Source organism: Hymenobacter sp. FMD4 (assembly GCF_058932745.1).
Genome location: NZ_JBZYWH010000025.1, coordinates 1 through 57,671, shown reverse-complemented (window position 1 = coordinate 57,671; position 57,671 = coordinate 1). Strand labels below are relative to the sequence as shown.

Here is a 57,671-nt window from a genome sequence, read left to right as displayed (position 1 = left end):
GTTTCAGCTGCCTTTGTCTTCACCTCTCCGCACACCGCTTGCGCCGCCTAATTAATGCAGAAGGATTGCCGTACCGTCTGGGCCAATTGCCTGCGCGTCATCCGGAGCAGCGTCGGGGAGCAGAGCTTCCGCACGTGGTTTGAGCCCATCGCGCCGGTGGCCCTGCAGGGCAACCTGTTGATTATCCAAGTGCCCAGCCAGTTCTTCTACGAGTGGCTGGAAGAGCACTATGTGGATGTGCTCAAAAAGGCCATTGTGCAGGAGCTAGGCCCCGAAGGCCAACTCGAGTACTCGGTGGTGGTAGACCAGGGCAACGAGCAGGCCCGGCCGCGCACCGTCAACTTGCCTGCCACCCGCGGCGGAGCCGTGAACCGGCCGCCCGTGCAAACGCCTATGGCTGCCCAGGTGCGCCCCATGGCGCCGCAGCAGCCGGCTCCGGCCCCCACACCCAAACCGAGCTTTGCCATCAATGGCAACAGCAACAGCAATGCTTCGGCCGCTTATCCGCCTAAGCGCCAAGCCTCAGCCAATGCCGCAGGTGCCGTAGCGGCCGCGGCTGCTGTGCCGCCACCGCCCACGCCGCTGCGCAACCCCTTCGAGGTGCGCTCCGTGGCCGACCGCAGCTACCTGGATTCGCAGCTGAACCAGAACTACTCGTTCACGAATTACATCGAAGGCTCGTGCAACCGCCTGGCCCGTTCGGCCGGCTGGGCCGTGGCCAACAAGCCCGGCACCACGTCCTTCAACCCGCTGATGATTTATGGCGGGGTAGGGCTGGGCAAGACGCACCTAGTACAAGCCATCGGCAACCACATCAAGGAACACTCCGGCAACAAGTTCGTGCTGTACGTGTCGGCGGAGAAATTCACCAACCAGTTTATCGAAAGCCTGAAAACCAATTCGGTGCAGGATTTCGGCAACTTCTATCTGCTGGTGGATATCCTGATTCTGGACGACGTGCAGTTCCTGGCTGGTAAAGACCGGACGCAGGAAATGTTCTTCCACATCTTCAACCACCTGCACCAAGCCGGCAAACAGGTCATAATGACCTCCGATGTGCCGCCGAGGGAGTTGAAAGGCTTCGAAGAACGCCTTTTGTCGCGCTTTAAGTGGGGGCTGACGGCCGATCTGCAAAGCCCCGACTTCGAAACGCGCGTGGCCATCATCATGAACAAGATGCAGGCCGACGGTATCGACATTCCGCCGCAGGTGGTGGAGTACCTTGCGTACTCCGTCGAGACGAACGTGCGCGAACTGGAGGGCGTGCTGATTTCGCTGATTGCGCAGTCCTCGCTCACGCGCCGCGAAATCGACCTGGAAATGGCCAAGCAAGCCCTGCGTCACATCATCGAGGACGTGGAGGCCGAAGTCAACCTCGATTTCATCCAGAAAACTGTGGCCGAGCACTTCAGCATTCCCGTGGACCTGCTGAAGGCCAAGACGCGCAAAAAGGAAGTGGTAACTGCCCGGCAAGTGGCTATGTACTTCGCCAAGGAGCACACCAATCACTCGCTCAAGAGCATCGGATACCACTTCGGCGGCCGCGACCACAGCACCGTTATTCACTCCGTGCAGACGGTGTCGGACCTAATTGATTCCGACAAAACCTTCCGCACGACCATCCAGGAGCTGCGTAAGAAGTTTACGGGCAAGTAGCTCTGCGGTGCTTAAGCCCACATCTGCCCGAACAACGACTACCGCGGATAATACCGGATATGTGTGCAGGTCCGTTCGGATGGTGGCTAAGCCCACGTTACACTTGCCGATTGGCCCACAGGAGTTAAGCACAAAAAAAGCCCGCGGCAACGCGGGCTTTTTTTGTGGCTACGGGCTCGGTGTCCTACAAATCCGATGCTGACTTCTCGCGCAACTCTAAGCTGTTGCGCTGCGCAAAGCCGCTGAGCATGTTCTTCAGGTTCTGTCGGCGCTGACGACCACGTACCTGGCGCAGGTTAAGAGCGTAGCTGGTGCCGTCGTGCAGGCGCAGCAGCAGTTGATTGGGCTCCAGGTCAAGCACCCGCATATCCTTCGCGGCGAAAGGTTGCTTCGGAACGAAAAGGCCGGGCTTGTGCACCAGGTAATCGGGTGTGACTTCGAGGTAGGTCTGGGTTCCGAACAGCGGCAGGTTCTGCACCGAGATGTAGAGCAAGAACACTACGGCGAGGCCCAGGAACATCCAGTCGAGGTAGCGCAGCACGCCGGGCGTGCGGTTTGGGTCGCCGAGGATGGACAGCAGGGGATAGGCCACGGCCACCAGACCGAACACAAACTGGCCGAAAAACGGCACGCGGGAGGTGTTGGCTGGCTGAAGACCAATGCGGGTATACGATGACGGCATAGGCAGAAAGGAGATTCAGCCGGCAAAACTAATACAAAACCAATGGGCGAGCGGTTTGCCGCACCCCGCACCTTGTGGTCCGATGGCGCTGTCCATCGGACCGGCGACTAGCGGCTACGATTGTAGCGTGGCTTCCAGGGTCATTTCCGGCACGGCCGAGAGTAGCTGCGAGATGGGGCAGTTTTGCTTAGCATCTTCAGCGTATTTCTGAAAATCTTCGGCGCTCATGTTAGGCACCTGCCCCGTGGTCGTAACGGCAATCTTGACCACCTTAGGCGACATGTTGCCCGGGTCCAGCGTCACCTTGGATTCGGTGCGTACCTGCGTGGGCGTGAAGCCGTCTTTGGTGAGCTTACTGACCAGATACATGGTATAGCAACCCGCGTGGGCCGCCCCGATCAACTCCTCGGGGTTGGTGCCTTTCTGGCCTTCGAAGCGGGCGCCTACGGAGTAAGGCGCTTTGACCGTGCCGCTCTGCGTCGAGATTTCGCCGCTGCCTTTGATGTCGCCGTTCCAGACGGCCGTTCCGCGTTGGTTGATCATGGTGTTTGGAATATGGGTGAAAGGATGAGCAGAGTTGGCAACAATACAGCAATAAGCTGGTGGTTGTTTCTAAAGTTGAGTTTAAGGCATTGCGGTTACATTTACCGTCCCGCCTGTTTATAGATTTTCTCCATGGGTCTGAAATCTATCCTGAGCCGCCCGCTCGCCGCTTACACCGTCAGCCAGTACCAGAAGTGGACCGCGCAACCCGAGGCCGCGCAGCAACGCATTCTGCAGAACCTGCTGCAGCAAGGCACGGCTACCGCTTTCGGCCACGATCATAGTCTGGCTGATGTGCGCACAGTGCAGGATTTTCAGCAGCGCGTGCCGGTGCGTGACTACGAGGCACTCAGCGCTTACTTTCTCCGCGTGAAGGAGGGTGAGCGGGACGTGCTCTGGCCCGGCAAGCCGCTGTACCTGGCCAAGACGTCGGGTACGACCTCGGGCACCAAGTACATTCCGATTAGCAAGGACAGCATCTCGAACCACATCAACGGGGCCAAGGACGCGCTGCTGCATTACGTACACCGCACCGGCAAGCCGCAGTTCCTGGATGGCAAGCTCATCTTTCTGTCCGGCTCGCCGGAACTGGAGCAGGTGGGCGGCATTCCGACGGGGCGCCTGTCGGGCATCAGCAACCACCACGTACCGGCCTACCTGCGCCGCAACCAGCTGCCGAGCTATGCTACTAACTGCATAGAGGACTGGGAGCAGAAGCTCGACCGCATCGTGGACGAAACCCTAGGCCAGCGGATGACGCTTATTTCCGGCATTCCGCCGTGGGTGCAGATGTATTTTGACCGCCTCACCAGCCGCACCGGCAAACTGGTGGGCGAGGTGTTTCCCGAGTTTCAACTGTTCGTGTACGGCGGTGTCAATTTCGAGCCGTACCGCCGCAAGCTGCTGGAAAGCATTGGCCGGTCGGTGGGTACGCTGGAGCTGTTTCCGGCTTCGGAAGGCTTCTTTGCCTTTCAGGACGAGCCCGGCAACCCCGGCATGTTGCTGCTGGCCAACGCGGGCATCTATTACGAATTCATTCCGGCCGAACGCTTTTTCGAGCCTAACCCGCCGCGCCTGACGCTGGCCGAGGTGGGGCTGGACAAAAACTACGCCTTGGTGGTCAGCTCCAATGCCGGCCTGTGGGGCTACTCCGTGGGCGATACCGTGCGCTTCACCAGCTTGCGCCCGCACCGCGTAGTGGTATCGGGCCGCATCAAGCACTTTTTATCAGCGTTTGGGGAGCACGTCATCGGGGAAGAAGTGGAACATACGCTGCGCGAGGCACTGCAGCAGTTTCCGGAAGTGGAAGTCACCGAATTCTCTGTCGCCCCGCGCGTGAGCGAAAACCGGGCAGAACCCTCGCGGCACGAGTGGCTGGTGGAGTTTGCCCGCCCCCCGCACGACCTAGCGGCTTTTGCGGCTGCATTGGATACCGGCCTGCGCCGCCGCAACGTGTACTATGACGACCTGCTCAGCGGCAATATCTTGGCCCCGTTGCTGCTCACGCCCCTCCCCCCAGGGGCCTTCCAGCGCTACATGAAAAGCCAGGGCAAACTGGGCGGGCAAAACAAGGTGCCGCGGCTCAGCAACGACCGGAAGCTGGCGGATGGGTTGTTGCTCCAGTAAGCCACTAGATTAGCCACGGGGCGAGGCATTGCTTCTTTAGCATATGCTGATGCCGTCCGTTGTCAGGCGCATCGAGTCTGAACCCGTCGTTTTGCGTAAGAATTGCTTAGCTCAGCAGATCTATTGCCCTTGCGGAGTTCATTTCAGGGAACATAAGCTGATATTTGCCGCTCATCAGTTGCCATGCACTTACACGAAGTAACCAGCCCGGAGCAGGCCCGCGAGTTCATCGATTTCGCGGTACGGCTTTACCGGAACGACCCCAATTACATTCGTCCGCTCGACAAGGACATCAATCAGGTATTTGACCGGAAGAAAAACAAATACTTCCGGCACGGCGAGCTGACGCGCTGGCTGTTGCTGGATGACCAGGGCAAGACCATCGGTCGAGTGGCGGCGTTTATCAACCAGCGCACGGCCCGCACCTTCGAGCAGCCTACTGGCGGCATGGGCTTCTTCGAATGCATCGACGACCAGGCGGCGGCCAACGTGCTGCTGGACGCCTGCCGCGACTGGCTGCAGGCCCGGGGTATGGAGGCCATGGACGGTCCCATCAACTTCGGTGACCGGGACCAGTGGTGGGGCTTGCTGATCGACAACTTCGGACCGCCCACTTACGGCGTCAATTACAACCCGCCGTACTACCGCCGCCTGCTTGAGACGTACGGCTTTCAGCTGTTTTTCAATCAGTACACCTACTTCCGCAAGGTGGCCGATCCGCTTTCACCTGAGTACCAGGAAAAGGCACAGCGCATGTTCGACAAGCACTCGGACTACAGCTTTTCGCACCTGAAGCTGAAAGAGCTGGAAAAGTACGCTGAGGATTTCCGGGTGGTATACAACAAGGCCTGGGTGAAGCACCAAGGCGTGAAGGAAATGAGCACGGCGCAGGCGCAAAGCATCATGAATAAGATGCGTCCCATCATCGACGAGCGGGTGTGCTGGTTTGCGTACTACCGCGGCGAACCGGTAGGCTTCTTTATTGCGCTGCCTGAGTTGAACGAGCTGTTTCGCTACGTAAATGGCAACCTGAATTGGTTTGGCAAGCTAAAGTTTGCTTTCTACCGCTGGCGCGGCGTGGTCAAGACGTTTACTGGTATTGCCTTCGGTATTGCGCCGGAGCACCAGCGCAAGGGCGTGGAGGCGGCTATGGTCCTGGCAGTGTCCAAGGTGGTGCAAGACCCGCGGAAGGTGCAGTACGAGGACTTTGTGATGAACTGGATCGGCGACTTCAACCCCAAGATGATGGCCGTGGCTGAGCAAGTCGGAGGCCGCATCTGGCGTACTCACGCTACCTTCCGCTACCTGTTTGACCGCACGAAGGAATTTAAGCGCGAAGCCATAATCAGATAGGTTAAGCCAGCTGCTCGGCAGCATTCTTGGACGCAAAAGCAACAAAAACAACGAGGCCGATTCAGCAATGAATCGGCCTCGTTCAGTTGGTAAACGGTAGCTGGCTAGAAGCTGTAACCTACGCTGGCCGTGATGTTGCGGGGCAGGATGGGACGGGCCAGGTTGAAGGCACGTTCCGAGGGCGTCCGGCCGCTGGCGTCGCGGGTTTGGTCGTTGATGAATTCCGGCGTGATGGTTTCGCCGTTGCGGGCGGCTGCATCGCCGAAGCCCAGCGTGTTCAGAATATTGGAGCCCTGTACCGAGAGACGAATGCCTTTCAGCGTACCGGCGAAGTTATAGCCCAAGCCGCCGAACAGGATGCCGTAAGCGGGCAGCTCAATGGTGTTGCGGCGGTTAGCGAACCGCTCACCGAAGTAGCGGTAGTTGGCGAAGATGTCGAAGCCCTTGAATTGGTAATCGGCGCCGCCTTCCAGCAGCAGGTCGGGCGTGTCTTCCAGCTTGTTGCCGGCGATGGAGAAGGGTGCGGCGGTAGCTGTTGGCTGCAGATCAAACTGCACGATGCGCGCTTGCTGGTACGTGCCGATGCCGCGTAGCGTGAGGCCGCTCACGGGCTGGTACGTTACTTCCGCTTCTACGCCGGTGCTCTTCACGGTGCCGCGGTCCTGGCGCAGGGTAAACTGGTTGGGGTTGCTGGGGTCGGCTTGCTGCACCGTGAACGGAATGTCCTTGTTGCGGCTGTAGAATACCGTTACACCCAGACCAAGGCGGTCGTAGGCGGCTTTTACGCCGGTTTCGGCCTGCAGCACACGTTGCACGCTGCCGCGCACGGTGTTGCCTTCCCGGTCCACGTTGAAGGCGAACTGGTCGTTGGTAGGTACCACGCCAGCGCTGCTGTAGCGGGCGTACAGGGCCAGCCGGTCGCTGAACTTGTAGTTGGCGCCAGCGGAATAATTGAACGACTCAAAGCGGAAGTCCCAAGTGCGAAACTCGCCCGTAGTCCGGAAAAAAGTGTTGTCGTAAATCGTGAGTGGGTTCTGATCGAGGCCGCCGCTGCCGGCAATGGCCGCCGAGCGTTCGGCTGTGCCCTTGGTGTGCGTGGTTTCGTAGCGCACGCCCAGATCGAGGCGCAGCTTATCCAGCACCTGCCATTCGTCGCCGAGGAAGTAGCTCAGGATTTGGGTGCGGTTACGAGTATTGGCCAGCGGGCCGATGGACGAGCTGTAGCCGGCAAAGCCATTTTGGGTGGCAATAAGCGGTGCCCCGCGGAAGGCCCCGTTCGGATTGGTGGTCAAGCGTAGGTTGAGCAGGCGCGGCCGGTCGGCCACTTCCTGCAGCACGATGTTGTAGCTGATGCGCTCCTTAATGGTGTAGCGGCTGGCGTACACGCCGCCGGTCAGCTGGTGCCGGCCCAGCGTCTTGGTCAGCGCGAGGCGGTTAATGGCGTTGGTGGCCGGCTTGTCATCGGGAATGATGCCGGCGATGTTGATCAGCCCGTTGCCGTTGAGCGTGGTAATGTCGATGGGCGTGTTCGTCGGGTCATCGGCGTAGGAGTACTGAAAGCCCGTGACGGTATTGGGACCCAGCGCCGTGTTGTAGGGAATGATGTACTGGCCGAAGGCATAATTCACGCCGGGCAGCGGGGCCGTGAGGTCGTACACGCCATCGGTAGAGAGGTTGGCATCGAGCAGACGAGAAGTGTTGGTAAGGGTAAAGCCCTTGCCCAGGTCCACGAATACTTCTGAGCTGACGGACTTGTAACGGGTGTGCTGCCCATCGGCCAGGTCACGCTCTAGGCGGCCCTGCCCGTTGTTGAAGGGATTAGGAATACTGGTGCGCCGTACGTGCTCCGAGTAGATGGAGCCGCGACGCAAATCCTGCCCGCCTGGAATGCGCTCAGGATTGTTCAGGTTACGGAATGGCACGCTCGTGTAGTAGGCCACGCGGTCGTTCAGGTATTTGCCATAGAGGCGCACGTAGCCTTTGTCGAAGCCGTAGGTGACGTTACCTTTTACGCCGCCACCCACGTTGGCGGGGTAGCCGGCGTATTTCACACCCACATCGTAGCGATAGAAGCCGCCTACATTGAATCGCAGCGGCGTGCCGGCTATCGGGCCGCCCACGTTGGCATCTACCCGCTGCAAGCCGCCCAGCTGGGCCAGGCCTTCGCGGTCGGAGTAGAAGCCTTGGTCGCCGCCGGTGAGCTTGACGGTGCCGCCAATGCGGGGCCCCGTGCCGGTTTTGCTCAGGAAGTTCACGATGCCGCCCGGCGCGTTATTAGCCAGCACGGCCGCTGAGCCGCCGCGTACTACCTCCAGCCGGTCGATGGTTTCATCCACGCGGAAGTGAATGTCGCTTTTGGCGAAGGTCAAGGAGCCGGTTTCGAGCAGTGGTAGGCCATCTTCCATTAGCTGCAGGAAGCCAAAGCCCGATTCGGCATTGGCCGGCAGCCCGCGCGGCGACACGCTATTGGCCGCTTCGCCGCCGTCGGAATTCACGCGAAAGCCCGGCACGGCCATCAGCAGATCGGCGGTGCCGCGGCTCACGCGCGTTTGCACTTGGCGGTTGTTGAGCGTGGTGATGGCCGTGGAGCTTTCCAACTTGCTCTGCGGATTGAAGGTGCCTGTCACCACCACGCCGCTCATCAGCAGGGCATCTTCAGCTAAGGTAGCGTTGGCCACCACGGCCTGAGAGCCATCTACTGTGATAGTCTGACTGGCGGTGCGGTAACCCAGAAAAGTAGTGGTGAGGGTGTAGGTGCCAGGCGGCACGCCCGTAATGTCAAAACGGCCTTGGGCATCGGTAGTGGCATTTCTGGCTGAAGGCTGCAGCACCACGCTGGCGCCTACCAATGGTCGCCCACTGCCGTCGTTGATTTGTCCGCTCACCCGCCCGGCGTCTTGCGCTTGGGCGGCGGCGGTACTCACGGCTAATAAGGTGGGGGCAAGGCTTCGAATAACAGTAGAAGCTAGTTGCATATGCTAGGGGGTTGGAAATGGGGGACAGGGCTCGAAAGCTGAGTAAGTACGGGTACGCGCAGCCCGCGGATTTCCGGCCGCAAAATCAATTTGGGCGCGGCACAGGTCAATAAAATATTTATATGGTTTAATTGTTTTGTTGCTTCTGTGTTTCTTTTCGGCAGACTTTTGTTAAGGCGTTTCCACAAGCTCCAGTTATTGTTGCTGGTATTGCTGCTCACTCATCCAAGTGGTAGCCCCTGCGTAGTTTGGGCTTACACTCGCATTTCTCCATGAAGTACTCTCCACTGCGCACAAGCGCCTTACTGTGCCTTATTTGGCTTCCGCTGCTGAGTGGGTGCCACTACATCAAATACCTTATTCCGCTTAACCCCACTTCGGAGAACAGCCAAGTAGTAGACCACGCCCCTTGGGATGCCCTGCTAAAGCAGCACGTGGACGAACAAGGCATGGTGAACTACCGCGGCTTTCAGGCCGATAGTACAGCGTTGAACGCCTACCTGCAGAACATCAGCAACAACCCGCCCAGCAAACAATGGAGCAACGAGGAGCGGCTAGCCTATTGGCTGAATGCTTACAATGCCTTTACCATTCAGCGCGTTATTCGGGCCTATCCCATCAAGAGCATTCGGCAGCTCGGCGGTGACAAAACACTGGTCAACACCGTGTGGGACCAAGCGTTTATCCGACTCGGTGATGAGAAGTATTCGCTCAACGACTTGGAGCAGCGCATCATCCGCAAGCACTTCGACGACCCCCGGGTGCATTTCGCCCTGGTATGTGCGGCTATCTCGTGCCCGAAGCTGCGCCGCGAGGCCTACGTAGCCGCCCGGCTCGATCAGCAGCTTGAAGAGCAAGGGCAGAACTTTATTAACGACCCCACTAAGAACAAGCTTGATCCAGCCAAGCCGCAGGTATCCGAGATATTCAATTTCTATCCTGGCGACTTCAAGAAGGGTGACAACACGGTGCAGAAAACCATTAACCGCTACGCACAGCAGAAAATCAACCCCGACGCCGAACTCGGCTACATGACTTACAACTGGGCCCTGAACGAGCAGCCTGCTACGGCCAGCCCGCAATAATCCACCGGCTGGTGCACCACGTTCAGCCCCCAACAAAAAGCCCGACCGGTAGCATTACCGGTCGGGCTTTTTGTTGAGAAACGGATTCGAGCTGTCACCACTTCACGCCCACGGTCAGGAAGAAGCTGCGGCCATCGGAAGGCAGAATGCCGGGGCCGGGGTAGCCGGTGGCGCGGCGCGTGAAGTACATGGCGTTAGCCAGGTTGTTGACGCTGCCTTCCAGCTTGAGCCAGCGCCGCTCCCACGATACCGAGGCGTCCATGATGTGGTAAGCCGGAATCAGCCCAATCACGGCAGAGTTGGCATCGGGGCGGGCGTCGTTGGGGCTGTTGGGGGCATTGGTGGCTTCCGAGAACTGATCGGAGAGGTAGGTAAACTGGAACGAGGCCTTCACCGGACCGTAGCCGCCCTGCACGCCGGTTTTCAAGTTGACGTTCGGCACAAATTCCACCTGCTTGCCGATCACCTCGCGGCTTTCACTGGCGGTGTAGCGGCTGCGGATAAGCGACACGTTGGCGAAGGTGGCTAGGCGCCAGCGCCCGTCTTCTGAGTTAGGCTGCAGCAAGCGCAGCACGTCGGCCTCGGCGTACGATTCCACTCCCAGAATGAGGGCGCGGCCGATGTTGCCGCGGCGGCGGATGGGCCGGTCGTTACGGTCGTAGGACTGCACTTCGCCGATGCGGTTGTTGTAGGCCAGCGCAAACAGGCTCAGGTCATACGTCAGCCACTGGTTCTGGTCGCCGCGCAGGCCTAGGTCGGCGGAGTAGCCGCGCTCATCCTGCAGGTTCGGGTCGATGATGAGCGCGTTATTAGTAATCTGCATGTCGCCGAAGGTGATGGAGCGGTAGTTCTGCGACACGTTGGCGTAGAACTCGCGCTGCTCCGCCGGCTTGTAGCTGGCGCCCAACCCCCCGATAACAAAGCCGCGCGAGCTGGTGCGCGCCTCGTCGGTATTGGTAACGGAAGTGATGTTACCCGCAAGGTCGCGGCCCACCGTTTGGTAGGCGCCCTCGGCGCGGGTGCGGATGTACTCGTAGCGCAGGCCCGGCGTCACCGAAAACTTCTCGCCGAAGTAGAAGATGTTCTCGGCAAAAACCGCCGCGTTGTGGTTCGGGAAGCGGTAATCAGAAGAAGCAGTGGGCGCGTTCAGGCCCGAAGCAGCCTCCTCAAACCGGAATTCGGCCTTGCGACCGGCAGGTCCGAAGCCTTGAATAGTGTGGTTATAGCCGCGGTACAGGCGTGTGCCCACTAGCAGCACGCCGCTTTTGGTGCTGCCCAGGCCGTAGCGGTTCAGGTAGCGGGCTTCGGCACCCACGTTGCGGAAGTCGCCCGTAATCAACTCGCGCTGCTGCGTTTCGAAGTCGGCGCGCTCCACGAAGTTGGGCCGGTAGCCCAGCGCCTTGCGCGAGGCCACCAGGCCGAAAGTCGTTAGGTTGATGTTGGAGCGCGGATTCAGCTTCCAGTCGGCCGTCACGTTGAACAGGTTCCAGTCGACCTGAAACCAGTTTCGCTCGCGGTTGGACTGCCGCGGGTTCTGGGCAAACTGCCGGTCGGAGAGGCCACCGGGCTGCTGGGCCAGGTAGTCCATGTGCGTCACCTGCAGGCCCAGCTTGAAGTTCTCGGTGAACTGGTAGCGCAGGTCGGCGTAGGCCGTTTTGCTTTCGAAGCCGGAATTGGGCCGCCACCCGTCGCCGCGTTTGTACTGCGCGAAGGTGTAGTAGCTTAGCTTCTTCGCCGTCCCGCTCACGCTGTTGAAGGAGTTAAAAAAGCCAAACGAGCCAGCCGTCTGTCGCGAAGTCACCGACACCGTTTTGTCGGGCTCCGGGCTGCGCATCTCGAAGTTCAGCAGGCCGCCAAACTGCGTACCGTACTGCAAAGAAGCCGCGCCGCGCACCAACTGAATGCGCTTGATGGCCTCAATGGGCGGCGTGTAATAGCTCTCGGGGTAGCCCAGCGCATCGGCCGAAATATCGTAGCCGTTCTGGCGCACGTTGAAGTTGGAGGTACGGTTGGGGTCTAAGCCACGGCCGCCGATGCTGAGCTGCAGCCCGCCCTGGTCGGTTTCCCAGATGTTGAGGCCGGCCACGCGGGCGTACACTTGCCGCGCATTGTTGGTCGCCAGGTTGGCCACTAGGTTATCGGGCACGATGACCTCCGACTTCTTGGCCGCGAAAATGGCCGTGCCTTCCACCTCGCGCAGGCGCGTCTGCCCGAAGCGGGCCTGCGGCGCCGCTACCACCACTTCCTTGAGCGTCCGCTCGCGGCGGGTCAGGGCAAATTCGAGCACGCCCGCATCGGCCGTGGCGTCTACTTCTGTGCGCAAGGTCTCGTGACCGATGGACGACAGCTGCAACTGCTGCCGGCCGGGCGCGAGCTTGGGAATCGTGAACAAGCCGGTGCTGTCGGTGCGGGCTATCTGGCGCGAGCCGCGCACGTATACTTCGCAGCCCGCCACGGGCTGCCCCGTGCCGGCTTCGCGCACGCGGCCCTGCAGGGTAATTTGCTGCGCTACGGCGGCGTGGCTGGCTAGCACGGCCACTACCACCACGGCGGAACTACAAACCGATAATTTCATCGTCGAAAGGCAAAATCCAGGGCTTGGGCCGCAGGTCGTCGGTCTGCTGCGCCAGGTCCACAGTAGGGTCGATGAACGCCTTGCCCAAGCGCCCGTTCAGGCTCACGTAGGCATCGGCGTACACCCGGGGCGACTGCACGCCCTGCCGGGCGTAGTAATCGCGGAGGTAATGGGCAAACTGCACCATCATGTCGGGCTGCGTGCTCATCATTTTTTCCTGCAGCACGCTCAAGTGTTCGTAGTTATTGACGAGGCGGGCGCGGCCAGTGGCGCCGTCCACTACTTTAAACTGCACCTGGCCCATCTTTTCCATCAGCATTACCCGCCACGAAAAGCGGTAACCCTCTTCGGTCCAGAATAGCTCCCGCGGGTACAATAGATAGCGGAGCGGCAGCAGAATTTGCACCAGGAAAAACACGCTCAAGCCCATCAGCAGCAGCTGCCGCGCCCACGGCCGGTACACCAGCGGCCTGGTTGCCGGAGCAAAACTATCCAAGGGAACCCGGCGAAGCAGCTGTCGCAGCTTGCTGATTACTCGCTCGTGAAAACCGGCTGGAAAAAAAATCAGCGCCGCCACCATCATTACGTAGGGAAACATGCCGATGGGAAACAGCACCGCTGTCAGCACGTGAAATACTACCACAGTGGCATAGGCCCAGGGGCGGGTACGGCGGTTGAGCAGGAAGAAGGGCACCGTGAGGTCGTAGAACGCGCCGAACCAGCTGAAGGCGTAGGCCACCCAGGCATAGCTGAGCAGCGGACCAATCAACGGTAAATCGTTCTTGGCCGGTAGCCAGATGCGCAGCGGCATGGCCTGCACCAGCCAGTCGGAATTGAGCTTGGCCAGACCGGCGTAGAAGTACACGATGCCCATCATCAGGCGCAGCGCGTCTACCGTCCAGCGGGGAACTTCGGTGCGCTCGTAGGCCGGGTTTTGGGCCGCGTCAATGGAAAAGTAGCGCCCGGCGGGCAGTACCATCAGCAGTAGCGCTACCAAGCTCACGAAGTAATAGTGATTGAGATAGGTACTTTTATCCATCAGCTCGATGTAAGTGAAGCTGAGGAACAGGCCCACCGCCGCGGTGCGGTACCACCAGCCCAGGGCCACGAGCAGGCCGCACAAGCCGCAAACGGCGAACAGAGCGTAGGTGTACGGCCCCAGGGGCTTTACCCAGTCGAAGCCGTAGTAAGTAAAAAAGAACTTCGGCTGCAGGTACAGCTCCGCAATCCAGCCCTTGGCCCAAAAACGAACCACGCTGGCCAGGATCAGCAAGCCAAAAGCTATGCGGAACGTGGCCAGCGGGGCGGCTGGGGTGTAGCTGTAAAGGTAGCGCTGCAGTCGACTGCCGAGCATCGGGAGTTTAAAGTCAGTGGGGTAGCCCGTGCTGGTGGGTAACGGCAGCACGGGCTACAGGCAGCCGTTTAGTCGCCGTCGTTGTCGACGTAAGTTACCGTCACACCCAAAGCCGAGGTCATGTCTACTTTGATCATGCGCACGGCTTTCTGCATCTCGTTGTACGAGGCCACGGCATCGGCATTACGGGTGCGGATGGTGGTGTACAAGTCGGGACCGAGCGAGCTGAGTTGCTGGTACGATACGCCAAACTGCGAGTTGATAATGCTGCTCAGCGCCTGATTGGTGCGGCTGTCTTTGGCGCCGAGGGCATCCAGGTAAGACTTGAGCGAAGGCTGACCCTCGCGGCCGTTGAAGAAGCGCTGCACGGCCATATGGGCCGTGGTGGCCAGTTGCAGCGGCAAAGTGCCACGGTGGTAATAGGCCTCGATTTTGTCAGGCAGCGGATTGGAATCCATCACGCCCGCCGGAATACCGATTTTACCAGCCCGCAGAAAACGCTCGAAATACAGCGAGTAGGCATTCACCACGCGCGATAAAGAACTGCTGGCGTCGGTGCCGGTATTGTTGATGAACGTGTGGTGATACGCGCCGTTCCACTGCGCATTCACCGCCCCGAACTTCTGCTCCATCTTAGCCACTACATCGGTGAGGTAGCGACGGTGGTTGGCCGAGGTGGCGTACTGCTGCACAATGGCTGCGTCGCTGCTGGCAATGCCGTTCAGCAGATAATCCAGCGCCGGGAATCCCTGCTGCGGAATAGCCGTCGACAGATCAAAGTTGTACGTGCCGGTGCTGATGTTCTGGCGAATGCCGGCCGCATCGGCGGGGTATATGTTGAAGTGGTTGCGCAGGCTCACCTCTTCGGCGGGGCCAAACTCATACAGTTCCACTTTCTGCCATTCCAGGTAAGCTTGCTGCCAAGCCTGACGAGCTTCCACCAGGCCAGCGGCAGAGGGTGCTGCCGTGAAAGCCGTGGTTTTGGCTTTCAGCACCACAAACTTGTCGTTGAACCCTTTGTAGCCAGGCTTGATCAGGCTATCGGCCCAATATGTAAGCAGGGCTTTCCGATTAACCTCAGTGCTGGGCTCGGGCGTGCCGCCGCTGGGGTCCTTGGTGCAGCTGATCATCACCCAGGCTGCCAGAAACAGCGCAAAAGCAGAAACGATGGTTTTTTTCATCTGACCTTTTATTGTTGGGGAAGGCCAACGCTTAAAGTAGCGGGCTACTCCAGGCGTTGGCCTTCGTCCGCTCGAAGGCGGAGTAGATTACTGAATGTTGAACTTCGTGCGGATCATGTTGGCAGCCTGGTCAGCCTGAGCACCGGTCAGCGTCCAGTGACCCTGCGGGCTACCCACGATGATGTTCAGTACCTGATCGGCCCAAGCCTGATCCACACCGTACTTGGTGCAGAAGCGCAGCGAGTAGATGAAGCCGATGCCTTCGGCCAGGGCGTGCACCTTAGCCGCCTGATCGGGGTTCGATTTCCAGCTGTTCAGGTAAGAAATAGCCGACAGCGCGATGGTTTTCTCCAGTTCGGTGCGGATGATGTCGGCCTGCGCCTTCACTGCGTTCTTGTCGTTGTTGACGATAGCGGCGCGGCCCTTCAGGAACGCCATGTACACGCCGGGCGAAGCCGGGCCGTTTTTCTCGTTCAGGTAGCCAGCGAGGAAACGCTCGCGCGGCGTGATGGCAATGTCGGTCACCATGATGGCGTTCGACGTCATGTAGCCGTAAGCCAAGTCCCAGTTGTGCTCCAGCTCCGAGTAGTTCTTGCCGTTTACCGTCTTGCTATTGTCGGCGTTGAGTGCCTGGTCGGTCAGCAACACGTTGTCGATCTGGTCGAGCAGCACGGCGCCGATTAGGGCTTTCTGAATGACCTGGTTTACCTCAATGCCTTTCTCATCAACAAGGTAACGACCCACGCGACCAGCCTGGCCAGGCAAGGCCGGGGTGTTTACCGACTGGCTGATCTGCGCCAGTTTGGTGATGTTCTGATCGATGTAGGTACGGGCGGCTTCGGCGTTCTGCACCGAGAACGAGGCCGCCGTGGTGTTGCGCAGCTGCAAGCCCGAGCCGTTCAGCTCAGCTGCCGTAAAAGGCGCTGCCGAACCAGCAACTGCGGCTGCGAAGGGAGCGGCCGTGTTGGTGTAGTAGTTACGCAGGCGCGTCGCGTCCAGCGTGCTGGGGTTGGTCGGCGTAGCCACCAGACCCATGTAGTTGTTGAACTGCGTGAACATCTCCAGGCGCAGGTTCGAGGCACTCAGGTCCACCGTCGACTGGCCACTGGCATCCTTAAACGATTCCGTGTATTTGGAGGTAGCCGTCAGAGAGTTGGCATCCATTTTAGCCCGCAGAGCCGGGGCTGAGTCTTTGTCTTTGTCGCAGGAAGTGAAACCAAAAGCTAAAGCCAGCAGAGCTACGGAAGCGTACTTGAATGACATGTGGAAAAGAGGTTGGGAGGAATGACGGTGCAAATGTATAGAGGCTTATTTGGAACTGATACAAATAGGCTGAATATTTTTAGAATGGGTCTAAACAGGCTGTTTAAACTTCAATGAAATCTGAATAGAACGTACCAGCAGGGCACTAGTAGTCAAGCTGTAACCATTGCTTAACGCTCATCATTTAGCCGAGCTACCGATTTACCTCCGCTGAACTCCCCTGGCCACAAAGGAGTTCAGCGGGGGCGATACTAAAAAGCCCCGCTAAGTATTTAGCGGGGCTGTGGTAAGATTGAGTTGGTGGCACCAAGGCGTCAGTTGGCCAATAGAAGATCAGGAACCAGGTCAGACGATTTTCTTCTCCTTTTTGGAGCAAAATGCTCCTTCTCACAAATGATGCAGATAATTCCCGTCGGCTCCATATAAGCTTGCTTGACCTTTCCCAAGTGGCCTAGACCATTGGCCCGCACTTCTGTCATCAGCTCACTCACCGTAATCAACTCCCTGCGCATGTTTTCCCGGATCATCTTGCTGTTGCTGACGAGAAGGAGTTTGCGCGGGCGAAACAGCTTCTGAAACAGCGGAAAGCGGTAGCCCAGTCAGTTGAGCGGGTCGCAACGGTTTCGAGCAACGGCGTTTTCGAAGCAAGCACTGACTGCCAATCTGTTTGCTCAAACATGGGGCACGTGCTTCGGACTAACTAACATCCCATCTTTTCAAGGTTGGTCGATAGCACAGAGAGGTGGTTGCACTTAATTTAAAATCTCTTCAGGCCCTGCCGGTGGGGGAAGAGCAGCTTATAGCGGCTATGCGCTCGGCTGCGCGGTGTTGTAAAACAAGTGATTGAGCTTGAGCAGCTCCAGGCAGCGGCGCAGCACGGGGTTTACGTTGCGCAGCCACACGACGGCGCCCGAGCGGTGCAGGATTAAGAGTTGTGATACGACGTGGCTCACGCCTAAAGTGCGCTGGCACTTCAACTGCTCGCAGTCGACGATCAGCTGCGGGCGGGGCTCTGCCGGGCAGTAGGCTAGCGCACGGGTTACGTGGGAGGCGTCTACTGCATCCAGATCAACGGTTGCAATACGCACTGACTGTTTGCGGTCTGGTAGAAAGTCTCGGCGAGTGGTTTGCATGAGAAGTCGAGTAAGTCTGTGAGAAGTATACTATTGTCGGATAGGAGCATACATTCGATGGCAATGCTATCGATAGTCCGGTAATACAAATTTACACTTGTTAAATGCCAAGGAGTAGGCGTCTAAATCCTGATTTTAAATGTGCGTAATCAACTTGAGGGAGCCGGTATTTCTACCCCGGCAGCGGCTTCTGCTCACCTGAAAGCGCGCCCGTGCGATAAATCGGAAGTCGTCCAGGGAGAAATGCCGCGCCGCGCTCCGCTTAGCTATTCTGCTCTATGACCGCCGAGATTGGGTTAAGGCATTGGAGAGTGAGCTAGAGGAGTGTTTTACCAGCAGTAGCAGTAAGTGTAGTGCGTCGTAAGGGCTAGGTGCGAAGCTTAATAAATACCCAATTGGCCGCGCACTAAAACGGATGTTGCCATGGAGCCGGTGCCGCAGCGACTACCCGGAAATTTAGCCGCGCATGATCTTTCCCCGCAGATCCCAATGGCTTGAGGCGACAGCCAAGCTGCCGGGTTGCCGCTTGATGGTGCGCGTGTACCGCTCGCCGGCAATCAGCCCGTCGGGCCGACGACGCCCGAAAAACAACGTCATTGGCTCACCGTGCTCATTGGTGAGAAAGGTGATGTCGTAACCCTTGAACACGTCGTCGATGCGGGCGTTGGGCTCGAAGATTTTGCTTAGTTTCTGACCAAGCTGAGGATGGAGGGGCATACTACAAAGCCATTTATCAGATCGGGAAAAGACGGAGGCACCCCTACATAGCCAAAGGCTGGGGTAGGGCTCTATAAAAGCAAAACGCTCCTTCAGTCTTCTACCGAAGGAGCGTTTCTATCGTAGTTTGCTGCCCCGCGTGGGACCACACCTGAACCCACGCGATGTTGCCGCATTTGGCAGCTGCTACATTGTCTTTAACGGCTAGCTTACTACCGCGGGATGCGCCATAACTACGGAAAAGCCGCGCCGGAAAAACCGGGTTTTGCAATAGTGCTTTACCGCAGCCACCGCCCTTAGCAATCGGTTGGCTGGTCAAAGTGCTGACGCAGCCAGGTCATGCGCTGACGTATTTGCTCCCGCTCATAATCCGTTTCCAGCTTGCGTTCAGCGGTTTCTTCTACCAGCTGGCATTGTTGCCAGAGCACTTGGCGGCGGTCGGCCCGCTGGGTTTGTGCAGCGGCTATTTCCAGGGAATAGAGTAGGCGTAGGAGCACGGCTGCGTTGGCCGCGCCATTTATTCTGATCTGATCGAATGCAGTAGTGACGTAATCCCGATACAGGGGGCGGTGAGCCAGTACCAATACCCTCGCTTCCTTTTCATCGGAGCGGCGGGAGTCGCCGAGGTAGCGGCCGCCAAGGCAAGCCAGCAGCGCCCCAAGGTGGTCGATGCAGATGACGGCCGTACTCGTGTCGTTCACGCCCGGCGAGAGGGCCTTCAGGGCAATGTCCACGATCTGCCGCAGGCCAAAGCCCACATCCTGCTCGATGGTGCGTTGCGTGCCGATGACGTATGCTTTGAGCAGCCGTTTGTCAGCGTCCGGGTTGAATGTCGTCTGGCCTTGGTAGGCTGCTATCGAAGCCAGCGTTGCTCCTTCGGCCACGAAACTGCCGGGAGCCAGCTCCATACGTACCACACAGCCGTAGCGGTGAGCGAATGAAAGCAGCGCTTTATCATCGACGCTCTGGATGTAGCCTGCCGCCGTCGCCGCAATCGGTTGCCATTTCAAGGACTGTAGATTTTGATCTAATTCCGCGCTTTCTTCCTCCTCAGCGTCTTCCCCCATCTGGTGAGGAAACAGCTCCAGCATGGCTTCCTTCGTGTCTTGCATCACCCGATGCACGATATGCGAAGCTTCTATGGAGGTGGCCACGTGGTGAATGAAGTAGATCAGTACCCCAATGCTTAGCAACGACAGCAACAAGCCTACCGCAACGGATACCGACGGCATGAAAGGCTCATTGCCCTCCCGAATGGCCCGGAGTATCATCAGGCAGTAGGCGAAAATGCTCACGAACGACCCCAAGACTATCTGATTGCCCCGGTCGCGCATGAATGTCCACACCACTCGTGGCGAATACTGATTCGAGACCTGGGCCAACGTAGTCAGCGTGAGGGTAAAGCTTAACGCTGCCACCGTCATCATCGAGCCGGCAATGGCCGCCAGCATGGCACGAGCTCCTTCAGCCCCCGCCCCAAATAACCACGGGTAGCTTCGTTCCCAGCCATGGCTGATGTTGCGGTCTAGTTGCACCATCCCGTAAGCCAGCGCCAGAAAGGCGACCACCATAAGGGCGGGCAAAAACCACAGGCTTGAATTCAGATTCAACCACCAGCGAGTAAGTCGATTCATCAGTATATAAGGGTGCAGTTCTGATGATGCGGCGCTTTATGTACGTAGCCGTCGCGCAATAGCTGTGCGCAGGATAGAAATGTGAGGAGCCAGCCACCATGACCTGACGAGACGCCGAGGGTAGGACAAGGACAAGGCCTTTGGTGTGCGCCGACCATGGAAAGTCGCCGTCCAGCTATTGGGGCTTCGGCCTGATGAGCGTACTTGCGCCTGAGCTATTAATCTGGTTTTCGTAGAACCAGCTTTTGCATCCATTATGACTTCTCCCAAAGAGGCGCTCTACGCCGCTTGCCAGCAGTACGTACAGCAGCGGATCGAGACTTGTCAGGCCGCTATCCAAGCCGCGCAGGAATCGGCCAACAGCGAAACCAAAAGCAGCGCCGGTGATAAGTATGAAACCGGCCGCGCCATGGCCCAAAACGAGCGGGACCGAAACGCCGTGCAGCTGCACGAGGCCAAGAAGCTGCTGGCCGAATTGGAGCGCATCGATCCGGCCAAGGCCTGTGATGCGGTGCGGCCCGGTGCCTTGGTTAGCACCAGTATGGGGCACTTCTTTGTCAGCATCAGCGCCGGCCAGCTAAAGGTGGAAGGCCAGGACTACTTTGCCGTGTCGGCGGCGGCGCCCATTGCGGCGGCACTGAGTGGCAAGCGGGCAGGGGAGGAGGCGGTGTTCAACGGCAAGAAAATTCGCGTCGACGCGGTCGTTTAATCTCAAGTACCTTTGTTATTCAGTGCCGCCCGTTCCCCGCGCGCTGATGCCTGCATGTCTTCTCCCAACCTTCGTTCTTTGGCCCTGCTGGGCTCCACCGGCTCCATCGGTACCCAAACGCTGGACGTGGTGCGCGCCCACGCCGGCCGCTTTCGCGTAACGGCCCTCACGGCCCAGCGCAACGCCGATCTGCTCATTGCCCAGGCCCGGGAGTTCAAGCCCGCCGTCGTGGTCATCGGCGACGAAACCCAGTACCGCGCCGTGCGCGACGCCCTGGCGCAGCAGCCCGAAACCACGGTGCTCACCGGCGCCGATGCCCTGACGGAAGTAGCCGCCCGCCCCGATGTGGACGTGGTGCTCACCGCGCTAGTTGGCTACGCAGGCCTGCTGCCCACCGTGGCGGCCCTGAAAGCCGGCAAAAACATTGCCTTAGCTAACAAGGAAACCCTGGTGGTGGCCGGGCAGCTGGTTACGGATCTGGCCAAGAAACACGGGGCTGCCATTTATCCGGTTGATTCGGAGCATTCGGCCATCTTTCAATGCCTGGTAGGCGAAGCGCCCAGCGCGGTAGAAAAAATCATTCTGACGGCTTCCGGCGGTCCGTTTCGCGGCCGTTCGGCTCAGGAGCTGGCACAGGTAACCAAAGCGCAGGCCTTGAAGCATCCCAACTGGGACATGGGCGCCAAAATCACCATTGATTCGGCCTCCCTGATGAACAAAGGGCTGGAGGTGATTGAAGCGAAATGGCTTTTTGGCCTTACCGACGAGCAGATTGAAGTGGTGGTGCACCCGCAAAGCATTATTCATTCGCTGGTGCAGTTTAAGGATGGCTCGCTGAAGGCCCAGCTTGGCCTGCCCGATATGAAGCTGCCCATTCAGTATGCGCTCGGCTTCCCCGAGCGTTTGCCCAACGATTTTCCGCGCTTCTCCTTCCTCGATTATCCCACGCTCACCTTCGAGCAGCCCGACGGCAGCACCTTCCGTAACCTCCCGCTGGCTTTCGAGGCCATGCGCCGCGGCGGCAATGCTCCCTGCGTGCTCAACGCCGCCAACGAAATAGCCGTAGCAGCCTTCCTGCGCGACCAGATCAAGTTTCTGGAGCTTCCCGATGTGGTGGAAAACTGCCTCGCCCGCGTTTCGTACCTTGCCGATCCGTCCCTGGACGATTATGTGCAGACCGATGCCGAAACCAGACGTGTGGCCGCGGAGTTGGTAAAGTAATACCAAACAGACAACGATTTCTCTTGAAACGGTGTCACTCTTGAAACCCCTCTTTAAGCATATCAGGCAGAGCTATTGACGCCTGACAACTACCAACTGACAACTAAACAAGAATGGATGTATTGATCATGGTCGGCCAGCTGCTGCTGGGGCTCACCATCCTGGTGGGCGTACACGAAGCAGGACACATGCTGTCGGCCAAATGGTTTGGGATGCGCGTGGAGAAGTTCTCTATTGGCTTTCCTCCTAAGATTTTCGGTAAAACCATCGGCGAAACCGAGTACATGATTGGGGCCGTGCCCCTCGGCGGCTTCGTCAAGATTACCGGCATGGTCGATGAGTCGCTCGATACCGAGAACCTCGGCCAAGAACCCAAGCCCTACGAGTTCCGCGCCAAGCCAGCCTGGCAGCGCCTGATTGTGATGCTCGGCGGCATTATCGTAAACGTGCTGACCGGTATCCTAATCTTCACGGCGCTGACTTATAAGTACGGCGAAAGCTACCTGCCTGCTGCTGAGGCGCAGCGCTTCGGTGTGGTGCCCAATAAGCTGGGCCAGCAGCTCGGCTTCCAGACCGGCGACAAAATTGTGAAGATCAACGGCCGCCCGTTTGAGCAGTTCAATGATGTGTACGACGTGGACGTGGTGCTCGGCAGCAACAGCTACTACACCGTCGACCGCAAAGGGCAGCTCATTGACATCCCGGTGCCCAGGGACTTCATGGACAAGATGGCGGACCAGGACCAGGCCTACTTTGTGCAACCCCTGGACCCCTTTGTGGTAGATGAAGTGGTACCCGGCGGGCCGGCCTCCAAAGGTGGCTTGCTGTCGGAAGACCGCATTACCCGTGTCGCTGACCGCAACATTCAATTTTTCCCCGAGCTGCAGGAAGCTCTGAAGCTCAACGCCGGCAAGCCCACGCAAGTGGTGGTGCAGCGCGGCGCTGAGACGGTAAACCTGACCATCAACATTGACGAAGACGGTAAGGTCGGATTCCGGCCGAAGTCGCTGCTGAAGTACGACACCCGCGAGTACAGCCTCATCGAAGCCGTGCCAGCCGGCACCAAGCAGGCGTTTGGTATCCTGGGCGCGCAGGCCAAGGCATTCGGCAAGATCTTCCGCGGCGAAGCTTCGGCCCGCAAGTCGCTCGGCGGCCCCATTGCCATTGCGCAGCAGTACGGCGGCAAGTTTGACTGGCTGAAGTTCTGGACGCTCACCGGTATGCTCTCCATGGTACTGGCCATGATGAACCTACTGCCCATCCCTGCCCTCGATGGTGGCCACGTGATGTTCCTGACTTACGAAATGCTTTCTGGCCGCAAGCCTACCGACAAATTCCTGGAAAACGCCCAGAAAGTAGGTATGGTGCTGCTGCTGGGCCTGATGGTGTTCGTATTCTTCAACGACATCTTCAAGTCGATTTTCTAAGCCCGTCTCATGCGTGCTTTAGTAATGCCGTCTTCTTAGCAGAAGATGGCATTACTTTTTCTTAGCCGGTGTTCTGCCCGAAAATCTAGTCTGCCATGTCTCGAGTTGTTGCTTTGTTCGGCGCCTTACTTATAGCTCTGACGGCCGCTGCCCATGCCTATCACGCCAGCATCATGGAGGCACGGCTCAATCCGAAGACGCAGCAGCTGGAGGTTGCTGTGAAGGTCTTTACCGATGATCTAGAAACGACGTTGTCGCAGGGGCAGCCGCGCCCGGTCAGCATCATTGAAACCCCGGCAGCGCAGCTTTCGCCGCTTATTACGGCCTACCTGCGCCGCACGGTAACGGTGGGCTCCAAGGCTGGCGAAGCGTTGCCGCTGACCTACGTAGGTATGGAGCGCGACAAAGACGCACACTGGCTCTACTTTACCGTGAAATTTGCCCAACTGCCGCAACGCATCAACCTGCGCCACCGCCTGCTCATGGATCAGTTTCCCGATCAGATGAATATCGTGAACCTGGAAGCCGGCGGAAAAAAGCAAAGCGCCCTCTTTCGTCACGGCAATGATGAGCAACAGTTAAGCTGGTAGGGCAACTGCTAGTAGCGCCAAAAGCCTGCAGTGTCTTAGTAAAGAAACAGCGCCCGCAACGTTTGACTACGTTGCGGGCGCTGTTTCATTTTGTTGGAAAGGAGCAGTCGGTGCTACCAGCCGCCGCCCGCATCGGCCGGCTTTTGTTCTTGCTGTGCCCCGGGCTTGATCAGGCGAAACTCTACACGCCGATTAACACGCATGTCCTCTACTGTCACTTCTTCCTTTAGCGGCTTGGTGCTGCCGTAGCCGAAACTATCGATGCGGTTGGGCTTGAGCTTGCCTTTGGCTTCGATGTATTTGCGAATGGCGTCGGCGCGGTCCTGCGAGAGTTTTTCGTTTACGTCTGGGTCGCCTTTGGCATCGGTGTGGCCCGAGATGCTGAGGCGGTGCTCGGGGTGGTCGGCCATAAATACCACAATGCGGTCTAGCGTGGCATGCATCGCCGGCAGGATGTTGGCTTTGCCCTGGTCGAATTCGATGTTGCGGAAGATCAGCGGGATGTTGTAGTCAATGCTCGTAGTCATGAGCTTCATCACCGTATCAGCCTTCAGGTTAAACTGCTTTTCCACGGTGAAGTACTCCGGACTCTGAATCAGCATCACGTATTTGGAGCCGTCGATGAGGTCGAAATCAAAAGAGCCATCCGGCCGGATATACTTAGACGCTACCTCAATGCCATTGTCGACGTCGATAATGCTCACGATGCCATTCAACGGTTTCTGAGTTACAGAGTCGATCAGCGAACCTTCTACGTGCGTGGTAGCCAGCGGCTGGGCTTCCATCGGCAGCGGGAAAGAATACAGGTCGAGGTTCTTCATATTCTTCTGCTCCGAGCGGGCGTAGTACAGGTTCTTCGACTCGCCATCAATCGTGAAGTAGTACTCGGAACCCTTGCCGTTTACCAGCGGACCGATGTTGATCGGTTCCTGCCACCGGCCACGTACGCGGTAAGCTTTGTAAATATCGAAGTCGCCGAAGTTCAGCAGCTGCCCGCGCGAGCTGAAATACAGTACGTTGTAAAGCGGGTGATAAAATGGACTGACTTCGCTTTCACGGGTGTTGATGATGGGCCCCATATTCTGGGCCTTGGCCCACTGCCCGTTCTTGAGCTTGTGAGTAAACCAGATATCCGACAGCCCGAAGCCGCCAATGCGGTCGGAGGCAAAGTATAGAGTATCCTCGGTGCGCGAGAGGGTGGGCTGCGAGTCCCAGGCCGTGGAGTTTACTTCCATACCCAAGCTCTCGGGGACCGTCCATTGGCCATTCTTGAAATAGCTCACAAACAAGTCGCAGTTGCCGTGGCAGGTGGGGCACTCGCAGCGCGCGAAGTAGATGGTTTGCCCGTCCTTGGACAGGCAAGCGGAGCCCTCATTGTAAGGCGAATTGATGGGCTTGGGCAGCGGCTCAGCATCGGTCCACGATTCGCCTTCGCGGCGGGCCATGTACAAATCCTCGTCCACGATGTTGTGCAGGCCGCGGCGCTTGCGCTTCGAGGAGAAAATCAGCTGCGAAGTCTCGTCGCTGTAGCTCGGCCCGTAGTCCTCCACGTCGGAGTTGATGCCCGGGCCCATGTTGGTATACACGCCTTTGGGCGGGCGGAAGGTGGCGATGTTCTTTCGGTATTCTACGATGTCGTAGTACGTCTTGAGCGGTACGTATAGGTCGGCGTCTTTCTGCTCCAGCGAATCGTAATACAACTGAATCTTGCGCACGTCCTGGCGGTGGTGCTTCAGGGCGAGGCGGTAATAGGCTTTGGCTTTGGCTTCGTTTCCGGAACGCTCAAACAGCTGCCCCAGCCGCCAGAGCATCATGTTGTCCTTGTAGAAATTCTGGATGCCGAACTGGGCCACGTACTGTTCCAGCAGGTTGCGGGCTGAGGTCCAGCTTTTGCGTTTTTCGGCGCGGGCAATTTCACGCAGCGCCTTCTTATCGTGGAAGTAGGCAATGCGGTTGATGTTGATAAAGTCCGGCGTAGCGTCGGGACGCACGCGCAACTGGCGGGAGACCTTACCGGAAAGGGCGCGCTGCCGGTTGGGCGTGTTGTTCTGGGCCGCCAGCGGGCCAACCAGAAGCAACGCTGCCAGCAGTAGTAAAAGCGAGCGGATCAAACGAAACATATGAACAGACAGCACAAGAGCCCGGCAGCGAAGGCTACGGACTTTCAAAAATATAGCTTTTCACGGATGAGCCCGCAAGTTACTGCCGCTCTGTCGCACGGCAAGTGCCGGCTTGACCGACGATGGCTACGGATATTCGCGTGGCATGGCACTTGACAAACCGGTATCTTCGTTCAGTAGACTGCAATGAGGCTGCTTTGGCCTGCCAATGTGGCGCTGCCGTCGTCTTCCTATCTATGTCAAGAAATTCTGACCCGCGTTTTCCCGCTTCTCTGCTGCTGATGACCGAAGGCCCCGATGGCCTAGTATCGGTGGTGTCGGCCGACCCCGATCAGGGGCCGTTGGAACAGGAAGAAGTGCCGGAAAAGCTTCCCATTCTGCCCGTTCGCAATACCGTGCTGTTTCCCGGCGTGGTACTGCCCGTTACCGTCACGCGCAAAAAGAGCATTCGTCTGGTGCGCAAGGCTTACAAAGGTGACAAGCTTATTGGGGTGGTAGCGCAGAAAAACAGCGGTGCCGAAGACCCTACCCCCGCTGACCTGCACGAGGTGGGCACCATGGCGCGGCTGCTGAAACTGCTGGAACTGCCCGATGGCAACATCACCATCATCATCCAGGGCCAGCAGCGGTTTCGCCTGGCCGAAGTGGTGCAAACGGCACCGTACTTCACGGCCCGCGTGGATTACCTGCCCGAACTGCTTCCGACCCGCAATACCAAGGAGGTAAAGGCCCTGATGGCGTCGCTGAAAGATGCAGCCACCAAAATGCTGAAGCTCAATCCGGAGATTCCGCAGGAGGCGCAGGTTGCGCTGGACAACATAGAGTCGCCGGGCTTCCTGATTCACTTCCTTTCTTCCAACCTCAACGTGGAAGTAGGGCAGAAGCAGCGGCTGCTGGAAATTAATGAGGCAGTGGAGCGTGGCACCCAGTTGCTGGAATTATTGCTTCGCGAGATTCAGCTGCTGGAAATCAAGCACGAAATCCAGAGCAAGGTTCACACCGATATCGATCAGCAGCAGCGCGACTATTTCCTGCGTCAGCAGCTAAAAGTGCTGCAGGATGAACTCGGCCACGACGGCCCCGATCAGGAAATCGATAAGCTGCGGCTGCGCGCTAAGGACAAGAAGTGGTCTGAAACGGTAAGCAAGCATTTTCACAAGGAACTGGAAAAGCTGAGCCGTATGAACCCGGCTGCGGCCGAGTATCCGGTGAGCTTGAACTACGCCGAGTTTCTGCTTGACCTGCCCTGGAGCGAGTACACCAAGGACAACTTTAACCTGAAGCGCACTCGCAAAATTCTCGACCAGGACCATTACGGGTTGGAAAAGGTGAAGGAGCGCATTCTGGAATACCTGGCCGTGCTCAAGCTGAAGCGCGACCTGAAAGCGCCTATTCTGTGCCTGTACGGTCCTCCCGGTGTAGGCAAAACCTCGCTGGGCCGCTCCGTGGCCACGGCACTGGGCCGCAAGTACGTGCGCCTGTCCCTGGGCGGCGTGCGCGACGAGGCCGAAATCCGCGGCCACCGCAAAACGTACGTAGGCGCGATGCCCGGCCGCATTATTTCCCAGATCAAAAAAGCCGGCGCCTCCAACCCGGTGATGATCCTGGACGAAGTCGATAAGCTTTCGTCCGACTTCCGCGGCGACCCCCAGGCGGCCCTACTGGAAGTGCTGGACCCCGAGCAGAACTCCACTTTCACCGACAACTACCTGGAGGTGGAGTACGACCTGTCGCGCGTGCTGTTCATCGCCACTGCCAACTCGCTTGATACCATCCACCCGGCCCTGCGCGACCGGATGGAGATTATCGATTTGACAGGTTACACGCTGGAGGAGAAAACCCAGATTGCCAAAAAGCACCTCTGGCCCAAGCAAGTAACCGAGCATGGTCTCACAAGCAAGGATGTAAGCATCAGTACCACCGCCGTGCAGCGCGTGATTGATGATTACACCCGCGAATCGGGCGTGCGTAGCCTGGAGCGCAAGCTCGGGGCCTTGGCGCGCAACATTGCCAAGCATAAGGCCATGAACGAGACATTCCCCGGCAAACTGGAGTCGGAGGATGTGGCCAAGATCCTCGGTCCGGCCTTGTTCGACCGTGACTTGTACCAAGACAACGAAACCGCCGGAGTGGTCACAGGCTTGGCTTGGACTTCGGTCGGTGGTGATATCCTGTTTGTCGAAAGCTTGCTCAGCCGCGGCCGCGGCAAGCTCACCTTGTCGGGGCAGCTCGGTGACGTGATGAAGGAATCGGCTGTAACGGCACTAAGCTACCTGCGCAGCCGCGCCGAAGGGCTAGGCATCGATTACCGCGTGTTCGATCAGTACGACCTGCATATTCACTTCCCCGAAGGCGCCGTGCCCAAGGACGGTCCATCGGCAGGCATTGCCATCTTCACCAGCATTGCTTCGGTATTCACGCAGCGTAAGATTCGCTCGCACTTGGCCATGACCGGTGAAATCACCCTGCGCGGAAAGGTGCTGCCGGTTGGCGGCATCAAGGAAAAGCTGCTGGCTGCTCGGCGGGCGGGCATCACGGACATCATCCTGTGCCATAAAAACCGCAAAGACCTGCAGGACATCCCCGCTGAGTACCTCAAGGACATAACCATTCACTACGTCGACCGCGTGGACGACGTCGTCAGCGTAGCACTGCTCGATGAGTTGGTAAAAGATCCGCTGAAGCTGACGGTACGTGATGAGCGCGCCGTGCCAGCTCCCTCGCACGAAGTAGAGGTTCAATAATTAGCCTTTTGCCGACTGCTGATACAAGAAACGGCGCTGCGGGACGTTACCCGGGCGCCGTTTTCATTTCCTCGTTGCATCCTCCTTTTCGGTCGCCGCTGCGGTTCATTTTCTTCCTGTCTGACTACGGTTTATCTTAGCTACAATGATTAGACCTGTACGCTACCTCCTGGGAGCTTTATTGGTATTGCTGGGCTGGCTGAGTGGCAGTTCAGCCCTCGCTCAGATCGGTGGGCAGCGCGCTTTTGCTTCCTTGAGCCTGCCACCTACGGCTTATCTGGCCGGCGTAGGGGGGATGAGTGTGTCGGGCCGTAACAATGACCCAGGCATGCTGTATGGCAACCCAGCCCTGCTCAACGATGCCATGGATGGCCGGCTTGCGCTGAGCTACGTCGATTACCTATCTGATATTCGCCAAAGCACCGCTGCGTACGTCCGCAATTCTGAGAAGCTCGGCCGCTGGGGCTTCGGGCTGTCCTACCTCAGTTACGGCGACTTCGACATGTACGACCCCGCCGGAAACCCCATGGGCACGTTTTCGGTCAATGATTACCATTTTAGCGTGGCTAACGCCCACACCTTCGGCAACTTTACCATGGGAGCCACGGCGCGGTTTGCGGTAGCAGGCATTGCCGGCAATCATTCCCTGGCTGTATTGACCGACGTCGGTAGCGTATTTAAGCATCCCGAAAAAGACTTTACAGTCGGCTTGGCCGTCAAAAATCTAGGTTTCCAACTTAAGCCCTTCGATGGCGGTAGCCGGGAGCCTATGCCGCTGGATGTGCAACTCGGTACCTCCATCAAGCCCGAGCACATGCCCGTGCGGTTTACCATCACGGCGCACCATCTCTACCAGTTCGACATCGTTTACCTCGATACGCTCCAGCGCCGAAGCCAGAGCCTCGATGGGCAGCAGAAGACACCCAAGAAAAGCACTGGTGACAAGATTGCCCGTCATTTTTCGGTAGGGGGGGAGCTAATTCTTGGTCCCGGCCTCAACGTCCGGGTAGGCTACAACCATCTGCGTCGCCGTGAGCTACGCCTCGATAACGCCTCGGGCGGAGCTGGACTTTCCTTCGGGGTGTTGCTAAAGCTCGGTGCTTACAACTTTGAGTACACGCGGGCCCAGTTTCACGTTGCCGGCGGTAGTAATTACCTCACGCTCTCCCGCAACGTCAATGAGTTGTTTGGTAAAAAGCAGTAAACGAAATAGTACATACTCAAAAAGCCCGCGCCACCGCGCGGGCTTTTCTTTTGACTGCGGAGTAAGATGTTTTGATAGGAACAAGGCCGCTACCTGATGCCCTCTGCCATATCGGCACCCCTGGCACTTCGCCACAGTTTTTGCAGGCCGGACAACCCTACTTCCCCAGCACAGTATCTTACGGCTGGCAGCCCCCATCGCGGCTGCCCTTTGCTTATGCTCAATTCAGCCACCTTTCCCACGCCGGCCCAGATTGTGGCCGAGCTTGACAAATACATTATTGGCCAGCACGACGCCAAGCGCAACGTGGCCATTGCCCTGCGTAACCGCTGGCGCCGGTTGCACGCGCCCCAGGACATGCAACGCGAAATCGTGCCCAACAACATCCTAATGATCGGTTCGACCGGCGTCGGCAAAACCGAAATAGCCCGGCGCCTCGCTGCCATTGCCGATGCTCCTTTCACCAAAGTCGAGGCCTCCAAGTTTACCGAGGTCGGCTACGTGGGCCGCGATGTGGAAAGCATGGTGCGCGACTTGGTTGAGCAATCCGTGAACCTAATCAAGCAGCGCCGTAAGGAAGCCGTAAAAGCACAGGCTGCTCAGGCAGTAGAGGACACCATCTTGGATGCGCTCATTCCGCCCGTGCAAGGCGTTGGCAGCTCAGTAATAAAGCCAGCTGCCGGCTTCGGATTGCCCAGTAATGGCGACGAAATGCCGCAATCAGACCTGGAGCTTAATGAACGCACGCGCGAACGTTTTCGGGAAAAACTTCGCCGCGGCGAACTGGAAGACCGCACTATAGACATTAAGGTGCAGCAAAGCAGCAGCCCTGGTATCGGCATTATGGGCGGTCAGGCTGGTATCGATGAAGCGTCCCTACAAGGCTTGCAGGACATGCTAGGCTCGATGATGCCTAAGAAAACGCGCAAGCGGAAGGTGACCATCGCCGAAGCCCGCAAGATCCTGCTGGATGAAGAAGCTGCTAAGCTTATTGATATGGACGAGGTCAAGGACGAAGCTATTCGCTTGGCCGAAAATGCCGGCATCATCTTCATTGATGAAATCGACAAAGTGGCCAGCAGTTCCGGGCAAAAGGGCGGACCAGATGTGAGCCGCGAGGGCGTGCAGCGCGACCTGCTGCCGGTGGTGGAAGGCTCGGCCGTCAGCACCAAGTACGGCGTCATTCACACCGACCACATTCTATTCATCGCCGCCGGAGCTTTCCACGTGAGTAAGCCATCGGACCTGATTCCTGAGCTACAAGGTCGTTTCCCGATCCGCGTGGAACTGCAAAGCCTCACGAAGGAAGACTTCTACCGCATCCTTAAGGACCCTAAAAACGCCCTCACCAAGCAGTATCAAGCTTTACTGCAGGCCGAGGAAGTAGAGTTGACCTTCGACGATGCGGCGCTGGAGCGGTTAGCCGCCATTGCATTCGAGGTAAATAGCGAGGTTGAAAACATTGGTGCCCGCCGCCTACACACCGTCATGAGCCGTTTGCTCAATGATATTCTATTTGATGTTCCCGACCTGATCGGTGCCAACGCGCATGTTCAGATAACAGCCCAAATGGTTGATGAACGCCTGCAGGGGATGGTGAAAAATCGCGACCTGAGCCAGTATATTTTGTAGCGCACCCGCCACGAAACAAAAAGGGCACCCCACCTGGGATGCCCTTTTTGTTTTTTACGTAGGCTAGCATTGAACCCCACAAGCTGTTTGCTCATGCACTATTACATTATCACTGGCACTAGCCGAGGTCTGGGTAAGGCGCTGGCTGAAGAAGTTCTATCGCAGCCCGATACTATGGTGTTAGGCGTTTCGCGTCAGGCAACTATCGAACACCCCCGCTACCAGCATCAGCCCCTAGATTTTTCCGATGTAGTAGCGGTGCAAAACAACCTGCATAAGGTCTTTCCCGCTCACCCCCACGCAACGAGTATTACTCTCATCAACAATGCAGGCGTGATTGGTGAGATTGGCTATATCGGCGAGCAGCAGAACGAACATTATGCCTTCGTTTTTGACGTTAACGTTATCGTGCCTGCCATGCTAATGAATACTTTTCTTAGTGCTTATGGTCATCTAACCTGTCCTCGTATAGTGCTCAACATTAGCAGTGGCGCTGCCCAACGCCCTGTCGATGGCTGGGGCGCTTATTGTGCCTCCAAAGCTGCTCTAGACATGCTTAGTCAAGTCGCCCAACAAGAGCAGGACTTACGCGGCAGTGGCGTACGCATCCGCAGCCTAGCTCCCGGGGTACTTGAGACGGGTATGCAGGAGCAAATTCGTTCAACCGAGGCGGTGCGATTTAGTATGATTGACCAATTCATAGGCTTACAAACAGACGGCAAACTTGTTAAATCTGTCGAGGCTGCTGCTAAGATTATACGTTGGCTAAAGACGGTGGAAAATTCAAAAGTCGTAAGTCACATCAATGACTTATAGGACATAGTAGTCACAAAAAAACTCCCGGCTGCGAAGCCGGGAGTTTTTCATTTTGATCCTTTTACAGACACTAGGGTAGTACCCGTACGCGTACTGGTAGCGGAACGAGAGACGTGCCATCTGCCAGCGTCAAACGGAAGTAGAACTGGATGTCAGTAGGCGTAGCCGTAGTGCTGGGCACTGGCAGCGAAGCAGGAGTGGTCGTGGTGTTAGCAGGACCAAACGTAGCTTGTACTGCAGCAGAGCCTTGCGAATTACGGTAGGCCAGGTACGTGTTCAGGTTCGTAGTGAACGTGATGGAATTTGTGTTGTTACCAGGAATGGGAGTAACTACCCGGCTAGATCCCGTACCCGTGCCATTCAGTGCCGTTACTGGCGAGGCATTGTTGAGGTTAGCTAGGTTAATGGTCGAGAACGGACCAGTAGCCACTTTTGCTATTTCCTTGATCGTGCCTCGGTCAGCGGGTATCTCCATGGTGATGGTGATGTTACCACCGCTCGCCAAGGAGGTATGAACCACTGGGTAACGCTCAAAAGCATCAGCGTTAGTTACCGTTACAGGAATTGGCGAAATGCTGTCTTCTACTGGACCCAGGTTATCCCCATAGTCCTTTTCGCAAGACATAGCCCCCAAAGAGAGGAGTGCTATGGTGCAAACTTTTAAAATATTTCTGTTCATGAGAAGCAAAATTGAAAAGGTACTTGCAGTGCGTTACTAGTCAACGTCCCACCATACCCGCACGTTAGTGCCAGGTACAGGGTTTGGTGCATTAGTCACATTGCCAGAAGACTCCGAAGCCGGGTACACGAAGCGCACCGGAATCATGTTCGGATCATCACCTTGTGGGTTCTGAACCAGAGCCAGACGGGGGTAGCCCGTACGACGGTAGTCGTTGTAGGCTTCGTAGCCGTTGCCTACCCAGGCAATCCACTTCTGGGTCATGATCTTATTCAATTTTTGCTGATCGGTACCGGTCAGGTTTGCCACAGCGGGGTTGGCAGCAAAGTAAGCCGTTACAGCAGCGTCCGAAACACCAGCCTTCGTCATAGAAGCGCGAATGGCATCACGATACAGCGTTTGTGGGTCGCCGGGGGTGCCAAGGATCAAAGCCGACTCAGCACGAATGAACAGTACTTGGAAATTCGTGAGCAAACGGATTGGAGCTTCGCCTGCCGTACCTGTTTGGTAAACACCGGGGCGCGAACGGTTAGCACGAACCGGAGCTGCTAAAGGAGACCCGTTCTGGAAACCAGTGAAGGTTAGGAACGCTGGGCCGCCTGCAGGACCAGGAAGCGTCGTTACAGTACCTGTGGGGTTTACCGTCGGCGTCGACGTCAAGTTAGGAGTCGGCGTGGTAGTGAAGAAGAAAGGTAGGCGTGGATCATTCTTCGTACGCATGCTGTCCAACAGGCGCTGGCTGAGCATCATGTCGTCTTGACGGTTTACGAAGTTGAAGCTGTAGATGGGGTTTTGATTGCCCACCGAACCACCAAACGGCACCTGAAAGTCTTCCGCGTTGCTAACGATATAACTCGAGGGGTTAGCCAGCACTTGGTTGATAACCGTGCGGGCCAAAGCAGGTTCACGACGGCTAATCGTATTAGCAAGTTTCAGAAGCAGGGTATTGCCCATTTTCTTCCACTTAGCCAGGTCACCACCGTAAACCGGGTCAACGGCAGCGGTCGGCGTCAGCGTGCTGGGACGGTCCAAATCGGCAAGGCCTTCCCGTACCAAGTCAAACAGGCTTTGAATACCAAGCGCAGCGTTGCCTTTGTAAATGTCCTCTTGCTTGTCGAAACGCGGCTGAAGCAGTTGTAAGCCTTGCTGAGCCTGCGAGTACGGAATATCGCCCCACAGGTCAGTGACCATAGCATAGTTATAAGCCTTCAGCAGCTTGGCAATACCACCGTAAGCTGGGCTGTTGGTACGCTCAGCTACACGGATCAGGTCTTGGGTATTCTCCAGAACGCCCGCGTACTGCTCGAATTGCCACTGGTTATCCAGACCGCCCCGGATGTTGTACACATCTTGCGTAGCGGCTTGGCTAGCCAAACCAGCTACGTGCTGCACTAGCAGCGAGGTGATACGGTTGATTTCGTTACCGTTGGAAAAGCCCGTAGTCACGATAGAGCTGGTGAGCAATACCGTGGGGGGAGACGTTTCGGGGCTGTTCGGGCTGGTATTTACATCCAGAAACTCGCTCGGGCTGCAGCCCGGGCTACCCAATGCCACAGCTGCAGCAAGGGATAGTCCTAAAAACTTCGTGTATTTCATTTTAAAGTGCGAAGCAACTATTAGAGAGTGAAGCGGAGGTTAACACCGTAGTTGCGGGCGTTCGGCGAACCTTGCAACTCGAGGCCGCGGATGTTGCCAGCACCCTGAGTGTTTACTTCCGGATCGAAAGGTGCATTCGGAGCGTAGTAGAACAGGTTACGGCCCGAAACAGAGATGTTGGCTTGACCAAAAGGCGTACGCTCCAACCAACGCTTCGGCAGAGAGTAACCCAACGAGATTTCGCGCAGGCGGTAAGCCGTGGCGTCGTACACGTTCAAGTCGCTTTGCAGGCCAAACGATGCCCAGTAGCTCTGCGCATCAACTTGAATGTCATTCGGACGGTAAGTAGGAGTGCCATCAGCACCTACACCAGTCTGAATTACACCCGGGATGGTGCGCGGTGCTTCCCGATCTTTGCCCGTTACCTCCAACGCACCCAAGCTCTTATAAGTGCCCGTAGTGAACGAAATTACATCACCGCCAACCGTAGCATCCACCAGTACCGAAGCCGTCAGGCCTTTGTAGCTGAAGGTGTTGTTGATACCACCCTGCCAGTCACGGTTCGGGTCAGCAATTACCTGGTTGGTCAGTTCCGGTGCAAACAGACCGGTTGAGCCGTTGATAATGTATTGGCCGAAGTAAGGGCTGTTGGGGTCAGTTACCGTCGGCTTTTTGTTGCCGCGGATTACACCATAAGGCTGACCTACTACGAAGGACGGAATCGTGCCGGTAAAGGCGTTACCCGTAATCGAGGATTCAGTTACACCTTCCGAAATTTCCAAAACCTTGTTGCGCAGGCGAGTGAAGTTCACGTCGATATCCCAACGGAAGTCGTTCGTGCGAACTGGGTTGATGTTTACCAGCGCTTCAATGCCCTTGTTATCCATGCGACCTACGTTCGTCACCCGGCTCAGGTAACCCGTGGAAGGAGCAGTGGTTACAGCAATAATCTGGTTCTCACTGATCGTGTGATAGTAAGCCAGGTCAAAGCGTAGTCGGTTATTGAAGAAGCCAAATACAGCACCGCCTTCGTAAGACTTCGTAAACTCCGGCGTTAAGCTATTGCCACCACCGAGGGCGTTCCCAATATCGAAGCCGGCATAGCTGATACCGTTAATAACAAACGGAAAGTTGATGTTAGCTACGTTGTTGCCTTGGTTAGCTACGTTGTAAAGAGTAGCCAACTGATAAGGGTTTGCATCACGACCTACGCGCGAAGCATTAGCACGCAGTTTACCGTACGAGAAGATGTCGTTCGATATGTTGAACGCATCAGAGAAGACAAAGCTTACCGTTGCCGACGGGTAGAAGAACGTGTTGTTCGCCTTCGGAAGAGTCGACGACTGGTCAGCGCGGCCCGTTAGTTCGAGGTAAAGGTACTTGTTGTAATCCAGCGTCAACTGGCTGTAGTAACCCAGCAGGCGACGAGTTTGAGCGAATTCGTACGTACCGTTAGAGAAGGTCGTAGCATTCGAGATGTTGTAGAAGTTTGGCAGTACCAGGTTGTCGCCTTGTGCGCCTACTTCTTGAATCTTACGCTGGTTGATATTCTGACCTACCAAGAAGTTAGCGCCAATGCCTTCAGCCAGGAAGTTCTCCTTTTTCAAGGTGATGAGCAGGTCACCGTTCAATTCACCACGGAAGGTGGTTTGGTTAATAACCTGACCAGCACCAGCGCGCAGCGAGCCGATGTCGTAGATCTGCGTGCGACGGTCAGTGTACGTGTCATAACCAGCACGGTAAGCCACGTTCAACCACGGAGCGATGTCATAGCTGAGGTTCGCTATGTTGATGAAGCGCGTGGTGTTAGACTCTGAGCGGTTACGCTCCAGGCTCCAGATTGGGTTTTCACCCCCAGCAATAAATACGCTGCCGCCGGTCGCGTTGATGTAGGGTAAACCTTGCAGGTTATAGCTACGTGGCACTACGTTCAAACGACCGAATGCCGAACCCCCGTTACCCTGCTGTGGGCCCGTCAGGTTGGTCTGGATGAAGTTCACCGAGCCACTAGCGCGCAGCTTGTTCAGAAGCTTCGTAGCACCACCAAGTTGAACGCTCGTGCGGTTCAAATCGGAGTTGCGGGTGATACCGTCCTGGTTGGTGTTGTTAATGTTCAACGACAGGTTCTGATCAGCATTTCCGCCGGCGATGTTTACGCCATTTTGCAAAATGCGGCCAGTACGGTAGAAGTCAGTGATATTGTTCTCGTAAGCACGGTAATCCTGAATGCTGCCATCAGCATTAAGCAGACCGTTGAAACGAGAAGGAGTAGTGCCAAAGCGCGGACCCCACGAGCCGGTACCACCCGTGTTCGGGTCACCATTGGTTAGTACGTTAGCACCGCTAGTGCCTTGACCGTAATCGTTCTGTAACTTGGGAAGTCCGTATACCTGCTGGAAAGAAAGACCCGAAGTAACGGTTACTTCCAGCTTTTGATTAACACCTGCTCCAGACTTGGTAGTGATAATCACGGCGCCTGAAGATGCACGCGAGCCGTACAGAGCCGCAGCTGCCGGGCCCTTCAGGATGTTGATGCTAGCAATGTTTTCCGGATCGATGTCCAAGGCACGGTTAGGCGTCTGAGCACCGAAGAGCGTGTTGGCAGTGCGGTCCAAGTCGTTGCTGATCGGAACACCATCCACTACGAACAGCGGCTGGTTGCTGCCCGAAAGTGAAGTTATGCCGCGGATGTTGATGTTCGACGACGCGCCGGCCAGACCGCTGGCAGTCGTGATGTTTACACCCGAAACTTTACCCTGCAGGGCATTCAGCACGTTCGGCTCCGAACGCTGTGAAATCTGGTCAGCCTTAATTTCCTGCGTAGCATAACCCAGTGAGCGGGTATCTCTCTCGATACCAAGGGCCGTAACTACTACTTCGCTAAGTTGTTTGGTGTCAGAAGACAGACCGATATTGATCTGGTTATCATTACCAATTGGACGTTCGATAGTCAGATAGCCTACCGAGCTTACCTGTAACGTACCGCCTTCAGTAGGCACATTAAGGGTAAACGTACCGTCGGCGTTTGTGGAAACGCCAGTGGTGGTGCCTTTTACAAGCACCGTAGCTCCCGGCAAACTCTCACCGGTAGCGCGGTCGGTAACCCGGCCGGAGACCTGTCGAGTCTGAGCATCCACCTGGTGCGCAAGCGCTGCCAAGGGGATGAGACCCAATAGAAGTTTGTTCATGCGAATTGTAAGTGAGTGAAGTGAGAAAATTCCCCCTTAAATGTAGTAAGAGGAAGTCCAAAAATCATCAACGACTTTTGGATTAGGTGAATCAAAAAGTGTTTTCTATCAAAATACAAGGTATTGAAAAGAAAAAACCCAGCCATGTAAAAGGCTGGGTTTTTCTTGTGACGTTATTTTATAGTAATGTTAGTACCCTGGGTTTTGTACTAAATTTGGATTTCGTTGTGTTTCAGCGGCCGGAATTGGCAAAACTGCACGGTCGCTTTTCCAAGGAATGGCGGGTGCGGCGTTGCCTCTAGCCGGAACGCCGCGCTCATTGCGGAACAGGTCATAGAGGCGGTGACCTTCAAAAGCCAGTTCAAAACGGCGCTCTAGCAGAATCGCATCGATTAATGCTTGTTTCGTAGCAAAGCTGCTGGCCCGGTAGCGAGGTGCATTGGCAGGCTTTGAACGTTGACGTACCAAGTTCAACATGTGCAGCGCTGTAGTGTCTGAAGGAGTAAAGGAAGGAAGCTTTACCAGGGCTTCAGCACGGTTCAACAGGATTTCTGGATAGCGTACAATGGGAATCCAGGCCCCACGGTTAGGCCCACCGGCTGCTCCGCTGGCTAGTTCAAGGCTGTACTTGCGCGTCCAGACACGGCCCGAACGTTGGGAAACCAAGTCTACGCGGCGGCGGTCATTAGCGGGAAGAGCATCCCGATACGGAGCTACTGCAATATCACCCAGACCCGGGCTAGGGGAGTAGTGTTGCCCGATTGCCTCGTTGGTATTGGGGTTGTCGTTCTGCGACATGGCGATAAAGAAGATCGATTCGCTGGTCGGGCGGGCTTGCTCCGAAATATTCAGCGAACGAAACTCTGCTGCTGCAGTGGTATTCAACTGATGCCGGCCTGAGTTTACTATTTCGGCGGCGTAGCGGGCTGCGTTGGTATAATCTCCTTTATAAAGGTATACCCGGGATAACAGCCCCCGAGCGGCGTCTTTGGTAGCACGGGAGGTACTTACGGCTTGGTCGCCGTATGTTTCCGGCAGGCCATTGATAGCATCGAGCAAGTCACGCTCTACCTGCGCATATACATCTCGCACCGAGGAGCGAGATAGGTTCTGAGCAGGCTCGTATGCTTCCGTCCCATTAGGTGCATCCAGCTGAATGGGAATACCTAAATGCGAGGCATCAGCCGTGAAATTATAGGGCTGGGCGAATAGGTTTACCAAAGTAAAGTGGCACAGTGCCCGGATGAACTTGCCTTCACCCATGTACTGATTCAACTGCTCTGCAGGCAAGCCAGCGCCGTCACGACGCGTAAGTTCGCGCATTACGTAGTTAGCAGCGTACATACTACGATACCCCCCCTGCCAAGCATTAGCTGCAAAGGCGTCACCAGCTCCTAAGCTACCATTGGTTAAGCTGGAGAATGCGCCGGTTGGTTCGGTATCGTCTGTCCGAACATCGGAGTAAATCAAAGCACGGCTGCCCAGGAAAGAACCATCCTGTAACGCATCGTACATGCCTACCGCTGCCTTTTCAATGCGGCCAGGGTTGGCGAAAACATCATCAGGATTAAAGTCTTGGGGTGACTCCTGCTGGAGCAGGTCACAGCCCGCTGCTGTTGTTAGTAACAGCCCGTATAAGGACAAGCGCCACAGCGAGTGAGCAAAATATTTCATGGAGGAAAGTCGCAGAGACAAAAATTAGAATTCGAAGTTGATGCCCGTCGTGTAAGTGCGTACCTGTGGGTTAGCGCGGTTATCTACCCCGTAACCCACATTGCCATCAACGCCTTCATTACCAGCTGAGTTAACCTCGGGGTCAGCTCCGGAGTACTTTGTAAATACCCAGGCATTCTGAACCATGGCAAAAATATTGGCGCGGGAAGCCCCAAACTTTTGCCCAATTGCCTGTGGCACTACGTAGGAAAGACGAAGCTGACGAACCCGCAGGAAATCACCCTTTTCTACAAAACGAGTGGAGAAACGCTTGTCGACGTTGTCTCCGATGTATAGCTTGGGTACGCCAGTTTCCTGACCGGGGGTGGTCCAACGGTCTTTGATTTCTTCAAAGTTGTTGCTGACATAGTTCGTCAGCATGCTTGAGCGAGTCAGGTTATAAAGATAGTTGCCGCCGCTGTACTGCAGAAACACCTCTAGTTGTATTCCCTTATAAGAGAAGGTGTTATCTAAGCCGCCAAACCACTTTGGGAAGCGCTGCTTACCGATCCACACGCCATCGGAAGCCGTGGTTACGGGCTGTACTGGCTGGCCATTTACCGATGTCTCACCGTTTTGCGTCCACACCTTGGTAGCCGGGTTGTACTCCCTAATGTTTCCATCCTTGTCGTACCACTGCGGGTTGCCATTATCAGGATTTACACCTACCCAGCGCAAGATTTTGAAGTCCGTGATAGAGTGCGTATCACTCGCGCGCCCAAAATCATAAGAGCTGAGTACGTCGCCCCCTGTTGAAAGCTCTGTAATTCGGTTCTTGACGTAACTATAGTTGAAAGAGGATGTCCACTTGAATCCCCGGGAGGTTTCTAAGTTGGTCGTGTTGAGGGTTACTTCAACGCCACGGTTGTACATGCGGCCTACGTTGCGCATGATAGCGGAATTAGGAATTCCGGTAGTGTGCTTAGCTGGTTCTCGAAGAAGAAGGTTGTCAATGTTGTTGTCGAAAGCGGAGAAGTTAATGCTTGCTCTGTCTTTCCACACAGTCATATCAAACCCCATGTCCAGCTTCTTACCCGTTTCCCAACGCAGGCTGGGGTTGTTGAGCTGGTTGATGGCGAATCCTTGGTAAGGTCCATATTGACCCTGGCCGATGAGGATTGAGGAAGCGTAGGAACTGATGCCCGCGCTATTACCCACCAAGCCATAGCTGGCTCGCAGCTTCAAGTCATTAATGAAGCTGATGCCACTCATAAATCCTTCCCGCGAGATGCGCCACCCGGCCGAGACACCTGGGAAGAAGCCCCAGCGTCGATCAGGCCCGAAGCGCGAGCTGCCATCACGGCGTGCAGTGAAGGTGGCGTAATACTTATCGGAGAAGGCATAGTTCAACCGTCCGAACATAGACTGCCAAGCAGTTACGTCGCGCGAACCGCCTTGCCCGGACTGTACTGGATCAAAAAGGCCCGAATAAATATCTTGGAATTTGGGGTCTGCTATGAACGCTGCCGACCCGTACTGCGACTGGTAATACTCGAGGTTTTGCTCGTAACCCGCCGTAGCATCTATGCTATGATTCTCGCCAAATATGTGCGAGTAAGTGACGTAGTTCTGCCAAGTGGTAAGGGTGTTGTCGGCGCGAATTTTTTGCACCAGGCCGTCGAAGGCAGCACCTAAACCAGCAATTTCGGGGCTGCTGTATTGGTCCTCAAAGTTGTTTAGGTAGTCAACACCGAACTTAGTGGTAATCCCTAATCCTTTGACGGGAATCAACGTCAAGTAAGTATTGCCAAGCAGGCGCCGCTGCGTGTTATTGTTACGCTGCAGCTCTAAGTTGGCAATAGGGTGGAAGAAACGGTTCAATACAAACGAGGTGCCGTCGTACGTATTGAAGCCTTGGCCAACCTCTTTTGCATTGTTCAAATAGTAGTAGCCATTTACATAGGCCGGTACGTTCGGCGGAGCATTGTACGCTGCCACAGTGGCTCCGGCTAAGTAACGGTCGGTAAGCACGCCTTGGTTAAAAGCGTGGTTGTAGCTCATGTTGACGCCGGCTTTCACCCACGTTTTAGGCGTAAGCTCCATGTTCAGGCGGGAGCTAGCACGCCGCAAGCGGTTGCCTTTCAAGGAGCCGTTCAGGTCAGAATAGCCAACCGAGGCGTAGTAAGAGCCTTTATCATTACCACTGCTCAGGGCAATCTGGTAATCTTGCATCGCGCCACGGCGGAACACCTGCTTCAACCAATCGGTTTCGTCTTCTATGCCGTCGCCATCAGAGTCACCGTTGACAGCTAGTGGGGCAGGAGCACCAGGGTTGACGTTATAATACTTTTCATTGGTAATGTCCCGAAAATCACTCGCGTTGAGTAGTTTAGGAAGACGGGTGGCTTCCATAAAGCCTGTTGAAGCATTCACCGAAAGCTTCGCTTGACCATTCTTGCCCTTCTTGGTTGTAATAAGAATTACACCATTGGTAGCTCGGGAGCCGTAAATGGCCGCAGCTGAAGCATCCTTCAGCACGGTCATGGATTCAATATCGTTGGGGTTAATGTCGGCTAGCGGGTTATAGCGCAAACCAGCCGTCATTACGTTCATGTTGCCGAACTCGGTCATTGGCACCCCATCCACTACGAATAAAGGCTGAGAGCTGCCATTGATTGAGTTGATGCCGCGAATTCGTACCGTCACAGCGTCGCCGAGAGTACCGCTCGTGTTAGTAATCTGTACGCCAGCAATGCGGCCCGCCAAGGCTTGGTCGGCGCTCTGTACGGGCTGCGAGGTCAGCTTGCTTTGATCAAGCTTGGCGTAAGAGCCGGTGATGTCTTTGATATCCTGCGAGCCACCATAGCCTGTCACTACTACTTCCCCAATTTCCTTGGTGTCAGGAGCTAGTGCTACGTTGATTTTGGTATCGTTCGAGACATTCTTTTCAACTGGTAAGTAGCCTACCGAGCTGATACGAATGGTGTTCTGTCCGCTTGGTAAGTCAAGCGTAAAAGTGCCATCTGCACTCGTCGAAACGCCGACGGTGGTATTGGGCACTACGACAGTAACGCCGGGAATGCCTTCGCCGGTGTTTTTATCAGTGATGCGGCCGGAAACGCTCCGGGTTTGAGCATCCACTTGGTGCACGATAGTGGCCAAAGGCACTAACCCAAGTAAAAGTTTTTTCATGCTGAGAAAATGGGTGTTGGACGGGTGTGATAGATAGAACCTTACAGCTATGACGCTTTCATGGCAAAGAAGCTCGTAAGCTAAGCTGTAGAGCCTGATGAATGTCGGGTGGTGCTGGTTGAGGAGGGTTCTAGTGTGCTAATATATAGAATCATGCAGGATCTTTATGTTTCCGACCATCAAAATCATTTTAAGAAAATTAGGGCCTGTTTAAGTGAATATATAGGGTTGAAATTTTTATAATATAGTTTATATCAAACAGCCTTTATGGGGGAATGTAAATGTTAATAATTTACGGAGAATCCTTTACATCATGTGCAATAGTTATAATTAATGTTTATAAAGCTATATTAAAATCAGTTCTTTTTATCAGGCTTTAAAGGGAGTATGTGTAGGTGTTGTGCAAATTATACTTTTTATGTAAAGTATAACTTAAACGTGTATAAACATTAAGCTTTTGTTATATAATTGCATTTTGCTTTATATTTTCTTAGGTCTTTATCCATTTTATTTTCAATATGTTAATCAAGGTTTGTTATGTTTTAATTGTTGGTAAGTGCAAGGAGACATTAAAAATAACTACGTTTGGTTGCATTCATTCACCAAACCACCTACCAAACCACATGCGAAAAAGTATATTCCCTATGCTGCTCGTTGCGCCTATGTTGGTGCAACAGGCAGCGGCGCAGAGCCGGACTATTTCCGGTCGCGTCACGGATGCAGCTAATGGGCAGGGCCTACCCGGTGTAACTGTACTGGTTAAGGGCACTACCACTGGAGCTTCAACTGATGCTGATGGCGCCTTTAGCTTAAATGTACCGGCCGGTGCTACTACGCTGACTTTCACCTCTATTGGTTTCCTGTCCGTTGAGCGCTCCATTACTGATGCTTCAACCATCAATGTTAGTCTGTCTACAGACACTAGGCAGCTAAGCGAAGTAGTAGTAACAGCATTGGGTGTAGAAAGAACCCGAAACTCATTGCCTTATTCTGCGCAGCAGGTAGAAGGCCAAGACATCACCAAAGCTCGTAACCCGAACTTCATTAATGGTTTGTCGGGTAAAGTAGCAGGTGTACAGATCCGGCAGAGCAACACGCTAGGCGGCTCATCCAACATTTTGATCCGCGGTACTAAGTCCCTGTTTGGTAACAACCAGCCGCTGTTTGTGGTGGATGGGGTACCAATCAGCAACGCCAATACCAATACCGCGGACCAACAAACAGGCCGTGGAGGTTACGACTACGGCAATGCTGGAGCTGACATCAACCCCGATGATATTGCCACAACCACGGTGCTGAAGGGTGCTGCCGCAACGGCACTCTACGGTGAGCGGGCGGCAAACGGGGTAATCATGATTACCACCAAAAAGGGCCGCAAAGGACTGGGAGTAACTGTTAATACGGGCGCTACAATGGGCCGCATTGACAAGAGCACCTTCATCAAATACCAAAAGGAGTACGGTGCCGGCTACGGGGCTTATTACGAAGACCCAACGGGCCGCTTCCTGTACCGGGATGTGAACGGCGACGGCGTGGACGACCTGGTAGCACCGACCTCCGAAGACGCATCGTATGGCGGCCGGTTCGACCCGAATCTAATGGTGTACCAGTGGGATGCCTTTGATCCGGGTTCGCCGAACTTCGGCAAGGCCAAGCCGTGGGTAGCTGCCGCGAATGGTCCAGAGAGCATCTTCGAGACAGCAGTGACGCTTAACAACAGCGTGCTCATCGACGGGGGCAATGACCGTGGCTACTTCAAGCTCGGTTACAACAACATCCGCGACCAAGGCGTGCTGCCCAATAGCTCGGTCAACAAGAACATTGTGAACCTGGCTGCGTCGTTCAACGTGACGCCCAAGTTAACGACCAGCGCTGCTATCAACTACACCCGCGTAGACGGCCGCGGCCGCTACGGCACGGGTTACGGGAGCACCAACCTGATGACCAACTTCCGTCAGTGGTGGCAGACCAACGTGGACATCAAGGATCAGAAGGCTGCTTATGAGCGTACCCGCCGCAACCTGACCTGGAACTACACCGACCCGGAAGAGCTGACGCCCATTTACTGGGACAACCCATACTGGACCCGCGAGGTAAACTACCAGACCGACACGCGTAACCGCTACTTCGGCAACGTGGTAGCTAACTACAAGTTTAACGACTGGTTTGGCCTGATGGGCCGCGCGACGCTGGATACCTACAGCGAAATTCAGGAAGAGCGCCAGAACGTGGGCTCGACCAGCTCTACGGAGCCGCCTTACTACCAGCGCTTCAATCGGAATTTCTCAGAGGCGAACTACGACCTGATTGCAAATTTCAACCGCAACATCACGGAGAACCTTAGCATCCGTGGCTTGGTTGGGGCTAACATCCGTCGGGAGCATACCTCTTCAATCCGGGCAAGCACCAGCGGCGGTTTGGCCGTACCGGGCTTGTACTCGCTGTCCAACAGCGTATCGCCGCTGCTGCCGCCCGTCGAGGCTGAGTTGCGCACCGGGGTAGATGGCCTTTTCGCAAACGCCACCATCGGCTACCGCGAAATGCTGTTTCTGGATCTGACGACGCGTCGTGATAAGCACTCGGCCCTTGCAAAGGATAACAACACGTACTACTACCCATCGGTAGCCCTCGGCTTCGTGTTCAGCGAGATGCTGAAAGACAAGACTTGGCTCTCGTACGGCAAGGCACGTATCAACTACGCAGAAGTAGGCTCGACGCTGACAGGCTACTTGGTGAATGACCAGTACGACAAGCCTACGCCTTTTGCGGCGAACAACACCAACGTGGCATTGTTCTCGGTAGCTGGTTTGCGCCGCAACCCGAACCTGAAGCCCGAGCGTACCAAGAGCACCGAAGCTGGCGTGGAAATGGCCTTCTTCCAAAGCCGCTTGGGTTTCGACTTCACGGTATACCAGCAAAACTCGGTTAACCAGATCATCCCGGCTGACATCTCTCGGGCTACGGGCTACAACCAGCAGTACATCAACGCTGGGGAAGTACGTAACCGCGGTATCGAAATTTCGGGCTATGTGACCCCGGTGCGCAGCAACAACATCACCTGGACCGTTTCGCCGAACTTCACCCTCAACCGCAACGAAGTGGTGAGCCTACAAGGCGGCGTGGATAACATTGTAGTGGCCAACTACCAAGGCGGTATCTCGAGCAACGTAACTGTGGGCCGTCCTTTCGGCGTACTGCGTGGCACTGATTTCGTCTACCGCGACGGTCAGCGTGTGGTAGACGCCGACGGCTACTACATGCAAACGCCAACAGCGAACAACGAAATTGCCGATCCGAATCCGAAGTGGACCGGAGGCCTCGCCAACACTGTTTCATACAAAGGCTTGTCGTTGTACGCCCTCTTGGACATCCGCAAGGGCGGTAGCGTCTTCTCGCTCGACCGCTACTACGGTATGGCCACGGGCCTGACGCCCGAAACGGCAGGTCTCAACGACTTGGGCAACCCCTCGCGTAATCCGCTCGACGAAGGTGGTGGGGTAATCCTGCCGGGCGTGAAGGAAGACGGCACGCCAAACGACGTCCGCGTCGACAACAGCGAGTATGGCCTTTACGGCTACGTGCACAATCCTAATGCGGCGTTTGTCTACGACGCCAGCTTTGTCAAACTGCGCGAAGTGTCCCTCACTTACTCATTGCCGGCTGGCTTTGTCAACCGTCTTTCGGCGCTGAAAGGCATCGATGTATCGCTCGTAGGCCGCAACCTGTGGATTCTCCACAAGAACATGCCCGACGCTGATCCGGAAGATGCCCTGAGCTCGGGCAACTTTGGCCAAGGTTACTCTTCGGGGGCATACCCGTCCGTTCGCACCATCGGCGGCAACATTCGGTTTACCTTCTAATCCAGTCGGTACCCAAACACGAGATTCAACATGAAAAAGTTACTTCTTGCTATTGTACCGGCAATGCTACTCACGACCTCGTGCGTAGATACGCTGGATGAATACCGAATCGACCCCAAGGCGGCTACGGCAGTGACGGCGAATACGCTGGTGGCTAATGCTCAACGCAACCTGGTGCGTACATTGGTTAGCACCAACGTTAACCAGAACCCGTTCCGCTTATACGTACAGTACTGGGCTCAGACCACATACTTCGACGAGAGCCGCTACGATATTCAGACCCGTCAAATCAATACCTCTTTCTGGAACGCGCTTTACCGCGACGTGCTGCGCGACCTGCAGGAGGCTCGAACTTCGCTTGATGCTGATCCGGTGATGTCGGCGGCTGACCGTAGCGTGCAGCAGGGCATCATCGAGGTGCTAAATGTGTACACGTGGGCAACGCTCGTGGACACTTTCGGCGACGTTCCTTACAGCCAGGCGCTGGACATCAGCAATCCGCAGCCTGCTTATGACAACGCTGCGACTGTTTACTCTGACCTAATCACACGTCTTGACGCGGCTATTACCAAGCTGAACACGCCCGGAGGTCATGGTTTCGAAACCTCGGATTTGATTTACGGTACCAATACGGGCGACAACCTGAACGGCTGGCGCAAGTTTGCCAACTCGCTTAAACTGCGATTGGCCATGACCACGGCCGATGTAAACCCCGGCCGCTCGGCTACGCTGGTGCAGCAGGCGCTGAATACGGCTAACGGTGGCGTATTTACCTCGAACGCGGACAACGCTGACTTGGCCTTCGCCGCGTCTTTGCCCAATACCAATCCGCTGTACGAAGACCTCGTAACCAGCGGACGTCGTGACTTCGTAGCCGCCAATACATTGGTCGACGCCCTGCAGGCAAAGTCTGATCCGCGCTTGGATGACTATTTTCAACCCACGCTGAATAGCCAAGATACACCGCCGCTCGTTTACGTGGGTGGTACCCCAGGCGGCAGCAACAGCGGCCGTAGCCGCTCGCTGCCTGGCACCAAACTACGCAACCCGACGCTGCCAGGTGTGCTGCTGTCGTACGCTCAAGTAGAGTTTTTGCTGGCCGATGCGCTGGACCGCGGCTTTGCTGGGGTGCCCGGCACCGAAGCTTCTCACTACGAGGCTGGCGTACGAGCTTCTATTACGGAATGGGGCAACTCGGTAACCGAGGCGAATGCCTACCTCGCACGTCCGGACGTGGTCTACGCTACCGCGCCGGGCACCGATCGTCAGAAGATTGGGACGCAAATGTGGCTTGCGCTGTACAATCAGCCGGTAGATGCTTGGCGCGAATACCGTCGCCTCGATGCACCTTCGCTGACGCGTGCGGCTAACGCTCTGTCGGATTTGCCCTTGCGCTTGCCTTACCCCGTGCAGGAGCAGAATCTGAACACCGCTAGCTACAATGCTGCGGCCACTGCCATTGGCGGTGACCAGGTGACTACCAAAATCTTCTGGGACGTTCGATAACTTCCCGTGATGCAATAAAAAAGGCTGCCAGCATGCTGGCAGCCTTTTTTATTGCATCACGGGAAGGTTAGTTCTCCATCAGCCAAGCCTTGATGTAATCATCCAAGTCGCCATCAAGCACATTCTGCACGTCGGTGCGTTCCACACCGGTGCGGATGTCTTTGATGAGCTTGTACGGGTGCAGCACGTAGTTGCGGATCTGAGAGCCGAAATCAATGCGCTTCTTGCCGGCTTCTACCTCCGCCCGGGCGGCGTTGCGCTTGTCCATCTCGATTTGGTACAGGCGCGACTTGAGCATGCGCAGAGCGTGCTCTTTGTTCATGAGCTGGCTACGCTCAATCTGAACGGCGATGATAATACCGGAAGGCGCGTGAGTAAGGCGCACAGCGGTTTCTACCTTATTTACGTTCTGGCCACCCGCGCCACCAGCCCGGAACGTGTCCCAGGTAATGTCGGAGGGGTTGATGGTGATATTAATGGTATCATCCACCACGGGATAGGCAAATACCGACGCGAAGGATGTGTGCCGCCTGCCACTGCTGTCAAATGGAGAAATACGCACCAACCGGTGTACCCCGATTTCGCTTTTGAGGTAGCCGTAGGCAAACTGGCCTTCGATTTCGAGCGTGGCCGACTTGATGCCTGCACCTTCGCCGGGCTGGTAGTTGACCTCGCGCACCGTAAAGCCGTGCTTTTCACCCCACATGATGTACATGCGCATGAGCATCTCGGCCCAGTCCTGGCTTTCGGTGCCGCCAGCGCCAGGGTTTATGTCGATGATGGCCGACAGCTGGTCTTCCTCGTTGGAGAGCATGCGCTTAAACTCGAGTTTTTCCACCGCTTGTAAGGCGCGGTCATACTCAGTTCGCATCTCTGTTTCGGTGGCTTCGCCTTCTTTATAGAAATCGAAGAGCACATCAAGGTCTTCTAAAGTCTTTTCGGCCGCTTCATAATCGTCGGTCCAGACCTTGATGCCTTTTAATTCTTTCAGCGTTGCTTCGGCTTTTTTCGAATCATCCCAGAAGCCAGCCGATTGGCTTTGCTGCTCCAGCGCTGTTACTTGGGCTTTGCGGTTATCGTAGTCAAAGATACCTCCTCAGGGCCTCCACGCGGCCCCTCAGGTCTTTCACCTGTTCAGTAGTCATCTGAGCGAAAGGGTAGAGGGTGAAAATTAGGAAAAGGGCCGCCGCTTGACGTGCGGCGGGATACAAATGTAGTCGGCATAAAAGGAAGCTGCCTGCTTCGGCAATGTACCGGCAGCAGGCAGCTTCTTTTCAAATGCAAAACAACCCTTAGATCCGAACCATCCAGCTGTGAGGATCCGGAGCCAAGCCGGTACGGATATTATCCAGTGCTTGGCTTACGCGGCGCGAGAAAGCGTCGGCTGGGACTTGGGGAAGCGTGTAATCAGTGCCTTGGAAGCCGATGGTGGCAATGGGCGCAATGGTAGCGGCCGTGCCTACACCAAAAGCTTCCTGCATGGTGCCCTGCTGGAGAGCGTTCAAAATTTCATGAATAGAAATTTTGCGCTCCTCTACGGTCATGCCCCAGTCCCGGGCTAGCTGCAATACGCTGCGGCGGGTGATGCCGTCCAGAATGGAAGTGCTGAGTGCCGGTGTTACTACTTTGCCATTAATAACAAATACGGCGTTCATGGTGCCGGACTCCTCTATGTATTGGTGCTCGGTGGCATCAGTCCAGAGCAACTGATGGTAGCCTTCCTTCTGAGCCAGCTTGGTAGGATACATAGCGCCGCCGTAGTTACCGGCCGCTTTGGCGTAGCCGGAACCGCCTTCAGCCGAACGCACGAATTTCTCCTCAAAACGCACCCGTAAAGGCTTATTATAATAAGCTCCTACCGGGCAGGTAAAAATCATGAAGCGGTAGGTGTCCGAGGGGCGCACGCCGATAAAGCCGTCGGTGGCGAACATGAAGGGACGAATGTACAGAGCGCTGCCCGGGGTGCTGGGTACCCAACCTGAGTCTAAGCGGATCAGCTGGGACAAGCCCTGCATGAATAATTCCTCCGGCAGCTCGGGCATGCACATGCGCACGGCCGAGACGTTCAATCGGCGCCAGTTGTCGAGTGGGCGGAACAGCTGCACGTCGCCGGTAGCTGTTTTGTAAGCCTTCATGCCCTCAAATACCGACTGTCCGTAGTGCAAGGCCGAATTGGCCGGGCTCACGGCCATGTCGCCGAACGGTACAATCTGCGGTTCCTGCCATTCGCCCCCGGCGTAATCGACGGCAAACATGTGGTCAGAGAAGATTTTGCCAAACTCAATGTTGGCCGGGTCCAGCTCACCAAGCCGCGAAGCTGCGGTTTGCTGGGTGCGAATCGTCAGCGTATCAAGCATGACTAAAGGGGAAAGCGGTGGGGAATGCAGGAATATACAAAGAATGCTGAGGGGCTATAGTTAGAACGCACGCGCTATTGACGCGGTTGCCAGATTATTTCCTCAGCCCCAAGGTCTTTGCTCATTTGTCGAGCCAAGACGAACAAGTAATCAGAAAGCCGATTCAGATACTTCACTACCAAGTCGGGTACAAATGAATCTTCGCGCAGGGCAATGGTAAGCCGCTCGGCCCGGCGGCACACACACCTGGTAACGTGAGCCTGCGACACAGCTGGGTGGCCACCGGGCAGGATAAAGTGCCGCAACTCAGGCAGGCCTTCATTGAGCCGGTCCATTTCCTGCTCCAGTTCGGTGACATCCGACTCCAGCAAATCTGGCAGTTGCATACGCGAGCGTTCTGGATCCGAGGCCAGCGTAGCACCAATGGTGAACAATCGGTCCTGTACGTGCTTCAGCAGCTCGCGGTAAGGCTGGTTTATGTCTTGGTCGCGCACCAGGCCAATCCAAGAGTTGAGCTCGTCGACGGTGCCGTAGGCTTCGATGCGCAGGCTCGACTTGGGCACGCGCGTGCCGCCGATAAGTGAAGTAAGACCTTGGTCGCCGGTGCGGGTGTAAATTTTCACTGAAAAGGATTGTGTTACTTACAACTGACGTAGCAAACGAATGTTAGGTTGCCTGCAGCGAAGGTAATACCCTTAACGAAAATGCCCCAGCCTTTCGAGCTAGGGCATAGTACCTATATCTTATAAAATAGAGGATTAATGGTGTCCGCTCGCCACTACGTGGTGCGTAGCCACATCGTGGTTGGGCATGTCGCTTTCCACCAGTCCGTCACGCAGGCGCACAATGCGGTGGGAATAACGGGCAATATCTTCTTCGTGCGTTACCATAATAATGGTGTTGCCTTTCACATAGAGTGCCTCAAACAAGTCCATGATTTCATGGCTGGTTTTGGTATCGAGGTTGCCCGTAGGCTCGTCGGCGAGGATGATGCTGGGGTCGTTAACCAAGGCGCGGGCAATGGCCACGCGTTGGCGCTGACCACCGCTCAGCTCGTTTGGCTTGTGCTTGGCTCGGGCTTCCAAACCTACGCTGCGCAACGACTCCATAGCCCGCTCTTCCCGCTCAGACTTGGAGTAGCCAGCGTAAATGAGGGGTAGAGCTACATTATCGAGCGCAGTGGCGCGGGGCAGCAGGTTGAATGTTTGGAAAACGAAGCCTATTTCGCGGTTACGCACATCGGCTAGCTGGTTATCCGTCATGCGGCTCACATCCTTGCCATTGAGGATGTATGAGCCAGTGGTGGGGGTGTCCAAACATCCCACAATGTTCATCAAGGTAGATTTGCCAGAGCCCGAAGGGCCCATAAAGGCTACATATTCTCCTCGTTGGATGCGGATGGTGACCGAGCGCAGAGCATGAATTTCTTCCATGCCCATGCGGTACAGCTTTGAAATTTCGGAGGTTTCGATGACAGGCGGCAGCATGATAACGTGGGGTTAGTTCCAGGGTGCTACGGCGGCTTGGTGGGCGGCACGCCGCTTGTCGTAAAAGGTCAAAAAGGTGTTGAACTCTGATGCGGAGAGCAATGTACGAATTTTGTCTAAAGAATTCATAGAATAATCCTCAAGTCCTGCATCAACGGCTGCTAGCACGTAGCGTTGCAGCAATAGTACCGATTCCGGATTATAGGATAGCGCCCGTCGCGTTAGCTCGTAAGCCCCTAAAGCATCCTGCTGGGCCAGAAAAAAGTCGGCGGCTTGCAAAACTCCTGCCTCATCAAACGGATCAGCTTGCGTAAGCTGCTGATACTGCTGAGCGGCTTCCTTAGGATTACGCTTCGCAAGTTGTTGGGCCTGCTTGAAGGCTTGTGCCAGTGGCTGAGAAGGAGCAGCCGGGCGGGTCACCTGACCGCTGAGCAGGCGCTGCAATGCCGGCGCCGCTGCGGGAACTAGCTGCCCCGCACGCCGGGCTACTGCTGGCAGCGAATCGGTCTGGCCTTGCCAAGCTAAAGCATAAGCTCGGGGCACAGCGGCCGCGGGGTTGCCGGTTTGCTCAGCCAAAGCGAAGCGTTCGGCGGCTGAAGCGTACAGGCCCCGCTCCAATAAATAATGCCCGAGCACCTGATGATAATAGCCGCCCGTAGCTCCGCTGGCCAAAGCTTCCAAGCGTTCAAACCCACCTGCCGGGAAAGAACTACGAAGTAGCTGTAAGCCGCTCAGGAAATTGAGTTGATCGGCGTACTGGTCATTGGCGCGAACCTGCAGCAGCTGACGCACCATGGGGAGAGTCGTAGTGTCGCGGTGGACAGCTTGGGCAAGCCCAACATGGTATAGCTGCGCAAACTGAGCCACAGTGAGTGCCGTATCGACAGCTGGCTTGTTGGTTGCTACGTTTTGGTAGCGGCCGCGGAGCAGGTCGAGCACATACACGTTGTTTTGCCAAGCGGGCCATTTGGGATGCGCCTCTGCGGCACTAGCTTGCTGAGCCGGCTGGAGTTGGCCATTTTTCAGGAGGTAAGCCAGCCAATTGGTATGTGGCACCGGATCTGAGGCATCGGCGGTTACGGCGCGGTCGTAGTAAAACTGTACCGAGTCGGCCAGCGTCGAGCGGGAATACAGCTGGGCCAGCTCGCCGTTTAGAGCAGCGCTGGCCGGAAAAGCCCGTAAGCCCTGGCGTAGCACCTGCTGGCGGTCAAAGAAGTCGGCCGGGGCATCGAAGCGAGCGGCTAGACGCAGCAGCACCCTTTCATTAGGCTCGCGCAGCAAGGTAGTGCGCAAGATGTTAATTTCATTTTGGCGCTGAGCCCGGGCCTGATACAAAGCAGCACGGCCAAGCGCGGCCCGCGCATTGCGCGGATCAAGCTGGTCGGCTTCGGCGTAGTAGCGCTCCGCCAGTAGGGCCAGGTAGAGGTTGTCGGGCTGTTGTTCGCTCTCGTGCCGGGTCAGGTCGCCTAGCTGAACGTATTGGCCAGCGCGAGCCACGTCGACTAGTTCGAAATTGTCGCGCAACAGCACGGCTGCTACGATGCCAACCCCTAGTACATACACCGCAAAGAAGGGGACCCGGCGGGGCTCGTAAGCTACGCGGTACACTTGCAAGCGTTGGCTAATCAGGGGTGCAAAGTTCAGCAGCACGTAAACCAGCATGGCGCTGCCGATAGCCGCAAATGCCAGCGCCGTGAAGGCCCGCCCGGCATTGAGCAGCGGCTGATTGACGGTGGCGGCGGCGTATGCTAAAGAACCCAGCGAAAACAGCAATGCAGCCAGATACAAAGGCGCAGCGGACTCCGTAGGAATCCAAGTGCCATAAGTAGGCTGACGCCGCGGTAAGCTCCACCAGCCAATACCGGCCGCTATGAGCAGCAATAGGTAAGGCTCAAACTGAACCCCGGGCAGAATGGCCAGTTCGCCACCGTTTAGGTGGTAGAATAAGGCTATGCCGATCAGCAACAGGCTCGACAGCAAAAAGGGCAATAGGCCGAAGCGGCTTTGGGGCGTCGGACCTTGGGTGTTTAGCCAGAGAAGCCCGTAAATCAGTTCGCCACCTAGCCAGACAGTAAGCAGTGCAATAGCCACCGCTCCGCTCATGGTGCCGTAAGCGGCCAGGTGCAGCACGACGGCTTCGGCTGAATGCGGCGCGCGGGCAAACAAAAGAGCTGCTAGCACGCCCACCAGTCCCCCAAACAGCAAGAGGCGCCAGGTCAGGGATACATCTGGAAAGAAAGCATGCAACAGAAAAGCCGTTCCCGGCAGCAGCACCAGCGTCAGAATCAGGAAGTACTGATGCTGTTCATCAAATACGCCCAACACATCGAGGCTGAGCGACATGAGCAGAAAGATGACAACAGCCGCTCCGGCCACGAATGCAGGCCGGTTTTGTTGGCTGATGACGGCTAGCCAGACTGCTAGGCTGATACCTAGTAACACTACCCAGATAGCGGCCGCCGTAGGCCACAGAAAAGGCCCTGCCACGTCGCGCGTCTGCGTGACAAGGTAGCCGTTGGCCTGTAGCGCGAGGCTGTCGGGGCCGGCCGGCAGTTGGGCCAGCGTGAGCGGAACGGGCGTGAGCTGCGACACCGTCCCTATGGGGAAAGTATGCGCTTCGCCTTGAAAATAGAAGAACAGCGTCAGTCCTAAGGCCAACAGCAGGAGTAGGCCCAACCCGGTCAGCAGACCGCGTAGGGCAACCGGACGGGTCGGGGTGGTAGCTGGCACGCGCTATTCGAGCACTTTGGGTACCCGGAAATAATCGGAGTCTTTACGCGGGGCGTTCAGCAGGCCTTCGGCGTGGCTGATGGTGTTCTGCGGCTCATCGGGGCGCAGCACGTTCAGCTCGTGGGAAAGGTGTACCAAGGGCTCCACGCTGGAAGTATCAAGGGCACGCAACTGCTCCACCCAATCCAGAATCTTGTTCAGGTCCGACAGCATTTGCTGCTCGTTGCGCTCATCAAGTTCGAGGCGGGAGAGGTGGGCCAGTTGGCGTAGGGTATTCAGATCGGTGCTCACAGAGAGGCGGAATTGAAAGTCAGATCAGGAAAATTAGCGTACCACGCGGGAGCTAACACATAGTTCGGGCTCCACGGAAACCGGAGTCCGCAAGCTACTCGGAGCCGGGATGCCAGCCGCTGCGGGGTCAAACTCACTGCTGATGATACGCCGAACCCGCTCTTTTAGTGCCGGAATATCGGCAGCTGTCAGGCCAGCGGTGAAAATGGGCTCGTGCAGCACGATGCGCAATGGGGAATAACGTACGCGCAGGCCGCCTACATCGGGCATAAAGCGGTGGTTGTGCGACATGGTGACGGGCACAATGGGCACGCCAGCTGCTACGGCTAGCTGGAAAGGCCCGTCTTTAAAAGGCAACAGCTCTTCGCCAGGCTTTTCGGCAATGGCGCCCTCGGGAAAGATAACGATGGAGCGGCCTGCTTGCAGTGTCTGGCGAGCCTGCACAAAAGCCCGGCCACGGCTGACGGCGCTGTTGCGGTCGACGCTGATATAGCCGCGGCCGAAAATGGGGCCCCAAAGCGGCACTTTGGTCAGCGAGATTTTACCCATGATGTTCAGGTGGCCCGGAATGGCTTTGAACAGCAAGGGAATATCAATATAAGAACTATGATTGGGCACGTACACGCACGGCTGGCCGGGCGGCACCGGTTTTTTATGCACTACCGTGACGGGCATGCCCCACATCCGGATAAACAGGATGGACCACGCCCGGTTGAGCCCGTGCAGGTAGCGGTGCCAAGCCGGGCGCTTCGAGAGCAGCCACTGCAACGGATACGTCACGAGGAATGGCATCACAAACCAGAACGTAGCCCAGGTCGTGTAGAGGCGGTGACCGATAAACTGGAGCAGCCTTCGCATAACGCAAAGGTAACAGGTGAGAACGTGATGAAGTGACTAGCCTGCAGGCAATCGGTGCAGGAGAGTGCCGTACCTGAGGGAGACGGGTTATGTTATCGGGGCATGATCGGCCAAGCCGAGTATCTACTGCATTAGCTGTTGCGGCCTCTGGCAGTTAGAATGCGTTCGGCCTTGAGCAAACCTGCTACGCTGATGGCATCGGTGATGCGGTTGTCCATGCACATCTGCACGGCCTCGGTTAGGGGAAGCTTCCAGAGGTGCAACTCTTCGGTTTCTTCGGGTTCTACGTCACCATACTCTAAGTCCTCAGCCAGAAATACAAACCCTTCCTCATCGGTCACGGAATTGGAAGTATGCAGGCGAGCAATGTTGGACCAGCGCCGAGCCGTGAGGCCGGTTTCTTCTTTTAGCTCGCGTTGGGCCGATTCCAGAATATCCAGCTCCACCGGGCCCCCACCCATGGGTATTTCCCAAGAGTACTCGTTGAGCGGGTAGCGGTACTGACCCACTAACCAAGTGTTGCCTTGGGCATCGACGGGGATAATGCCTAGGGCCTTGTTTTTCATCGATACCACGCCATAAATGCCGCGGCCTCCGTTAGGATTAATAACTTGGTCTTCCCGGACGCTGATCCAAGGGTTTTGGTACTTGGTCTCAGTGCTCAGTATTTGCCAAGGATTGTGCTGCTCGTCGGGAAGGGAAGAGGAATGGCTCATGAAGATCTTTTGAAGCGGCAAAATAGCCATTGATTCTGGCTGCACTTATTGGGACGAATGCCTTGCTGATCTGGTAGACGGCTTAAGAGCTGTGTAACCACGCTTTTGAAGTAGGGTGTTAGGTCGACGGCGTCCGCTTCGGGGAAGTAGCCGGCAGCAGCACTTCTATTCTGGGCTGCACGATGCCAATGCGGGTCAGTGTCTTAGCCGAGCCTGCTACCGGCCCTGCTTTGTGCAAAAACAGGGTCGATGAGGCCTTTGCGAACGGCTAAGGGCGCTGGTCTTAAGCAGTGCCCTTTCTTTTTAGCGAAGTCATAACATAGGCTTAACTCCATATTAGTTAATGCCGTAACTTATGAGGGCCGGCCGACCACATCCCGGCCGACATACTCGACCTTATGGCTAATTCGCAGAAAAAGCCCGCAAACAACCAGAACAACAACGAAAGCGGCGACCCCCTTTTCAATCTTAAACACGCTCAAGTAGAATCCGAGCTACAACAGCAAACCGGTGGCCTCGGCCCCCTCACCAACGAATACATCAGCACCGACGAAGACGCCGAACTCGACGAGGGCCCGCGCGACAGCCAAGGCCGGCGCCGTGGTGAGCCCAACGCGATAACCGGCAGCACAGCTGGCAAGCACTAACGAGCGTACTTCTTGGCTTACATAGAAACGCTCCTCCCGGGTTAGCCCCGGGAGGAGCGTTGACTTTATGGCCGTTTGTAGGGCCGGTAGCGCCTAGCTTTGTAGCCAATATGCTACTCGCTTCTTACACCGATCAGCCGCTGGAGGCGGGCCTCGATGAAGCTGGACGCGGCTGCTTAGCCGGGCCCGTGTTTGCCGCTGCGGTTATACTACCTCCCAATTTTCGCCCTGCGGGCCTTACCGACTCCAAACAAGTAACGGCTAAGCGGCGTGAATTGCTACGAGCTCTGATCTGTCAAGAGGCGGTGGCTTGGGGAGTGGGCGAGGCTTCTCCCGAAGAAATTGCAGCTATCAACATCGCGCAAGCCAGCTACCTGGCCATGCACCGGGCCGTGGCCCAGATGGGCGTAGTGCCTACCCATTTGGTGGTCGATGGCAACCGGTTTCGCGCTTATCCGGGCATCGAGCACTCCTGCATCGTCAAGGGCGACGCTAAGTTTCTGAATATCGCGGCGGCTTCGGTACTGGCCAAGACATTCCGCGACGAACGGATGCGGGAGCTAGCTGCTGCTTTTCCAACCTACGGATGGGAGCAAAACGCCGGCTACCCCACTGAGCAGCACCGGGCAGCTATTCGGCAGCATGGGCCCACGCCGCATCATCGGATGGGC

The 57,671-nt window shown here is 56.3% G+C and carries 41 protein-coding genes; 16 read left to right on the top strand and 25 right to left on the bottom strand.

What is annotated here, in order from left to right:
- Positions 1 to 54: 54 nt before the first annotated feature.
- The gene (gene dnaA / locus AC5FXY_RS18590; protein ID WP_493558215.1) at positions 55 to 1,656 is read left to right on the top strand and encodes a chromosomal replication initiator protein DnaA; all 1,602 of its coding nucleotides are present in this window, start codon (positions 55 to 57) and stop codon (positions 1,654 to 1,656) included.
- A gap of 184 nt (positions 1,657 to 1,840) precedes the next feature.
- Here dnaA and AC5FXY_RS18585 read toward each other — a convergent pair whose 3' ends face one another.
- Together AC5FXY_RS18585 and AC5FXY_RS18580 are read right to left on the bottom strand one after the other, a co-directional pair.
- A complete protein-coding gene (locus tag AC5FXY_RS18585; RefSeq protein ID WP_493558214.1) occupies positions 1,841 to 2,338 on the bottom strand; it encodes a hypothetical protein in 498 nt (165 codons plus the stop codon).
- A gap of 114 nt (positions 2,339 to 2,452) precedes the next feature.
- Positions 2,453 to 2,881 carry an OsmC family peroxiredoxin gene (locus AC5FXY_RS18580; RefSeq protein ID WP_493558213.1) on the bottom strand — a complete coding sequence of 143 codons (429 nt, stop codon included), beginning with the start codon at positions 2,879 to 2,881 and terminating at the stop codon, positions 2,453 to 2,455.
- Between the two features lie 132 nt (positions 2,882 to 3,013).
- Between AC5FXY_RS18580 and AC5FXY_RS18575 the strand changes: the two genes are divergently transcribed.
- Together AC5FXY_RS18575 and AC5FXY_RS18570 are read left to right on the top strand one after the other, a co-directional pair.
- Complete coding sequence (locus AC5FXY_RS18575; RefSeq protein ID WP_493558212.1) at positions 3,014 to 4,507, top strand: GH3 family acyl-acid amido synthetase; 1,494 nt, start codon at positions 3,014 to 3,016, stop codon at positions 4,505 to 4,507.
- A gap of 183 nt (positions 4,508 to 4,690) precedes the next feature.
- Positions 4,691 to 5,860, top strand: coding sequence for a hypothetical protein (locus tag AC5FXY_RS18570; RefSeq protein ID WP_493558211.1), 1,170 nt, complete (start codon positions 4,691 to 4,693; stop codon positions 5,858 to 5,860).
- A gap of 104 nt (positions 5,861 to 5,964) precedes the next feature.
- Here the strand turns inward: AC5FXY_RS18570 and AC5FXY_RS18565 are convergent, their stop codons facing one another.
- Positions 5,965 to 8,835, bottom strand: a complete 2,871-nt coding sequence (locus tag AC5FXY_RS18565) for a TonB-dependent receptor (protein WP_493558210.1) — start codon at positions 8,833 to 8,835, stop codon at positions 5,965 to 5,967.
- Positions 8,836 to 9,107: 272 nt separating this feature from the next.
- Here AC5FXY_RS18565 and AC5FXY_RS18560 point away from each other — a divergent pair, with 272 nt between their 5' ends.
- On the top strand, positions 9,108 to 9,920 hold the full coding sequence (locus tag AC5FXY_RS18560) for a DUF547 domain-containing protein (RefSeq protein WP_493558209.1): 813 nt from the start codon (positions 9,108 to 9,110) through the stop codon (positions 9,918 to 9,920).
- 94 nt (positions 9,921 to 10,014) lie between these two features.
- Here the strand turns inward: AC5FXY_RS18560 and AC5FXY_RS18555 are convergent, their stop codons facing one another.
- From AC5FXY_RS18555 to AC5FXY_RS18520, 8 genes are all read right to left on the bottom strand, one after another.
- The gene (locus AC5FXY_RS18555; protein ID WP_493558208.1) at positions 10,015 to 12,495 is read right to left on the bottom strand and encodes a TonB-dependent receptor domain-containing protein; all 2,481 of its coding nucleotides are present in this window, start codon (positions 12,493 to 12,495) and stop codon (positions 10,015 to 10,017) included.
- Entirely contained in the window at positions 12,476 to 13,900 is a 1,425-nt protein-coding gene (locus AC5FXY_RS18550) for an HTTM domain-containing protein (protein ID WP_493558207.1), read from the bottom strand. Before AC5FXY_RS18550 ends, AC5FXY_RS18555 begins: the two co-directional genes overlap by 20 nt.
- Before the next feature lie 17 nt (positions 13,901 to 13,917).
- Positions 13,918 to 15,030, bottom strand: a complete 1,113-nt coding sequence (locus AC5FXY_RS18545; protein WP_493558206.1) for an imelysin family protein — start codon at positions 15,028 to 15,030, stop codon at positions 13,918 to 13,920.
- An 87-nt stretch (positions 15,031 to 15,117) separates the two neighbouring features.
- Entirely contained in the window at positions 15,118 to 16,293 is a 1,176-nt protein-coding gene (locus AC5FXY_RS18540; protein ID WP_493558205.1) for a DUF4856 domain-containing protein, read from the bottom strand.
- Between the two features lie 314 nt (positions 16,294 to 16,607).
- On the bottom strand, positions 16,608 to 16,874 hold the full coding sequence (locus tag AC5FXY_RS18535; protein WP_493558228.1) for a YetF domain-containing protein: 267 nt from the start codon (positions 16,872 to 16,874) through the stop codon (positions 16,608 to 16,610).
- 225 nt (positions 16,875 to 17,099) lie between these two features.
- Positions 17,100 to 17,426, bottom strand: coding sequence for a hypothetical protein (locus AC5FXY_RS18530; RefSeq protein ID WP_493558204.1), 327 nt, complete (start codon positions 17,424 to 17,426; stop codon positions 17,100 to 17,102).
- Between the two features lie 456 nt (positions 17,427 to 17,882).
- Positions 17,883 to 18,143, bottom strand: coding sequence for a hypothetical protein (locus AC5FXY_RS18525; RefSeq protein WP_493558203.1), 261 nt, complete (start codon positions 18,141 to 18,143; stop codon positions 17,883 to 17,885).
- Positions 18,144 to 18,439: 296 nt separating this feature from the next.
- Positions 18,440 to 19,777: a DUF2254 domain-containing protein gene (locus AC5FXY_RS18520; RefSeq protein ID WP_493558202.1), complete on the bottom strand. Its 1,338-nt coding sequence runs from the start codon at positions 19,775 to 19,777 to the stop codon at positions 18,440 to 18,442.
- Between the two features lie 256 nt (positions 19,778 to 20,033).
- Here AC5FXY_RS18520 and AC5FXY_RS18515 point away from each other — a divergent pair, with 256 nt between their 5' ends.
- The 4 genes from AC5FXY_RS18515 (at position 20,034) to AC5FXY_RS18500 (ending at position 23,724) form a co-directional block, all read left to right on the top strand.
- Positions 20,034 to 20,486: a 3-oxoacyl-ACP synthase gene (locus AC5FXY_RS18515; RefSeq protein ID WP_493558201.1), complete on the top strand. Its 453-nt coding sequence runs from the start codon at positions 20,034 to 20,036 to the stop codon at positions 20,484 to 20,486.
- 54 nt (positions 20,487 to 20,540) lie between these two features.
- Positions 20,541 to 21,707 carry a 1-deoxy-D-xylulose-5-phosphate reductoisomerase gene (locus AC5FXY_RS18510; protein ID WP_493558200.1) on the top strand — a complete coding sequence of 389 codons (1,167 nt, stop codon included), beginning with the start codon at positions 20,541 to 20,543 and terminating at the stop codon, positions 21,705 to 21,707.
- 113 nt (positions 21,708 to 21,820) lie between these two features.
- The gene (rseP, locus tag AC5FXY_RS18505) at positions 21,821 to 23,134 is read left to right on the top strand and encodes an RIP metalloprotease RseP (RefSeq protein ID WP_493558199.1); all 1,314 of its coding nucleotides are present in this window, start codon (positions 21,821 to 21,823) and stop codon (positions 23,132 to 23,134) included.
- A 95-nt stretch (positions 23,135 to 23,229) separates the two neighbouring features.
- The gene (locus tag AC5FXY_RS18500) at positions 23,230 to 23,724 is read left to right on the top strand and encodes a DUF6702 family protein (protein ID WP_493558198.1); all 495 of its coding nucleotides are present in this window, start codon (positions 23,230 to 23,232) and stop codon (positions 23,722 to 23,724) included.
- A gap of 113 nt (positions 23,725 to 23,837) precedes the next feature.
- On the opposite strand, the gene AC5FXY_RS18495 is transcribed toward AC5FXY_RS18500, so the two are convergent.
- Entirely contained in the window at positions 23,838 to 25,844 is a 2,007-nt protein-coding gene (locus AC5FXY_RS18495; RefSeq protein ID WP_493558197.1) for an OmpA family protein, read from the bottom strand.
- 236 nt (positions 25,845 to 26,080) lie between these two features.
- Between AC5FXY_RS18495 and lon the strand changes: the two genes are divergently transcribed.
- From lon to AC5FXY_RS18475, 4 genes are all read left to right on the top strand, one after another.
- A complete protein-coding gene (gene lon / locus AC5FXY_RS18490; RefSeq protein WP_493558196.1) occupies positions 26,081 to 28,588 on the top strand; it encodes an endopeptidase La in 2,508 nt (835 codons plus the stop codon).
- A gap of 145 nt (positions 28,589 to 28,733) precedes the next feature.
- The gene (gene porQ / locus AC5FXY_RS18485; protein ID WP_493558195.1) at positions 28,734 to 29,792 is read left to right on the top strand and encodes a type IX secretion system protein PorQ; all 1,059 of its coding nucleotides are present in this window, start codon (positions 28,734 to 28,736) and stop codon (positions 29,790 to 29,792) included.
- Positions 29,793 to 30,008: 216 nt separating this feature from the next.
- Positions 30,009 to 31,424 carry an ATP-dependent protease ATPase subunit HslU gene (gene hslU, locus AC5FXY_RS18480; RefSeq protein WP_493558194.1) on the top strand — a complete coding sequence of 472 codons (1,416 nt, stop codon included), beginning with the start codon at positions 30,009 to 30,011 and terminating at the stop codon, positions 31,422 to 31,424.
- A 93-nt stretch (positions 31,425 to 31,517) separates the two neighbouring features.
- Complete coding sequence (locus AC5FXY_RS18475; protein ID WP_493558193.1) at positions 31,518 to 32,240, top strand: SDR family NAD(P)-dependent oxidoreductase; 723 nt, start codon at positions 31,518 to 31,520, stop codon at positions 32,238 to 32,240.
- 70 nt (positions 32,241 to 32,310) lie between these two features.
- Here the strand turns inward: AC5FXY_RS18475 and AC5FXY_RS18470 are convergent, their stop codons facing one another.
- The 5 genes from AC5FXY_RS18470 to AC5FXY_RS18450 form a co-directional block, all read right to left on the bottom strand.
- Positions 32,311 to 32,865, bottom strand: a complete 555-nt coding sequence (locus AC5FXY_RS18470; RefSeq protein WP_493558192.1) for a hypothetical protein — start codon at positions 32,863 to 32,865, stop codon at positions 32,311 to 32,313.
- A gap of 90 nt (positions 32,866 to 32,955) precedes the next feature.
- Entirely contained in the window at positions 32,956 to 34,515 is a 1,560-nt protein-coding gene (locus tag AC5FXY_RS18465) for a SusD/RagB family nutrient-binding outer membrane lipoprotein (protein WP_493558191.1), read from the bottom strand.
- 20 nt (positions 34,516 to 34,535) lie between these two features.
- Complete coding sequence (locus AC5FXY_RS18460; RefSeq protein WP_493558190.1) at positions 34,536 to 37,703, bottom strand: SusC/RagA family TonB-linked outer membrane protein; 3,168 nt, start codon at positions 37,701 to 37,703, stop codon at positions 34,536 to 34,538.
- A 189-nt stretch (positions 37,704 to 37,892) separates the two neighbouring features.
- The gene (locus AC5FXY_RS18455; RefSeq protein WP_493558189.1) at positions 37,893 to 39,377 is read right to left on the bottom strand and encodes a RagB/SusD family nutrient uptake outer membrane protein; all 1,485 of its coding nucleotides are present in this window, start codon (positions 39,375 to 39,377) and stop codon (positions 37,893 to 37,895) included.
- Between the two features lie 24 nt (positions 39,378 to 39,401).
- Positions 39,402 to 42,548 carry a SusC/RagA family TonB-linked outer membrane protein gene (locus AC5FXY_RS18450; protein ID WP_493558188.1) on the bottom strand — a complete coding sequence of 1,049 codons (3,147 nt, stop codon included), beginning with the start codon at positions 42,546 to 42,548 and terminating at the stop codon, positions 39,402 to 39,404.
- A 644-nt stretch (positions 42,549 to 43,192) separates the two neighbouring features.
- On the opposite strand from AC5FXY_RS18450, the gene AC5FXY_RS18445 reads away from it, so the two are divergent.
- Entirely contained in the window at positions 43,193 to 46,408 is a 3,216-nt protein-coding gene (locus tag AC5FXY_RS18445; protein WP_493558187.1) for a SusC/RagA family TonB-linked outer membrane protein, read from the top strand.
- A 30-nt stretch (positions 46,409 to 46,438) separates the two neighbouring features.
- Positions 46,439 to 47,914, top strand: coding sequence for a SusD/RagB family nutrient-binding outer membrane lipoprotein (locus AC5FXY_RS18440; protein WP_493558186.1), 1,476 nt, complete (start codon positions 46,439 to 46,441; stop codon positions 47,912 to 47,914).
- Between the two features lie 67 nt (positions 47,915 to 47,981).
- Here AC5FXY_RS18440 and prfB read toward each other — a convergent pair.
- The 8 genes from prfB to AC5FXY_RS18400 all read right to left on the bottom strand — a co-directional run bounded on the left by prfB (position 47,982) and on the right by AC5FXY_RS18400 (position 56,353).
- Positions 47,982 to 49,059 (bottom strand): peptide chain release factor 2 gene (gene prfB, locus AC5FXY_RS18435; RefSeq protein ID WP_493558185.1). Its coding sequence is split into 2 segments (ribosomal slippage): positions 47,982 to 49,007 and positions 49,009 to 49,059, totalling 1,077 coding nucleotides; the frame shifts between segments, so codons are not numbered across the junction.
- A 147-nt stretch (positions 49,060 to 49,206) separates the two neighbouring features.
- The gene (locus tag AC5FXY_RS18430; protein WP_493558184.1) at positions 49,207 to 50,271 is read right to left on the bottom strand and encodes a branched-chain amino acid aminotransferase; all 1,065 of its coding nucleotides are present in this window, start codon (positions 50,269 to 50,271) and stop codon (positions 49,207 to 49,209) included.
- Positions 50,272 to 50,345: 74 nt separating this feature from the next.
- The gene (locus tag AC5FXY_RS18425) at positions 50,346 to 50,894 is read right to left on the bottom strand and encodes a cob(I)yrinic acid a,c-diamide adenosyltransferase (RefSeq protein ID WP_493558183.1); all 549 of its coding nucleotides are present in this window, start codon (positions 50,892 to 50,894) and stop codon (positions 50,346 to 50,348) included.
- Positions 50,895 to 51,029: 135 nt separating this feature from the next.
- Positions 51,030 to 51,758, bottom strand: coding sequence for an ABC transporter ATP-binding protein (locus AC5FXY_RS18420; RefSeq protein ID WP_493558182.1), 729 nt, complete (start codon positions 51,756 to 51,758; stop codon positions 51,030 to 51,032).
- Between the two features lie 12 nt (positions 51,759 to 51,770).
- Complete coding sequence (locus tag AC5FXY_RS18415; RefSeq protein WP_493558181.1) at positions 51,771 to 54,488, bottom strand: tetratricopeptide repeat protein; 2,718 nt, start codon at positions 54,486 to 54,488, stop codon at positions 51,771 to 51,773.
- 3 nt (positions 54,489 to 54,491) lie between these two features.
- Positions 54,492 to 54,779, bottom strand: a complete 288-nt coding sequence (gene gatC, locus AC5FXY_RS18410) for an Asp-tRNA(Asn)/Glu-tRNA(Gln) amidotransferase subunit GatC (protein WP_493558180.1) — start codon at positions 54,777 to 54,779, stop codon at positions 54,492 to 54,494.
- Positions 54,780 to 54,812: 33 nt separating this feature from the next.
- Positions 54,813 to 55,637 carry a lysophospholipid acyltransferase family protein gene (locus AC5FXY_RS18405; protein ID WP_493558179.1) on the bottom strand — a complete coding sequence of 275 codons (825 nt, stop codon included), beginning with the start codon at positions 55,635 to 55,637 and terminating at the stop codon, positions 54,813 to 54,815.
- Positions 55,638 to 55,768: 131 nt separating this feature from the next.
- Positions 55,769 to 56,353, bottom strand: coding sequence for an NUDIX domain-containing protein (locus AC5FXY_RS18400; RefSeq protein WP_493558178.1), 585 nt, complete (start codon positions 56,351 to 56,353; stop codon positions 55,769 to 55,771).
- Positions 56,354 to 56,751: 398 nt separating this feature from the next.
- Here AC5FXY_RS18400 and AC5FXY_RS18395 point away from each other — a divergent pair, with 398 nt between their 5' ends.
- Together AC5FXY_RS18395 and rnhB are read left to right on the top strand one after the other, a co-directional pair.
- Positions 56,752 to 57,000, top strand: a complete 249-nt coding sequence (locus AC5FXY_RS18395; protein WP_493558177.1) for a hypothetical protein — start codon at positions 56,752 to 56,754, stop codon at positions 56,998 to 57,000.
- Positions 57,001 to 57,110: 110 nt separating this feature from the next.
- Positions 57,111 to 57,671 (top strand): ribonuclease HII (rnhB, locus tag AC5FXY_RS18390; RefSeq protein ID WP_493558176.1); only part of this gene is annotated, 561 nt, incomplete at its 3' end.

Coding starts and splice junctions, on each gene's coding strand:
- dnaA (WP_493558215.1), top strand. CDS start 55: ATGCAGAAGGATTGCCGTACCGTCTGGGCCAATTGCCTGCGCGTCATC.
- AC5FXY_RS18585 (WP_493558214.1), bottom strand. CDS start 2,338: ATGCCGTCATCGTATACCCGCATTGGTCTTCAGCCAGCCAACACCTCC.
- AC5FXY_RS18580 (WP_493558213.1), bottom strand. CDS start 2,881: ATGATCAACCAACGCGGAACGGCCGTCTGGAACGGCGACATCAAAGGC.
- AC5FXY_RS18575 (WP_493558212.1), top strand. CDS start 3,014: ATGGGTCTGAAATCTATCCTGAGCCGCCCGCTCGCCGCTTACACCGTC.
- AC5FXY_RS18570 (WP_493558211.1), top strand. CDS start 4,691: ATGCACTTACACGAAGTAACCAGCCCGGAGCAGGCCCGCGAGTTCATC.
- AC5FXY_RS18565 (WP_493558210.1), bottom strand. CDS start 8,835: ATGCAACTAGCTTCTACTGTTATTCGAAGCCTTGCCCCCACCTTATTA.
- AC5FXY_RS18560 (WP_493558209.1), top strand. CDS start 9,108: ATGAAGTACTCTCCACTGCGCACAAGCGCCTTACTGTGCCTTATTTGG.
- AC5FXY_RS18555 (WP_493558208.1), bottom strand. CDS start 12,495: ATGAAATTATCGGTTTGTAGTTCCGCCGTGGTGGTAGTGGCCGTGCTA.
- AC5FXY_RS18545 (WP_493558206.1), bottom strand. CDS start 15,030: ATGAAAAAAACCATCGTTTCTGCTTTTGCGCTGTTTCTGGCAGCCTGG.
- AC5FXY_RS18540 (WP_493558205.1), bottom strand. CDS start 16,293: ATGTCATTCAAGTACGCTTCCGTAGCTCTGCTGGCTTTAGCTTTTGGT.
- AC5FXY_RS18530 (WP_493558204.1), bottom strand. CDS start 17,426: ATGCAAACCACTCGCCGAGACTTTCTACCAGACCGCAAACAGTCAGTG.
- AC5FXY_RS18525 (WP_493558203.1), bottom strand. CDS start 18,143: ATGCCCCTCCATCCTCAGCTTGGTCAGAAACTAAGCAAAATCTTCGAG.
- AC5FXY_RS18520 (WP_493558202.1), bottom strand. CDS start 19,777: ATGAATCGACTTACTCGCTGGTGGTTGAATCTGAATTCAAGCCTGTGG.
- AC5FXY_RS18515 (WP_493558201.1), top strand. CDS start 20,034: ATGACTTCTCCCAAAGAGGCGCTCTACGCCGCTTGCCAGCAGTACGTA.
- AC5FXY_RS18510 (WP_493558200.1), top strand. CDS start 20,541: ATGTCTTCTCCCAACCTTCGTTCTTTGGCCCTGCTGGGCTCCACCGGC.
- rseP (WP_493558199.1), top strand. CDS start 21,821: ATGGATGTATTGATCATGGTCGGCCAGCTGCTGCTGGGGCTCACCATC.
- AC5FXY_RS18500 (WP_493558198.1), top strand. CDS start 23,230: ATGTCTCGAGTTGTTGCTTTGTTCGGCGCCTTACTTATAGCTCTGACG.
- AC5FXY_RS18495 (WP_493558197.1), bottom strand. CDS start 25,844: ATGTTTCGTTTGATCCGCTCGCTTTTACTACTGCTGGCAGCGTTGCTT.
- lon (WP_493558196.1), top strand. CDS start 26,081: ATGTCAAGAAATTCTGACCCGCGTTTTCCCGCTTCTCTGCTGCTGATG.
- porQ (WP_493558195.1), top strand. CDS start 28,734: ATGATTAGACCTGTACGCTACCTCCTGGGAGCTTTATTGGTATTGCTG.
- hslU (WP_493558194.1), top strand. CDS start 30,009: ATGCTCAATTCAGCCACCTTTCCCACGCCGGCCCAGATTGTGGCCGAG.
- AC5FXY_RS18475 (WP_493558193.1), top strand. CDS start 31,518: ATGCACTATTACATTATCACTGGCACTAGCCGAGGTCTGGGTAAGGCG.
- AC5FXY_RS18470 (WP_493558192.1), bottom strand. CDS start 32,865: ATGTCTTGCGAAAAGGACTATGGGGATAACCTGGGTCCAGTAGAAGAC.
- AC5FXY_RS18465 (WP_493558191.1), bottom strand. CDS start 34,515: ATGAAATACACGAAGTTTTTAGGACTATCCCTTGCTGCAGCTGTGGCA.
- AC5FXY_RS18460 (WP_493558190.1), bottom strand. CDS start 37,703: ATGAACAAACTTCTATTGGGTCTCATCCCCTTGGCAGCGCTTGCGCAC.
- AC5FXY_RS18455 (WP_493558189.1), bottom strand. CDS start 39,377: ATGAAATATTTTGCTCACTCGCTGTGGCGCTTGTCCTTATACGGGCTG.
- AC5FXY_RS18450 (WP_493558188.1), bottom strand. CDS start 42,548: ATGAAAAAACTTTTACTTGGGTTAGTGCCTTTGGCCACTATCGTGCAC.
- AC5FXY_RS18445 (WP_493558187.1), top strand. CDS start 43,193: ATGCTGCTCGTTGCGCCTATGTTGGTGCAACAGGCAGCGGCGCAGAGC.
- AC5FXY_RS18440 (WP_493558186.1), top strand. CDS start 46,439: ATGAAAAAGTTACTTCTTGCTATTGTACCGGCAATGCTACTCACGACC.
- AC5FXY_RS18430 (WP_493558184.1), bottom strand. CDS start 50,271: ATGCTTGATACGCTGACGATTCGCACCCAGCAAACCGCAGCTTCGCGG.
- AC5FXY_RS18420 (WP_493558182.1), bottom strand. CDS start 51,758: ATGCTGCCGCCTGTCATCGAAACCTCCGAAATTTCAAAGCTGTACCGC.
- AC5FXY_RS18405 (WP_493558179.1), bottom strand. CDS start 55,637: ATGCGAAGGCTGCTCCAGTTTATCGGTCACCGCCTCTACACGACCTGG.
- AC5FXY_RS18400 (WP_493558178.1), bottom strand. CDS start 56,353: ATGAGCCATTCCTCTTCCCTTCCCGACGAGCAGCACAATCCTTGGCAA.
- AC5FXY_RS18395 (WP_493558177.1), top strand. CDS start 56,752: ATGGCTAATTCGCAGAAAAAGCCCGCAAACAACCAGAACAACAACGAA.